Source organism: Vreelandella arctica (assembly GCF_037070215.1).
GTDB classification, from domain to species: Bacteria; Pseudomonadota; Gammaproteobacteria; order Pseudomonadales; family Halomonadaceae; genus Vreelandella; species Vreelandella arctica.
Genome location: NZ_JBANSN010000009.1, coordinates 112,750 through 169,199, shown reverse-complemented (window position 1 = coordinate 169,199; position 56,450 = coordinate 112,750). Strand labels below are relative to the sequence as shown.

The 56,450-nt window shown below is 55.2% G+C and carries 56 protein-coding genes (2 of these 56 only partly in view); 14 read left to right on the top strand and 42 right to left on the bottom strand.

All coding sequences use genetic code 11. The features are described 5' to 3' along the window. The 3 genes in view from V8L70_RS10905 to V8L70_RS10895 are tightly spaced (each overlapping or abutting the next) and all read left to right on the top strand, a layout consistent with a single transcriptional unit that may run on beyond the window. Positions 1-470: the final stretch of a TRAP transporter substrate-binding protein gene (locus V8L70_RS10905; RefSeq protein ID WP_336269387.1), read on the top strand. 526 nt of this gene lie to the left of the window's left edge; 470 of the gene's 996 nt are visible here — the last part of the coding sequence; its start codon lies beyond the left edge, outside the window; it ends in the stop codon at positions 468-470. Beyond that, positions 471-995 (top strand): TRAP transporter small permease, encoded by a 525-nt coding sequence (locus V8L70_RS10900; protein WP_336269386.1) that lies wholly within the window; start codon positions 471-473, stop codon positions 993-995. Then, a complete protein-coding gene (locus V8L70_RS10895; protein ID WP_336269385.1) occupies positions 992-2,254 on the top strand; it encodes a TRAP transporter large permease in 1,263 nt (420 codons plus the stop codon). Before V8L70_RS10900 ends, V8L70_RS10895 begins: the two co-directional genes overlap by 4 nt. Positions 2,255-2,335: 81 nt before the next feature. Here the strand turns inward: V8L70_RS10895 and V8L70_RS10890 are convergent, their stop codons facing one another. Continuing rightward, positions 2,336-4,129: a methyl-accepting chemotaxis protein gene (locus V8L70_RS10890; RefSeq protein WP_336269384.1), complete on the bottom strand. Its 1,794-nt coding sequence runs from the start codon at positions 4,127-4,129 to the stop codon at positions 2,336-2,338. A 440-nt stretch (positions 4,130-4,569) separates the two neighbouring features. On the opposite strand from V8L70_RS10890, the gene V8L70_RS10885 reads away from it, so the two are divergent. Beyond that, positions 4,570-5,496: a YihY/virulence factor BrkB family protein gene (locus tag V8L70_RS10885; protein WP_101146809.1), complete on the top strand. Its 927-nt coding sequence runs from the start codon at positions 4,570-4,572 to the stop codon at positions 5,494-5,496. Positions 5,497-5,581: 85 nt separating this feature from the next. Further along, positions 5,582-6,346, top strand: a complete 765-nt coding sequence (locus tag V8L70_RS10880; protein ID WP_336269383.1) for an SDR family oxidoreductase — start codon at positions 5,582-5,584, stop codon at positions 6,344-6,346. 80 nt (positions 6,347-6,426) lie between these two features. Here the strand turns inward: V8L70_RS10880 and ureG are convergent, their stop codons facing one another. The 17 genes from ureG to V8L70_RS10795 all read right to left on the bottom strand — a co-directional run bounded on the left by ureG (position 6,427) and on the right by V8L70_RS10795 (position 23,637). Further along, complete coding sequence (ureG, locus tag V8L70_RS10875) at positions 6,427-7,065, bottom strand: urease accessory protein UreG (protein ID WP_336269382.1); 639 nt, start codon at positions 7,063-7,065, stop codon at positions 6,427-6,429. A gap of 13 nt (positions 7,066-7,078) precedes the next feature. Further along, positions 7,079-7,810, bottom strand: a complete 732-nt coding sequence (locus V8L70_RS10870; protein WP_336269393.1) for an urease accessory protein UreF — start codon at positions 7,808-7,810, stop codon at positions 7,079-7,081. Continuing rightward, positions 7,800-8,327 (bottom strand): urease accessory protein UreE, encoded by a 528-nt coding sequence (ureE, locus tag V8L70_RS10865; protein WP_336269381.1) that lies wholly within the window; start codon positions 8,325-8,327, stop codon positions 7,800-7,802. Before ureE ends, V8L70_RS10870 begins: the two co-directional genes overlap by 11 nt. A gap of 155 nt (positions 8,328-8,482) precedes the next feature. After that, positions 8,483-10,198 (bottom strand): urease subunit alpha, encoded by a 1,716-nt coding sequence (ureC, locus tag V8L70_RS10860; protein ID WP_336269380.1) that lies wholly within the window; start codon positions 10,196-10,198, stop codon positions 8,483-8,485. Then, the gene (locus V8L70_RS10855; protein ID WP_336269391.1) at positions 10,195-10,515 is read right to left on the bottom strand and encodes an urease subunit beta; all 321 of its coding nucleotides are present in this window, start codon (positions 10,513-10,515) and stop codon (positions 10,195-10,197) included. The genes ureC and V8L70_RS10855 overlap by 4 nt, the downstream gene beginning before the upstream one ends. 38 nt (positions 10,516-10,553) lie before the next feature. After that, positions 10,554-10,856: an urease subunit gamma gene (gene ureA, locus V8L70_RS10850; protein WP_298968613.1), complete on the bottom strand. Its 303-nt coding sequence runs from the start codon at positions 10,854-10,856 to the stop codon at positions 10,554-10,556. A gap of 27 nt (positions 10,857-10,883) precedes the next feature. Next, on the bottom strand, positions 10,884-11,786 hold the full coding sequence (locus V8L70_RS10845; RefSeq protein WP_336269379.1) for an urease accessory protein UreD: 903 nt from the start codon (positions 11,784-11,786) through the stop codon (positions 10,884-10,886). Next, a complete protein-coding gene (gene urtE / locus V8L70_RS10840; RefSeq protein ID WP_336269378.1) occupies positions 11,783-12,490 on the bottom strand; it encodes an urea ABC transporter ATP-binding subunit UrtE in 708 nt (235 codons plus the stop codon). The genes V8L70_RS10845 and urtE (V8L70_RS10840) overlap by 4 nt, the downstream gene beginning before the upstream one ends. Then, on the bottom strand, positions 12,490-13,326 hold the full coding sequence (gene urtD / locus V8L70_RS10835; RefSeq protein ID WP_336269376.1) for an urea ABC transporter ATP-binding protein UrtD: 837 nt from the start codon (positions 13,324-13,326) through the stop codon (positions 12,490-12,492). Before urtD (V8L70_RS10835) ends, urtE (V8L70_RS10840) begins: the two co-directional genes overlap by 1 nt. Then, positions 13,323-14,495, bottom strand: a complete 1,173-nt coding sequence (gene urtC / locus V8L70_RS10830; protein ID WP_336269375.1) for an urea ABC transporter permease subunit UrtC — start codon at positions 14,493-14,495, stop codon at positions 13,323-13,325. The genes urtD (V8L70_RS10835) and urtC (V8L70_RS10830) overlap by 4 nt, the downstream gene beginning before the upstream one ends. 3 nt (positions 14,496-14,498) lie before the next feature. After that, a complete protein-coding gene (gene urtB, locus V8L70_RS10825) occupies positions 14,499-16,118 on the bottom strand; it encodes an urea ABC transporter permease subunit UrtB (RefSeq protein WP_336269374.1) in 1,620 nt (539 codons plus the stop codon). A gap of 92 nt (positions 16,119-16,210) precedes the next feature. Next, positions 16,211-17,572: an urea ABC transporter substrate-binding protein gene (gene urtA / locus V8L70_RS10820; protein WP_336269372.1), complete on the bottom strand. Its 1,362-nt coding sequence runs from the start codon at positions 17,570-17,572 to the stop codon at positions 16,211-16,213. Positions 17,573-18,001: 429 nt separating this feature from the next. Continuing rightward, positions 18,002-19,531: a tripartite tricarboxylate transporter permease gene (locus V8L70_RS10815; RefSeq protein WP_336269371.1), complete on the bottom strand. Its 1,530-nt coding sequence runs from the start codon at positions 19,529-19,531 to the stop codon at positions 18,002-18,004. Next, positions 19,531-19,983 carry a tripartite tricarboxylate transporter TctB family protein gene (locus tag V8L70_RS10810; RefSeq protein WP_176303903.1) on the bottom strand — a complete coding sequence of 151 codons (453 nt, stop codon included), beginning with the start codon at positions 19,981-19,983 and terminating at the stop codon, positions 19,531-19,533. The genes V8L70_RS10815 and V8L70_RS10810 overlap by 1 nt, the downstream gene beginning before the upstream one ends. After that, positions 19,983-20,975 carry a Bug family tripartite tricarboxylate transporter substrate binding protein gene (locus V8L70_RS10805; RefSeq protein ID WP_336269370.1) on the bottom strand — a complete coding sequence of 331 codons (993 nt, stop codon included), beginning with the start codon at positions 20,973-20,975 and terminating at the stop codon, positions 19,983-19,985. Before V8L70_RS10805 ends, V8L70_RS10810 begins: the two co-directional genes overlap by 1 nt. A 200-nt stretch (positions 20,976-21,175) precedes the next feature. Beyond that, positions 21,176-21,919, bottom strand: a complete 744-nt coding sequence (locus tag V8L70_RS10800; protein ID WP_336269369.1) for a response regulator — start codon at positions 21,917-21,919, stop codon at positions 21,176-21,178. A 23-nt stretch (positions 21,920-21,942) separates the two neighbouring features. Continuing rightward, the gene (locus V8L70_RS10795) at positions 21,943-23,637 is read right to left on the bottom strand and encodes an ATP-binding protein (protein WP_336269368.1); all 1,695 of its coding nucleotides are present in this window, start codon (positions 23,635-23,637) and stop codon (positions 21,943-21,945) included. 154 nt (positions 23,638-23,791) lie between these two features. On the opposite strand from V8L70_RS10795, the gene V8L70_RS10790 reads away from it, so the two are divergent. After that, the gene (locus tag V8L70_RS10790) at positions 23,792-24,520 is read left to right on the top strand and encodes a DUF481 domain-containing protein (protein ID WP_336269390.1); all 729 of its coding nucleotides are present in this window, start codon (positions 23,792-23,794) and stop codon (positions 24,518-24,520) included. Positions 24,521-24,548: 28 nt separating this feature from the next. Here the strand turns inward: V8L70_RS10790 and V8L70_RS10785 are convergent, their stop codons facing one another. The 4 genes from V8L70_RS10785 to V8L70_RS10770 form a co-directional block, all read right to left on the bottom strand. Continuing rightward, positions 24,549-25,295 carry an outer membrane protein OmpK gene (locus tag V8L70_RS10785; RefSeq protein WP_336269367.1) on the bottom strand — a complete coding sequence of 249 codons (747 nt, stop codon included), beginning with the start codon at positions 25,293-25,295 and terminating at the stop codon, positions 24,549-24,551. A 73-nt stretch (positions 25,296-25,368) separates the two neighbouring features. Next, positions 25,369-26,139, bottom strand: a complete 771-nt coding sequence (locus V8L70_RS10780; protein ID WP_336269366.1) for an ABC transporter permease — start codon at positions 26,137-26,139, stop codon at positions 25,369-25,371. Between the two features lie 60 nt (positions 26,140-26,199). Beyond that, complete coding sequence (locus tag V8L70_RS10775) at positions 26,200-26,982, bottom strand: ABC transporter ATP-binding protein (RefSeq protein ID WP_336269365.1); 783 nt, start codon at positions 26,980-26,982, stop codon at positions 26,200-26,202. 2 nt (positions 26,983-26,984) lie between these two features. Continuing rightward, complete coding sequence (locus V8L70_RS10770; RefSeq protein WP_336269364.1) at positions 26,985-28,043, bottom strand: ABC transporter substrate-binding protein; 1,059 nt, start codon at positions 28,041-28,043, stop codon at positions 26,985-26,987. Between the two features lie 391 nt (positions 28,044-28,434). On the opposite strand from V8L70_RS10770, the gene V8L70_RS10765 reads away from it, so the two are divergent. After that, on the top strand, positions 28,435-29,988 hold the full coding sequence (locus tag V8L70_RS10765; RefSeq protein ID WP_101146836.1) for a BCCT family transporter: 1,554 nt from the start codon (positions 28,435-28,437) through the stop codon (positions 29,986-29,988). A 25-nt stretch (positions 29,989-30,013) separates the two neighbouring features. Here the strand turns inward: V8L70_RS10765 and V8L70_RS10760 are convergent, their stop codons facing one another. Together V8L70_RS10760 and folK are read right to left on the bottom strand one after the other, a co-directional pair. Beyond that, a complete protein-coding gene (locus V8L70_RS10760) occupies positions 30,014-30,835 on the bottom strand; it encodes a flagellin N-terminal helical domain-containing protein (RefSeq protein ID WP_101146837.1) in 822 nt (273 codons plus the stop codon). A 74-nt stretch (positions 30,836-30,909) separates the two neighbouring features. Next, positions 30,910-31,356 carry a 2-amino-4-hydroxy-6-hydroxymethyldihydropteridine diphosphokinase gene (gene folK / locus V8L70_RS10755; protein ID WP_101146838.1) on the bottom strand — a complete coding sequence of 149 codons (447 nt, stop codon included), beginning with the start codon at positions 31,354-31,356 and terminating at the stop codon, positions 30,910-30,912. A 173-nt stretch (positions 31,357-31,529) separates the two neighbouring features. On the opposite strand from folK, the gene V8L70_RS10750 reads away from it, so the two are divergent. Further along, the gene (locus tag V8L70_RS10750; protein ID WP_101146839.1) at positions 31,530-32,276 is read left to right on the top strand and encodes an SDR family oxidoreductase; all 747 of its coding nucleotides are present in this window, start codon (positions 31,530-31,532) and stop codon (positions 32,274-32,276) included. A gap of 122 nt (positions 32,277-32,398) precedes the next feature. Here V8L70_RS10750 and ybiO read toward each other — a convergent pair whose 3' ends face one another. The 5 genes from ybiO to trhO all read right to left on the bottom strand — a co-directional run bounded on the left by ybiO (position 32,399) and on the right by trhO (position 38,185). Continuing rightward, positions 32,399-34,786: a mechanosensitive channel protein gene (ybiO, locus tag V8L70_RS10745; protein WP_101146840.1), complete on the bottom strand. Its 2,388-nt coding sequence runs from the start codon at positions 34,784-34,786 to the stop codon at positions 32,399-32,401. 119 nt (positions 34,787-34,905) lie between these two features. Beyond that, complete coding sequence (locus V8L70_RS10740) at positions 34,906-35,337, bottom strand: YqaA family protein (RefSeq protein WP_336269363.1); 432 nt, start codon at positions 35,335-35,337, stop codon at positions 34,906-34,908. Between the two features lie 16 nt (positions 35,338-35,353). Beyond that, positions 35,354-36,175: an IclR family transcriptional regulator domain-containing protein gene (locus V8L70_RS10735; RefSeq protein WP_008956120.1), complete on the bottom strand. Its 822-nt coding sequence runs from the start codon at positions 36,173-36,175 to the stop codon at positions 35,354-35,356. A gap of 147 nt (positions 36,176-36,322) precedes the next feature. After that, complete coding sequence (locus tag V8L70_RS10730; protein WP_336269362.1) at positions 36,323-37,144, bottom strand: enoyl-CoA hydratase; 822 nt, start codon at positions 37,142-37,144, stop codon at positions 36,323-36,325. Positions 37,145-37,231: 87 nt separating this feature from the next. Continuing rightward, entirely contained in the window at positions 37,232-38,185 is a 954-nt protein-coding gene (gene trhO / locus V8L70_RS10725; protein WP_336269361.1) for an oxygen-dependent tRNA uridine(34) hydroxylase TrhO, read from the bottom strand. Between the two features lie 185 nt (positions 38,186-38,370). Between trhO and V8L70_RS10720 the strand changes: the two genes are divergently transcribed. Beyond that, entirely contained in the window at positions 38,371-39,060 is a 690-nt protein-coding gene (locus tag V8L70_RS10720; protein ID WP_176303913.1) for a pirin family protein, read from the top strand. A gap of 84 nt (positions 39,061-39,144) precedes the next feature. Here the strand turns inward: V8L70_RS10720 and serA are convergent, their stop codons facing one another. Then, positions 39,145-40,389 (bottom strand): phosphoglycerate dehydrogenase, encoded by a 1,245-nt coding sequence (gene serA, locus V8L70_RS10715; RefSeq protein WP_336269360.1) that lies wholly within the window; start codon positions 40,387-40,389, stop codon positions 39,145-39,147. Positions 40,390-40,639: 250 nt separating this feature from the next. Here serA and V8L70_RS10710 point away from each other — a divergent pair, with 250 nt between their 5' ends. The 5 genes from V8L70_RS10710 (at position 40,640) to V8L70_RS10690 (ending at position 45,350) form a co-directional block, all read left to right on the top strand. Further along, positions 40,640-40,930, top strand: coding sequence for an exodeoxyribonuclease VII small subunit (locus V8L70_RS10710; protein ID WP_336269359.1), 291 nt, complete (start codon positions 40,640-40,642; stop codon positions 40,928-40,930). Continuing rightward, the gene (locus tag V8L70_RS10705; protein WP_336269358.1) at positions 40,924-41,817 is read left to right on the top strand and encodes a farnesyl diphosphate synthase; all 894 of its coding nucleotides are present in this window, start codon (positions 40,924-40,926) and stop codon (positions 41,815-41,817) included. Before V8L70_RS10710 ends, V8L70_RS10705 begins: the two co-directional genes overlap by 7 nt. Positions 41,818-41,893: 76 nt before the next feature. After that, positions 41,894-43,819, top strand: a complete 1,926-nt coding sequence (dxs, locus tag V8L70_RS10700; RefSeq protein WP_336269357.1) for a 1-deoxy-D-xylulose-5-phosphate synthase — start codon at positions 41,894-41,896, stop codon at positions 43,817-43,819. A gap of 58 nt (positions 43,820-43,877) precedes the next feature. Continuing rightward, a complete protein-coding gene (gene djlA, locus V8L70_RS10695; RefSeq protein WP_176303918.1) occupies positions 43,878-44,642 on the top strand; it encodes a co-chaperone DjlA in 765 nt (254 codons plus the stop codon). A gap of 84 nt (positions 44,643-44,726) precedes the next feature. Further along, the gene (locus V8L70_RS10690) at positions 44,727-45,350 is read left to right on the top strand and encodes a glutathione S-transferase family protein (RefSeq protein ID WP_336269356.1); all 624 of its coding nucleotides are present in this window, start codon (positions 44,727-44,729) and stop codon (positions 45,348-45,350) included. Here V8L70_RS10690 and trhA read toward each other — a convergent pair. From trhA to urtA (V8L70_RS10630), 12 genes are all read right to left on the bottom strand, one after another. Then, complete coding sequence (gene trhA / locus V8L70_RS10685; protein ID WP_336269389.1) at positions 45,347-46,024, bottom strand: PAQR family membrane homeostasis protein TrhA; 678 nt, start codon at positions 46,022-46,024, stop codon at positions 45,347-45,349. The two genes, V8L70_RS10690 and trhA, sit on opposite strands and share 4 nt — an antisense overlap. 206 nt (positions 46,025-46,230) lie before the next feature. Next, complete coding sequence (locus V8L70_RS10680) at positions 46,231-46,755, bottom strand: hypothetical protein (RefSeq protein WP_336269355.1); 525 nt, start codon at positions 46,753-46,755, stop codon at positions 46,231-46,233. 22 nt (positions 46,756-46,777) lie between these two features. Then, complete coding sequence (locus V8L70_RS10675) at positions 46,778-47,947, bottom strand: zinc-dependent alcohol dehydrogenase (RefSeq protein WP_336269354.1); 1,170 nt, start codon at positions 47,945-47,947, stop codon at positions 46,778-46,780. Between the two features lie 208 nt (positions 47,948-48,155). Further along, on the bottom strand, positions 48,156-48,488 hold the full coding sequence (locus tag V8L70_RS10670) for an FmdB family zinc ribbon protein (RefSeq protein WP_176303922.1): 333 nt from the start codon (positions 48,486-48,488) through the stop codon (positions 48,156-48,158). Positions 48,489-48,578: 90 nt separating this feature from the next. Next, entirely contained in the window at positions 48,579-49,808 is a 1,230-nt protein-coding gene (gene fmdA / locus V8L70_RS10665) for a formamidase (RefSeq protein WP_176303923.1), read from the bottom strand. Between the two features lie 136 nt (positions 49,809-49,944). Then, positions 49,945-50,994, bottom strand: a complete 1,050-nt coding sequence (locus V8L70_RS10660) for an AAA family ATPase (protein WP_176303924.1) — start codon at positions 50,992-50,994, stop codon at positions 49,945-49,947. A 12-nt stretch (positions 50,995-51,006) separates the two neighbouring features. Continuing rightward, entirely contained in the window at positions 51,007-52,053 is a 1,047-nt protein-coding gene (locus V8L70_RS10655; protein ID WP_176303925.1) for an aliphatic amidase, read from the bottom strand. A gap of 67 nt (positions 52,054-52,120) precedes the next feature. Next, positions 52,121-52,810 carry an urea ABC transporter ATP-binding subunit UrtE gene (gene urtE / locus V8L70_RS10650; protein WP_176303926.1) on the bottom strand — a complete coding sequence of 230 codons (690 nt, stop codon included), beginning with the start codon at positions 52,808-52,810 and terminating at the stop codon, positions 52,121-52,123. A 14-nt stretch (positions 52,811-52,824) separates the two neighbouring features. Beyond that, positions 52,825-53,571, bottom strand: coding sequence for an urea ABC transporter ATP-binding protein UrtD (gene urtD / locus V8L70_RS10645; RefSeq protein WP_336269353.1), 747 nt, complete (start codon positions 53,569-53,571; stop codon positions 52,825-52,827). After that, the gene (urtC, locus tag V8L70_RS10640; protein ID WP_176303928.1) at positions 53,568-54,731 is read right to left on the bottom strand and encodes an urea ABC transporter permease subunit UrtC; all 1,164 of its coding nucleotides are present in this window, start codon (positions 54,729-54,731) and stop codon (positions 53,568-53,570) included. Before urtC (V8L70_RS10640) ends, urtD (V8L70_RS10645) begins: the two co-directional genes overlap by 4 nt. A 13-nt stretch (positions 54,732-54,744) precedes the next feature. After that, the gene (gene urtB, locus V8L70_RS10635; protein ID WP_176303929.1) at positions 54,745-55,665 is read right to left on the bottom strand and encodes an urea ABC transporter permease subunit UrtB; all 921 of its coding nucleotides are present in this window, start codon (positions 55,663-55,665) and stop codon (positions 54,745-54,747) included. Between the two features lie 80 nt (positions 55,666-55,745). Then, on the bottom strand, positions 55,746-56,450 hold the 3' portion of the coding sequence (gene urtA / locus V8L70_RS10630) for an urea ABC transporter substrate-binding protein (protein WP_176303930.1). The gene runs 543 nt beyond the window's last position; 705 of the gene's 1,248 nt are visible here — the last part of the coding sequence; its start codon lies off the right edge, out of view — the gene reads right to left on this strand; its stop codon occupies positions 55,746-55,748.

The window sequence follows — 56,450 nt, the reverse complement described above, 5'->3', positions numbered from 1 at the left end:
TGATGGAAAACCCGGTTTACACCGACACCTTCCGCGAGCTGGGCGCCAACGCGATTCCCATGGCGTGGACTGAAGCGCTTACCGCCATGCAACAGGGCACCATCGACGGCCAGGAGAACCCAGTGAACGTGATTCACTCGTTCAACCTGGATGAAACCCAGAACTACATGACCCTTTCGCGCCACACCTACGCGCCGGCGATTTTTGTGATGGGCATGCCTGCGTGGAGCCAACTACCGGAACAGGCGCAAGAGGTACTGCTTGAGGCCGCACAGGAAGCCGCCGAGCACGAGCGCCAGGTGAACGCAGAGATGGAGAGCGAGCAGCTGCAAGCGCTGAGCGATGCGGGCATGGAGATTAACGACGCACCGGATATGGAAGCCTTCCAAGCCGCCGTCGCGCCGGTATACGAGAAATACGGCGAACAGTTCGGTGATTACCTGCCGCGCATCCAGGAGGCGCTCAAGTAAGTGACCACCACGACTCAACCGCTGTTAAAGCTGCTGCGTCGAATCGAGCTCGGGCTGGATGCCATCATCCAGCCCGTGGTCTTTGCGGGCATGGCGGCGCTGATTGGGGTGATTACCCTACAGATCGTCTCGCGGGTGCTGTTCACCGCCGTCGGCTGGACGGAAGAGGTCGCCCGCTTTCTGTTGGTGTGGATCACCTTCCTAGCCGGGACGCTGGCGTTTCAGCGCGGGCGACACATCGCCGTGACCTTTGTGGTGGATGCCCTGCCCGGCCGCCTGCGCCAAATCGCGCGCATTGCTGCGCTGCTGATTGTGCTGGCGTTTATGATCACCCTGATCGTGATCGGCTACCGCTATATGCAGGTGCAGAGCTTCCAGAAATCCGCCTCGCTGCGGCTTTCGATGACCTACGTCTACGCGGTGATGCCGATCTGCGCGGCAATCATGGCGTGGTATTCGCTGGTGGATATCATTGAATTGCTGCTGGGCGACGAGACGACCCACGCTCAGGAGGAGCCGCTATGACGCTGCTGCTCTTCGGGCTGTTCTTCCTGTTTATGCTGCTGGGCGTGCCGATTGCCTTTGCGATTGGCGCCAGCACGCTCTACGCCCTGCACCAATCCGGCGTGCCACTAATGGTGGTCACCCAGCAGATGTTTCAGGGCATCAACTCCTTTGCCCTGGTCGCGATACCCATGTTTATCCTCGCCGGGGATTTGATGGCCCAGGGCAAGGTGAGCGAAAAGCTGGTTAGCTTTGCCGATTCGTTAGTCGGTTTTATGCGCGGCGGGCTGTCGGTGGTCTCGGTGATGGCGGGCATGTTCTTTGCGGCGATCTCCGGCTCTGGTGCCGCAACCACGGCGGCGGTGGGTTCAAGCCTAGTGCCGGAGCTCAAGCGTAAAGGCTATGACCCGGCCTCAGCGGCCAGCTTGATCGCCGCCAGTGGCACCATCGGGGTGGTGATCCCGCCCTCGGTGCCCATGATCATCTACGCGGTCATCGCCCAGCAGTCGGTTTCCAAGCTGTTTTTAAACGGCTTTTTGCCGGGTTTGGCGATGGGGCTAGGGTTAATGGCCATTGCGATTGCCCAGGCCTACAAGCGCCAATACCCCAAGGGTACACCGCTGTCGTTGGCCACCATTTGGCATACCTTTAAAGATGCCAGTTGGGGGTTAATGACGCCGGTTATTATTCTCGGCGGTATCTTCTCGGGGATATTCACGCCTTCAGAAGCGGCGGTCGTGGCAGTGAACTACGCCATGCTGGTGTCGCTGTTTGTCTATCGTGACCTTAACCTAACCCAGATTTACAAACTGCTGATCCGTTCGGCGATGACCACCGCGGTGATTATGCTGGTGATTGCGATGTCGGCGGTGCTGAGCTGGACGCTCTCAAGCTGGCAGGTGCCGGGGGCGATTGCCCAAGCCGTGCTGTCGCTCTCCACCAATCCTTACGTGATCATGCTGCTGATCGTCGGAATTATTCTGCTGACTGGGGTATTCATCGAAACCGCCAGTGCGCTGATTATCCTCACCCCGGTGCTGTTACCGCTGGTGCTGCAGCTGGGCATTGATCCGATCCACTTTGGCTTGATTATCGTAGTGGGGCTCTCCATCGGGATGATTACCCCGCCGGTGGCGATCAATCTGTACGTGGCATCTTCGATTACCCAGCTGCCGCTGGAACGCATTACCCGCGCCATCATTCCTTACCTGCTGGGGTTGATCGGGGTGTTGCTGCTAGTCGTCTACGTGCCGATTTTATTAGGCTGGTCAGGTGGTTAGCCACGCGCTTTCTGAGGGCGGTAAACGCAACGGGGCTTGCCACTTGGCAAGCCCCGTTTTTTACTGATGGCTAAGCAACCGTTAGAACGCTTCCCACTCATCCTCTGCCTGATGGCTAGATGACGGCTGTGACGAAGGTTTTGCAGCAAGCGCTGGGCGTTTCAGCCCGTTGGCATTGCCCCGCTGGGAGGCAGATGGCGAGGCCAGCGCTTGGTGCCGCGGCGTGGGCTCATCGTCACCTAGCACAAAGGAGTTGATTAGCTGGTTCAGGTGCTCCGCATGACGACGCATGTTAGCGGCGGCGGTAGTCGACTCTTGCACCATGGCCGCGTTTTGCTGAGTCATGGTGTCCATCTCTGCCACGGCGGTGTTGATCTGTCCGATGCCGCTGCTCTGCTCTTTAGCACCGGCAGTGATTTCGCCAATCACATCGGTGACTTTCGCTACACTGGAAACGATTTCGCGCATGGTATCGCCAGCATTGCGTACCAACTTCGCGCCGGAATTCGTGTGCTGCACAGAGGCATCGATAAGCGTCCGGATCTCTTTGGAAGCATCGCTTGAGCGGCTGGCCAAAATGCGCACTTCTTGAGCAACGACGGCAAAGCCGCGGCCATGCTCCCCTGCCCGCGCAGCCTCTACCGACGCATTAAGCGCCAGAATATTGGTCTGAAAGGCAATCGCGTCGATCATGCTAATGATGTCGCTAATGCGCGATGCGGAGTCGTTGATATCCTGCATCGTCGTTTCGACCTGCCCCATCGCGGCCTCGCCTTCGCGGGCGACTTCAGCGGTGGAGAGCACTAGCGTATTGGCCTGCTGGGCATTGTCAGCGCTGTGATTGACGTTGGAGGTAATCTCTTCCATGGAGGCGGAAGTTTGTTGCAGATTAGCCGCCGCCTGCTCGGTGCGTGTGGCGAGTTCTTCAGAGCTTTGCGAGATTTCACCCGCTGCCTGATGCACGCTAAGCGTGCTGCTGCGCACGTCACGTAGCGTCTCCTGCATGCGTGCCACGAAGGCGTTGAACTGAATGCCCAACTCGCCAATTTCATCACTGCTCTCGACCGTTAACCGGCGGGTTAGGTCACCGCGCCCTTGGGCGATATCGTGCATAGCCGCAGAGGTGCGCTTGATAGGCCCTACGGTGCGACGCACCAAGCCGTACGTCAGCAGAGCAATGACAACAAATAGACCCAGTCCCAACAGGGAAGAGAATATAATACTTTGGCGCAAATCGGCGGCAGCCGCGGCTTCAAGCTCGGCAACGGCGTCGTCGACATCGGTCATATAAACACCAGCGCCGACTATCCAGCCCCACTTCTCTAGTTGATCAATGTAAGAGTGCTTAGGCTCTGGTTCGTTGGTGCCAGGATACTCCCACGGGTATTCGTAAAAACCGCCGCCCCCTTGGCCCACCGAGATAAAATCACGCACGATATAAGTACCGTCAGGCGCCTGTAAGTCGTTTAGATTGGTGCCTTCACGCGCAGGCGAGAGGGGTAACACCACATTGGTGCCGTCAAACTCATAAACGAAGATGTAGTTTTCACCTTCAAAACGCATCGCGCGCAATATTTCTGCAGCGCGTGCTTTGGCTTCACGGTCGTTCGCGCCAGCTTCGGCATAAATAGGGGCAATCGCGGTGGTCGCCATTTGTACGATGTCACGTACCGACGCTCGACGCTCTTCAATCAACAGCTCTCTCTGTTCGGCTAGCGTGTCATTGGTATCTTGGGTAGTGCTAAAGGCGTTAAACCCCACCAGCGCCACGGTCACGACCAAAAGAGGGAGCAACACCAGTATCAACACCTTGGTTTGCAAGCCAAGACCTGACTTAGGGGGAGCCGTATTAGAAGGGATAGGCAAAGTGGGCATTGTGTGTCTTCCAGGTTCGATCTTTAGAAAGGGTTTTAGTAAAGAGATGGAGTATATATCGACTTACTATGTGTCAACTTTAACCACTTTTTTGGTTTTTTTACTTTATAGGCAACTATTTAGCTAAAAAAATTGCGTACCATAACCTAGATTAAGGTAAAAGCACCCTGATCCATTCATGGTGGGGGAGTGGTGGCCAGGGATGGCCCGTTTTAGCAAGAAGCTAACACATGTTCTTCGGTTGCCTTGACCTTTTCTACCGCCTGGTCAGGGCGACCTTTTTATTGCTAATGTCTTTTTCCCTCTTTTAATAACCTCGTTATCTAATCTCGATCTGACATCTCCTGACGTCCTTGTTATTTGCGCTTGTTACTTGCTTTTGTTACTTACTTGCGCCAGCAGCGTATCATGGCGCTAGCGTACAAGGAGAACGGCAAGCCATGGTTCAAAATTCCTCGTTTATTAGTGCTGCCCTGCTCCTGATCCCTAAGTTGGTACTCTTTGCTTGGCGTGTATTACGCAATTTTCTCAAAAACCACGGCATTCTACTGGCGGGCGGCGTGGGCTATAACATTTTGCTCTCTATCGTGCCGCTATTTGCGCTGCTCGTGGTGCTATTAACCCAAGTGGTCGATCAGCAGCATCTGCTCAACGTGCTGGCTATTCAGGCCCGCCACATGGCGCCCGCCCACGCTGAAGTACTGCTGGATGCCGTACGCAGCCTGCTTGAAACCCGTGATGTGATCGGCATTTTGAGCTTTCCTATTCTGCTACTGTTCAGCTCATTTGCCTTTCGCATGCTTGAAGATGCCCTAGCGATTATTTTCCATGCGCCGGATAGCCCGCATATCAAGCGCAGCGTGTGGGTGTCGGTGATGCTGCCTTACGCTTTTATGGTGGTTCTCGGGGCCGCACTAATGGTGTTAACCCTGGTCGTCACCCTCGCCAGTTCGCTAAACACACTGGTCATGCTGCTTTTCGACCGCGAGTTGCCCTTAGCGGGGTTGTCAGAACCGGTGCTTAACCTAGCCAGTTTCATCGGCGTTTTCTTACTCTTCAGCGCCATCTACAAAGTGCTTCCGGTGGTCAAGATCGCTTTACACCGAGCGATAGTGGGTGGCTTCGTCGCGGCCTTAATGTGGGAGGGAGTGCGGCTAATATTGGTTTACTATTTCGTCAATCTGTCTTTCGTCAACGCTGTTTACGGCTCGCTGGCCACCCTGGTAATCGTGCTGATCAGCTTGGAAGTGGGCGCAATCATTTTACTGCTTGGCGCCCAGGTGATTGCCGAACTGGAGCGCAACACCCGCCTTGGTCTGCCATGGCACATCGACCCAAGCCGTCAGCCGGTTACCCGGGTTGATTGAGCAACTCTGGCGCGGCTGAGCTAGTCTTTAAAACGCTTACTGCAAAACGATGCTTAAAAATACAATGCTACAAGGGGTGAGAACGATGACGTTGTTCGATCTAACCGGCCGCACGGCGCTGATTACCGGTTCATCCGGCGGGCTGGGGCTTGCGATGGCTCGCGGGCTGGCGCAGTCAGGCGCTCAAATTATTATTCATGGGCGCAATCAGGACAAACTTGAAGCCGCACGCAAGACGCTCTCTGAGGAAGGCCATAAAGTGCTCACAACATCGTTTGATGTTGCTGACGAGGACGCCATTGAGCAGGCCCTTGAAGCACTGAAAAATGATGGAATCAGTATCGATATACTGGTCAATAACGCAGGTATGCAGCTCCGCCGCCCGCTGCTTGAGGTCGAACACGACCAATGGGATAAGGTCATCAACACGAACCTAACCAGTACGTTTCTACTGGGCCGTAATGTTGCTCGGCAAATGATTGAGCGCGGCAAGGGCGGCAAAATCATTAATATTGGCTCATTGATGAGCTCTGTTGCGCGGCCGACAGTGGGCGCTTACACCGCTTCTAAAGGCGGCGTCCGTTTGTTGACTCAATCCATGGCAGCGGAGTGGGCAGAGCACGGCATTCAAACCAATGCCATTGGCCCAGGTTACATGATGACGGAAATGACCCAGCCGTTAGTCGACGATCCAACATTTAATAACTGGCTGATTAACCGCACCCCTGCCAAGCGCTGGGGCGTGCCCGAAGACCTCGTGGGTACCGTGGTGTACCTCGCCTCACCGGCATCGAACTACGTGAATGGCCAGATCATTTATGTGGATGGCGGCATGCTGGCAGTGATTTAGTCGCCACCTCATTAACCGCCACCCATAAACCTAAAAACCGCCATTAGCTGGCGGTTTTTTTTGCAAACACTTAGCAAGCTTTAGCCGGTCTTCTCGGCGTGCTGCGGGCGCCGCTCATCCAGCATTCCTTTATCGAGAATAAAGCGGATGATCTCTTCAAGCCCGACCCCGTCATATAGGTTGGTAAATACGAAGGGACGCTCGCCACGCATTTTCTTCGAGTCACGTTCCATTACGTCTAGTGAAGCGTGCACATACTCGGCGATATCGATCTTGTTGATAATCAGCAGGTCTGATTTGGTGATGCCTGGCCCACCTTTACGGGGAATTTTATCGCCAGCGGAAACGTCGATCACGTAAAGCGTCAGATCGGAAAGCTCGGGACTAAAGGTCGCCGAGAGGTTGTCACCGCCCGACTCCACCATGACCAACTCCAGCTTCGGGTGCCGCGTCTGTAGCTCGTCGATGGCGGCCAGGTTCATTGAGGCATCTTCACGAATGGCAGTATGCGGACAGCCGCCGGTTTCCACGCCCAGAATACGATCCGCCGGAAGAGCATCGTGCTTGAGCAGAAAGTCGGCGTCTTCGCGGGTATAGATATCGTTAGTGACCACGGCGATGTCGTAGTAATCCCGCAGCGCTAAACAGAGTTGCTTGAGCAGCGCAGTTTTGCCGGAGCCTACCGGGCCACCCACACCAACGCGTAAACAGTGAGTCATTGTTCTCTCCTCGTTAACTTCTAAACAGGCGTGAATATTGAGTTTCATGCAAAGCGCTGGCCAGTGCTAGGCCGGGTAGCACCGGGCCTAACTCGTCATCATCCAGCGATAGCGCTTGATTAACGGCATCCACTAGCGCTGGGCGCAGTTGCTCAATTACGCGCTGGGCGGCGGTGTGACCCAGAGGAAGCGCTTTACAGGCCACTGCCAGTTGGTTCTCTAACCACGCCCAGGCAAAGCCCAGCAGGGTTTGGCGCACGGATACGCCTCGCGCATGGGCCGTAAAGGCAAACAGCGTGACGTAGCCTGCGTGAACCGGCAACAAGGGCGATAGTAAGCCCTCACTTGCCAGCGCTTCTTCTTTTGGCAATAAATCCAAGCTGCTCAACAAGCGTTTAAGCGAGGCGCCCAAACGGCTGTCTTCAGCGGCCAGCTCGGCGGTTTCCCGGGTGGCGGCCAGCCAATCATCCCATGCGGCAATTGATTGACTATCCGCTTGGTCGAACGCTTCATGCAATCGCGCTAGTACAGGCAGCTCGCAGCGGGTTAGGCCATCTTCCAGTACGCCACTTAACCATTCGGCAAGACTCGCCTCATCGCGCACCCAGTCCAGCTCGAAGGCGCTTTCCAGGCCTTGGGAAAACGCAAAGGCCCCAATCGGCAGCGCGGGGCTAACCAACTGCATCAGCCCCAGCAGCGCCAGCTCGTCGCTTTGTCTTTCTAGTGCGTTAAGCTCAGTGGGCATGGTAGTGCTCATGCGAGTGGTCATGATCGTGGTCGTGTGGATGGCCATGACCGTGGGAATGCGCATGCTCACCGCCCACTTGGTTATAGGCGCCTGGCTCCGGATCGAACGTTGCGTTGTGGTGCTCCAGTTTGGCACCCAGCAGCTCGGCGAGTTCTTCCAGCACGTGGTCTGGCGGGAAGCGCACCCAGCCGCCCTTTTCGTCTTCACCCAGCGCCAGCTGTACGTGGCGATTGCCCAGATGATAAGCCAGTCGCGCCAGGGGTAAGCCAGTACTCACTCGCGCGGTAACCACCGGCTCAACGGCGGCACAGACACGCACCACTTCACCGCTTTCGGCTTTCAAGCCTTCGCCACTGCGCAGCACCGGGCCACGATCCAGAAACAGCCCCAGCTCGCGGCCGCTATCGCTCTTGGTTTTTAAGCGCCCGCGAATGCGCAGCTCGAAGGGCAGCGTGAGTGTGTCGCTAGCGGCGCTCTCCTCTACTGGCCCTAAACGTTCTATCAGTTTTAGCATTGCTATCGTCCCTTCGCTGTCTCTGCGGCTATGCCGCGGGTAGGCCTACGAGAGGGCGCTGTGAATACCTCCCTGTACGCTACTTTTGCCATCCATGGCAAAAGACCCTCTCTACGGCCTACCCCCGTCATCTCTACCTAATGGAATAGCCCTAATTAAAACAAATGATACCGCTGAGCCAGCGGCAGCTCGGTGGCGGGCTCGCAGGTTAAAATTTCACCGTCGCAGCGCACTTCGTAGGTTTGCGGGTCGACGGTCAAATCGGGGCAGGCGTCGTTGAGTTTCATATCCTGTTTGCGCACTTGCCGCACGTTTTTACACGCCGCTAATTCGCTATTAAGCCCGAGAGTCTCTTTAATGCCTGCATCTAGCGCGGCTTGGCTGACAAAACTGAGCCGGGTTTGGCTCGCTGCACGGCCAAAGGCACCAAACATATAACGGTAGTGGACCGGCTGCGGCGTCGGAATCGAAGCATTGGGGTCGCCCATGGGCGCCGCTGCAATCATGCCGCCTTTGATCATCATCGCCGGTTTCACGCCAAAGAAGGCCGGTTTCCACAGCACCAGATCCGCCAGTTTACCCACTTCGATGGAGCCTACTTCATGGGCGATACCGTGAGTGATCGCGGGGTTGATGGTGTACTTGGCGATATAGCGCTTGGCGCGCAGGTTGTCGGCGCCTAGGGCTTCGTCTTCTGGTAAGAAGCCGCGCTGCACCTTCATTTTATGCGCCGTTTGCCAGGTGCGGCAGACCACTTCACCGACCCGCCCCATGGCTTGGGAATCCGAGGCGATCATCGAGATCACGCCCAGGTCGTGGAGGATATCCTCGGCGGCGATGGTTTCGCGGCGAATGCGTGAATCGGCAAAGGCCACGTCTTCGGGAATATTGGGATCGAGGTGGTGGCACACCATCAACATATCGAGATGTTCATCGATGGTATTGACCGTATAGGGCCGCGTTGGGTTAGTCGACGATGGCAGTACGTAAGGTTTGGAACAGGCGGTGAGAATATCCGGTGCGTGACCGCCGCCAGCGCCTTCGGTGTGGTAGGTGTGAATGCAGCGCTCTTTAAACGCGGCCAGGGTATCTTCCACAAAGCCTGATTCGTTCAGGGTATCGGTGTGGATCGCCACCTGCACATCGTAGGCATCCGCCACGTTCAGGCAGTTATTGATCGAGGCAGGTGTGGTGCCCCAGTCTTCGTGCAGCTTGAGGCCCATGGCGCCCGCTTCTAGCTGGGCTTCCAGTGCTTCCGGCAGGCTGGCGTTGCCTTTGCCTAGCAGGCCAATATTCATCGGCAGGTCGTCCACCGCCTGGAGCATTTTGCCAATGTGCCAAGCGCCTGGCGTGCAGGTGGTGGCGTTGGAACCTGTCGCCGGACCTGTGCCACCGCCGAGCATGGTGGTCACACCGCTCATCAGCGCTTCTTCGACCTGCTGGGGGCAGATAAAGTGGATGTGAGAGTCGATGCCACCTGCGGTGAGTATCTTGCCCTCACCGGAAATGATTTCGGTGCCGGGGCCAATCACGATCTCCACATCGGGCTGTACGTCGGGGTTGCCCGCCTTGCCAATCGCAGCGATGCGACCTTTCTGAATGCCCACGTCGGCTTTGACGATGCCCCACCAGTCCAAAATTAGAGCATTAGTGATGACCGTATCCATGACCGTGTCGTCAGCGCGCTGGCTTTGGCCCATGCCGTCGCGGATGACTTTTCCGCCGCCGAACTTCACTTCATCGCCGTAGTGGGTGGCGTCTTTTTCGACTTCGATCCACAGCTCGGTATCGCCCAGGCGCACGCGGTCGCCTACTGTGGGGCCATACATGTCGGCGTAGGCTTGTCGGCTGATCTTGTTGGTCGGCTTCATTTTTTATCCCCCTCTAGCGCGCCCATCACATCACCCCGGAAGCCGTAAATTTCGCGCTTACCGACAAATGGAATCAGCGTGACTTCACGGGTTTGGCCGGGCTCAAAGCGAATCGCCGTGCCTGCGGCCACGTCCAGGCGAAAGCCTCGGGATTTTTCGCGGTCGAACACCAGCGCCGGGTTGGCTTCGGCGAAGTGGTAGTGGGAGCCGATCTGGATCGGGCGGTCGCCGGTATTGGCCACTTCGACGCTAATTCGCTCACGCCCCACACACAGCTCGATATCACCCTCTTTTAACTGGTACTGTCCTGGAACCATTGGGCCGGGAATCATGATGCTCTCCTGGTTGCTGACAACTAGTTGATAGGTGTGTGGACAGTGACCAGCTTGGTGCCGTCTGGGAAAGTGGCTTCCACTTGCACTTCGTCGACCATGTCAGCCACGCCCTCCATCACATCGTCACGGCTAAGAATCTCGCGGCCGTAGCTCATTAAATCAGCCACACTGCGGCCATCCCGGGCGCCTTCCATTATTTCAAAGCTGATCAGCGCCACCGCTTCGGGGTAGTTGAGCTTCAGCCCACGTGCCTTGCGACGCTCGGCCAGTTGGGCGGCAGAGAAGAGCAGCAGCTTGTCTTTGTCTCTTGGGGTTAATTCCATGGGGCGTTTCTCCAGCAAACTATTCGATTAGGTTAACCAAATACGCGGTGTGTGGGCGTCTCGCTCGATCCATAGGGGGCGCAAAAGTTGCCAAGCCTGCTCGCATAATGCCCAGGCTTCATTACGCGAGTTACCCAAGTAGCGTAATAGCAGCACGCCATGGCGGACGGTCACCGCCCAGCGTGTGTTATCCGGCAGCGCTTCACGCAACGCTTCAATCGCCGCAAGTGCATCTTCAATGCCTACCGCCCAGAGCGTGGCCTGCACCGTGGCACCACCCTGCCCCCAGCGCCCAATAAAGCGTGGGTGAAGTGGGTCTAACGGCTGGCGCTCTAACCACAGCGGCTTGCCGTCCAGGGTTAAGCGGAAGTGTTGCTCAATGCGGCCTGAAATGTAGGGTAAATCGCTCGCCGGGCGGCCTAGCGCCATCACTTCCCAGCCCAGGCAGCGGGCACTGCCGTGCAGCTCGATATGGGTGCGCTGTTCGCCCTTGGAGCCATCAAAGGCGATGGTCTCCTGGGGCAGCCACTCCAAAGTGGCGCCATCCTCAACGCTTAACCGGGTGTGCTGGGCCCACGCCACGCCCTGGCTGTCGGCTTTATAGAGTTTATTGGCGGCAGGCGTTGTGAGTAGCGCATGGGCACCGCCCTCGACATGCACGTTAATAGTGAGCGCATCGCCGCTGACCAGCCCGCCCGGTGGGTGCAGCACGTACACATGGCACGCCTCACTGCGGCCTTCCGGGTAAAACGGCCGCTGCACCCGCAGCGGGCCTTGGTGGCGCGCCTGTACCATGCGGGTAACGCCATCGCGATGAGCAAAACGCAGATCTAGCGATGCCGCCCAGTGGCGGCCTTGATCGAAGCGGTGGCCCGATGGCGAGTCGGGCGGTATTGCGGCTGTCGTAACGAGTGGGCTAAGTGCGGTCATACCGTCAAATGTTGTTTAATGAGTTCATTGGAAAGCTCGCTGATATCGCCTTTGGCGACCGGCCGACCGCGATCCATAATTACAAAGCGGTCGGCGTACTTGCGGGCAAAGGGTAGCTTCTGCTCCACCAATAATACGGTCAAACCGTCTTCATTGATCAACTGACGAATCACCTGGCCGATCTGGGCGACGATATTGGGCTGAATGCCCTCCCCCGGTTCGTCCAGAATCAGCAGTTTGGGTTCAATCACCAGCGCGCGGCCAATCGCCAGCTGCTGCTGTTGACCACCGGATAGATCACCGCCACGGCGGTTTTTCATCTCCTTGAGAACTGGGAACAGCTCATAGACGCGCTCGGGAATCTTTTTCAGCCCGTCGCTGCGGGCGGCAAGGCCGGTGCGCAAGTTCTCCTCTACAGTCAGCAGCGGAAATATCTGTCGTCCTTGGGGCACATAGCCAATCCCCAACCGTGAGCGCGCTTCAATGGCTTTTTTAGTCAGCTCGATCTCGCCTGCCTCGGCGGTGTAGCGCAGCTCGCCACTTTTGACGGCCACCTCGCCCATCACGGCTTTCAACAGTGTCGTTTTACCCACGCCGTTTCGGCCCATCACACAGGTGCACTGGCCTGTGGGCACGTCCAGATCCAGATCCCACAGGGTGTGGCTTTCGCCGTAGAACTGGTTGAGCTTCTCAATGGCTAGCATTAGGCGGCCTCCTCGTCATCGGCACCCAGGTAGACTTCAATGACTTTGGGGTCGTTGGAGACTTGATCCATGGTGCCTTCCGCCAGCACGCTGCCCTGGTGCAGGACGGTCACCTGGCGGGCAATGGAACGCACAAAGCCCATATCGTGTTCCACCACGACTACGGACTGCTTGCCAGCCAACCCGGTGAGTAGTTCGGCGGTGCGCTCCATCTCCTGCTCTGTCATACCCGCTACCGGCTCATCCACCAGCAGCAGGCGCGGGCGCTGCATCAGCAGCATGCCGATTTCCAGCCACTGCTTTTGGCCGTGGGAAAGAATGCCTGCGGGCTGATGGCGCAGTGCCGTCAGGCCGATGGTTTCCAGCACTTCGTCGATGCGGTCTTTGATCTCGCCGGTCATGCGGGCGGTCAGGGTGGGAAATATCCGCTTGTCGGCGGCCATGGCCAGCTCCAGGTTTTCAAATACCGAGAGCGCTTCGAATACCGTGGGCTTTTGAAACTTGCGGCCAATGCCCAGGCTGGCGATATCGGGCTCGTTCATGTGCAGCAAATTATGACGGCTACCGAACCACACACTGCCGCTATTGGGTCGGGTTTTGCCGGTGATGATATCCATCATGGTGGTCTTGCCCGCCCCATTAGGGCCGATAATGCAACGCAGCTCACCGTCGTTGATGGTCAGGTTGAGGTTATTAATGGCTTTAAAACCATCGAAGCTCACGATCACATCTTCCATATAGAGAATCGGCCCGTGGCGAACGTCCACCGGTGAGGCCTGGGGCGCCATAAAATCGAACACCCGGTCACGCTGGGACAGCGATTGCAGCAAACTCATGCGGAGGCCTCCTTGGACGTGTGTTGATGGTCAGGATCCGTCGTTTTATCGTCGCGCTTACGGCGCTTGAGGTAGCGAAACAGTCCCGCCACACCCTTGGGCAGAAACACCGTGACCAGTACGAACATCGCGCCCAGAGCAAACAGCCAAGCATCGGGCATTACGCCGGTAAAGATGGTTTTGGCGTAGTTGACTAGAATGGCACCAATCACTGCGCCATACAGCGTGGCGCGACCGCCCAGTGCGACCCACAGCACAATCTCAATGGAGAAAATCGGCGAAAACTCGCTGGGGTTGATAATCCCCACTTGCGGCACATAAAGCGCTCCCGCCAGGCCCGCCAGCATCGCCGAGACCACAAACACAAACAGCTGAAAGCGCTCGACCCGATAACCAAGAAAGCGCGTGCGCGCTTCGGCGTCACGGGTGGCCACGCTCACCCGGCCCAGCTTGCTGGTGACAATCGCACGGCAGAGGATGAACCCCAGCGCCAGCGCTATCCCGGTGGCCAGGAACAGCCCCAAGCGTGTGGCGTCACTTCGTAGATCGAAGCCGACGATTTCGCGGAAATCGGTCAGGCCGTTATTGCCGCCAAAGCCCATCTCGTTGCGGAAGAAAGCCAGCATTAAGGCAAAGGTCAGCGCCTGGGTGATGATCGACAGATACACCCCGGTGACCCGTGAGCGGAACGCCAAGAAGCCGAATACCAGCGCCAGCAGCCCAGGTGCCAGCAGCACCATGGCAAAGGCGAACCAGGCCATATCGAAGCCGTGCCAAAACCATGGCAGGCTGTCCCAGTTCAGGAACACCATGAAGTCGGGCAGTACCGGGTGGCCGTAGGTGCCGCGATCACCAATTTGGCGCATCAGGTACATGCCCATGGTGTAGCCGCCGATGGCGAAGAAGGCGCCATGCCCCAGGCTTAAAATGCCCAGATAGCCCCACACCAGATCCACCGCCACGGCGAGCAACGCGTAGCTTAAGTACTTACCGAACAGGTTAACGGTATAGGCGCCCACATGTAGCGGGTTCTCTGGCGGAACCGCTACGTGCAAGATTGTTACCAGCGCCAGGGCGGCTAACAGCACGCCGAGAAAAATCTGGGTGGAGCGTTCGCTGAACGGGCGTGTTAGCCAAAAATTCGTCGATGATTCAGTCGTTAATGACATCGTTTAGCCCTCCGCAGCCCGGCCCTTCTGCGGGAAGAGTCCACGCGGGCGTTTTTGAATGAATAGGATGATGAAGACCAGCACGATAATTTTGGCCAACACCGCGCCAGCCCAGGGTTCCAGCACCTGATTGATGACCCCCAGCGATAGGCCAGCCACCAGCGTGCCCCATAGATTGCCCACACCGCCGAACACCACCACCATGAAGGAGTCGATGATGTAGTTCTGGCCCAGGTTGGGGCCGACGTTGGTGAGCTGGGAGAGCGCGACCCCGGCAAGACCGGCCACGCCGGAGCCCAGTGCAAAGGTCATGATATCCACGCGAGTGGCGCGAATGCCCATGGAGCGCGCCATGGCGCGGTTCTGGGTCACGGCACGCACCTCTAGCCCTAGCCGGGTGCGGCGCATGATCAGCATCAGGCCTGCAAACACCACCAGCGCAAAACCGAGCACGTACATGCGGTTAAGCGTTAATGACAATGCATCGTTCACCACTAGTGAACCGCTCATCCACTCGGGGGTGATGACGGTACGGTTGAGCGGTGAAATCACCGTACGTACCAGCTGCTGCAAAATCAGGCTGATACCGAAGGTCGCCAGCAGGGTTTCCAGCGGGCGGCCCTTGAGGAACTGAATCACGCCGCGCTCGATCGCCACGCCTGCCAAGGCGGCGACCATAAAGCCTGCGGGTATCGATAGAATCAACGCCAAGCCCGGCTGGCCGGGCAGCAGTTGCTGCATCGCCCAGGTGGTGTAGGCGCCCAGCATCATCAGCTCGCCGTGGGCCATGTTGATCACGCCCATGACGCCAAAGGTAATTGCTAGGCCAATGGCGGCCAGCACCAGCACCGAGCCAAGACTCAAGCCGAAATAGAGCGTCTCCAGACCGCGATTGATCTTGAGCTGCTGCTCAATGCCCGCCAGGGAAGCGGCAGCGGCATTGGCGACAACGGGATCATCGCTATTGGCTGCCCGGCTCAACGCCACGCGAGAGCGGGGGTGAAGACTGCCGTCCAGCGCTTCAACCCCAGCCATTTCACCCGCTTCAGCGCGGTAGATCGCCACGGCCTGAGTTAGCCGGTAGCGCACCTGCTCGTCCTCTTCCTGTTCGATCAAGTCGTCGAGGGTGGGCACCAGCTCACCATCTACTTCACCTAACAGCCGCTCGGCCGAGGTACGGCGGCGCTCCACATTAGGCGAGTAGAGGTCAACGACCGCGATGGCACTGCGCAGTTGATTGCGCAGGTTGTTGTTGATGCCGATACGCTCCAGATCACGACGGGACATCTCGCCCAGCGCTTCGCCGGTCAGTACATCGGCCACCGGCCAGTCGCGGCCGCGGTTTTCCAATACCAGGACAAAGCGGCCGTCTTCGGTGCGCTGTAAGCGGCCATCCAGTAAGGCCTGCAGCCAGTCTCGTGCGCGCTCATCGTCGCTTTGCAAAATCGCGGTAATGGCTTCGCCTTTGGCGGTGTAGGACTCAACGTCCAGTGCTTCTAAAAGCTCAATTGCAGCACTGTCGTTGTCAGCGCTGCTGGCGGCGTCTGTTGATTGTGCCTGCGCGGTAAGGGTGACACCCAACAGCAGGAAGCAGAGCAACGCCAAGGAAAGGAAACGCCTCATGGGGTTCTTCCTTTGGTTATCTAAGAGGGAAAGATAGCGTGCTCCTTGCCGCGCCAACTATTAAAATCACGGCGCGGCAAGGGGGTTATGTTTTACTCAGCGAGTGCCGCTTCGGCTTCTTCTGCTGCGGTGCTGCCACCGCACGAGCCGTTCACGACGTTAAAGTTGCCGCACTCCATCGGCTTGCGCCAATCGGCAATCAGGTCACGCGAGCCAGGCAGGTAGTCCGACCAGGCATCGCCTGCCACGGTAGAGGGCGTCTGCCACACGATGTCGAACTGGCCGTTGTCCTGAATCTCACCGATCAGCACCGGCTTGGTGATGTGGTGGTTGGGCATCATCGCCGCATAGCCGCCGGAGAGGTTAGGCACGGTCACACCGATAATGGCGTCTTTAACGGTATCGACGTCCGTGGTGCCCGCTTTGCGAACCGCTTCGGCCCACATGTTGAAACCAATGTAGTGTGCTTCCATCGGGTCGTTGGTCACCGCCATATCGTCGCCGGTGTACTCAATCCAGGCATCGATAAAGTCGTAGTTGTCATCGTTATCGACGCTCATGAAGTAGTTCCATGCCGCCAGGTGGCCCACCAGCGGCCCGGTATCGATACCGGTAAGCTCCTGCTCACCTACCGAGAAGGCGATGACCGGAATATCGGCAGCGTCGATGCCCTGGTTGGAAAGCTCGGTGTAAAACGGTACGTTGGCGTCGCCGTTCACTGTCGAGATCACCGCAGTCGGCTTGCCCTCTTCACCGAAACGGCGAATTTCGGCCACGATGTTCTGCCAATCGGAATGACCGAAAGGCGTGTAGTTGACCATGATGTCCTCATCCGCGATGCCGTGTTCATCCTTGAGGAACGCTTCGAGGATACGGTTGGTGGTGCGCGGGTAGACATAGTCGGTACCGACCAGCGCAAAGCGCTCAATACCCACTTCATTGATCAAATACTCAACCGCAGGAATCGCCTGCTGGTTAGGTGCCGCGCCGGTGTAAAAGACGTTTTCTGACGACTCTTCGCCTTCATACTGCACCGGGTAGAACAGCAAACCGTTAAGTTCCTCTACGACGGGTAGTACCGATTTACGCGAAACCGACGTCCAGTTGCCGAAAATCACGTCCACTTCTTCCTGGTCTAGTAGCTCCCGGGCACGTTCGGCAAACAGCGGCCAGTTGGACGCTGGGTCAACCACCACGGCTTCTAACTGACGGCCCAGCAAACCACCGGCTTCGTTCTGCTGCTCAATAAGCATTTCGACTGTGTCTTTAAGGACAGTTTCGCTAATCGCCATGGTGCCGGAGAGGGAGTGCAGGATACCGACTTTAATCGGGTCATCGTCTTGAGCGATGGCCTGGGTGCTGGCACCCATGATGGCGGCGGTGAATAAAGCGGTCGCGAAACGGCCACTTGAAAGGAATCGTTGCGGGTGTGTCGAGCGTTTGAGAGTGTTCATTGTTAATCTCCTTGCACCCCTTATGATTGGGGCTTGATGGTTGGCTTCGCACTTGGGGTTGTTGTGTTAGCTCCCCCAATACGTCCACTAGCCATTAATACTTGCAAGGGATGCGCCAGATTGGCACAACGTTCACTTATACTTAACTAATCAGCCACTTAGATATCTTAAAATATTCCTAATTATCATCAAACGCACCAATATGAAGCGCAAAGTTGTTGTTGAAGCACCTTAACAATGCACCAATAAGAAACACTGCACCAACTCGGTACTTAGACTAGTCATATACAATTTAGAAACTTAATACTTACTCTTTAGTTACAAAAAACAGTAGAAAAAGAGCCTGTCCATCTTTCAGAGGTAATACTAATAAAAACGGGGCGCCGACTTTCGTCGGCGCCCCGTTGCTCAAGATGACTTCTCTAAGTATTAATCGCTTTCAGGCGAGCCTGACGTAGGCGTTGCCCCCTTCATCCCTCGACGCAGGAGAGGTCCCACAATATAAGGCAAGATCAAGCCCAATCCAGCAAAGACCCAAAGGCCGATAGCCAGACCGCTATCCCAAAGAATCATCCAGTCACCGTCGGAGATATCCATGGCATGGCGCAGGTTCTTCTCCATCTCAGGCCCCAGCAACAAGCCAAGAATCACTGGCACCAGCGGAATCTCAAGCTTGCGCAGGACATAACCACCCACCCCAAAGGCCACCATGAAGTAGAGGTCAAAGATGGTGTTACTGATCGAGTAGATACCCACGAAGGCAATCATCGTGACGATCGGCAGCAAGTACATCGGCGGCACGGACAGCAGCTTGACGAAGATGCCCACCAACGGAATGTTAAGGATCAGCAGCAAAAAGTTACCGATCAATAGCGCTGCGATCACGCCCCAGACGATGTCGGCATTCTGGGTGAACATCAATGGCCCAGGGGTGATATTGAGCGAAATCAACAACGCTAAGAGTACTGCGGTAGTACCACTACCCGGCACACCCAGGGTTAGCATGGGAACCAAAGCACCGCTCGAAGCGGCGTTGTTGCCAGCTTCGGGAGCAGCCACACCACGCGGGTCGCCTTGTCCAAAATAGCCTTTCTTACCCAACACACGTTTTTCAAGGGTATAGCTGATGAAGCTACCCAACGAAGCACCGGCGCCCGGTAGCACACCGGCAACAAACCCCAGCACCCCGCCACGGAAACTGGTGGGTAGAATTTCGCGGATATCTTTCCATGAGAGCGAAAGTTTGTTGACCTTCATCTTCTCCTTACCACCGCCTGCGCGCTCCTCAATAAAGAACAGCAGTTCGGAAATGGCAAACAGACCGACGATAGCAATGATGAAGTCCACGCCTTCAAAAAGTTCGAGCACCCCGAAGGTGTAGCGCTGCACGCCGGTATTGTCGATACCCACCGTGGCGATCATTAGGCCAATACTGGCGGCGACTACCGTTTTGATAGGGTTTTTGCCGGTGATGCCGCCTAAGGTAGCGAACGCCAGCAGGAAGAGCGCGAAATATTCTGCCGGACCGAACGTCAGGGCGAAATTAGCCAGCAGTGGCGCCAGCAGAATCAAACCAATAGTGGCGATTAGACTACCGATAAAGGAGGCTACGGCAGAGATTGCCAGTGCCTCGGAAGCCTTGCCCTTCTGGGCCATAGGATACCCGTCAAGGCAGGTCATCATGGCCGGTTCATCGCCGGGAATATTCAACAGAATCGATGAAATACGCCCACCGTACATGGCACCCGCATACACGGAGGTCAGCATAATCAGGGCAGTTTCTGGTGCGAGCCCCAAACTGAACGCTAGCGGAATCAGGATGGCCACACCATTGGCTGGGCCTAATCCCGGCAAGGCGCCGATCAAGGTGCCTAGAAAAGCACCCAGCAAGGCGAACATTAGGTTATGGGGCTGCAGAGCAACGCCAAAACCATCCATCAAATAACCTAGAGTTTCCATTAGTTCATCTCCAGGAATGACAACAGACCCAGCGGCAAGGCGAGATCAAGTGCAAAACTGAACAGGAAGTACACTACCACTGCCGAGACTGCCCCAGTCATGTAAGCATTGGTCGGGCGAGCCCCCATTCGCCAGCAAAGCGTCCCCACCGCCAACGTGGTGCTAATAATGAAGCCCAGCGGCTGAAGCAGCATGGCGTAAAAGATCAGCACCACCACGGCGATAATTAGCTCGACACCCGTACGGCTCCAAGGCCAGGCGTTGTCGGGATCAGGGCGTACAATCAAATAAAGGCTGGAAATTGCCAGCACCACGGCCAGCAACTTCGGAAAAGTGTCAGGGCCGACGGCTTCGGCCCCACCAAACGGCTCCGGGAACTGAGTCGCGGCCCAGCCGTACGCGACGGCCAGGACGATCATCAAGACCCCAAAGATGCGGTCGTTAAAGGTCATTATTGAATTAGCCCAATATCTTTAGAAAGCTGCTCAATGTCATTGATCTGGTTGAGAACAAACTCTTCGAACTCACCAGCGGTCATGTGAAATGGCATCAAACCGTTCTGTGTCATGACACTCTGCCACTCTTCACTCTGGTAAATAGTGTCCATGGCATCGGTCCAATACGTTTCAGCTTCTTCGGAGATATCCGCAGGCATATAAAAGCCGCGCCAGTTGGGGCCAAGGGCGTCGATGCCTTGCTCACGGGCGGTGGGGATGTCAGCCAAGTCACCAGGCAGACGCTCTTCAGAGAGGACCGCCAGGACGCGCAAGTCACCGGATTCCATAAACCCTTGGGCTTCGGTGATATCACCGGTAAAGGCGTCCACGTGACCACCGATCACCTGGGTTAATGCTTCGCCACCATTGTTGTACGACAGGTAGGCAATACGCGGAAGGTTCTCGACATCGGCTGCCTGAGCAGCGATCAGCACTTTGAGATGATCCCAGCCGCCTTTAGCGCTACCGCCAGCGAACTTGACGCTGCGCGGGTCTTCCTTGAGCGAGTCCATCAGTTCATTGAGGTCATCGATCTCGGAATCAGCGGCCACGGCGATAATCCCGTAATCCGCCCCTAGGGCACCGATCCAATTGACCTGATCGGCAGTCAACCCAGGGAATTGCCCTTGGGCCAGACGTGTGGTCGTGGCAGTAGAGGCTGCAACCAGCAGATGGTCGTCGCCAGCGCGCTTACTGACGGTATGGGCAAACGCCACACCGCCACCAGCGCCAGCCATGTTGATGGTTTGTACATTCGCCGGAACTAGATCAAGTTCCTGCATGACGTTCCCTACGCTACGGCAAGTAAAGTCCCAACCGCCGCCTGGGTCAGAGGGCGCGATACACTCCACCTTACCTTCTGGCTCGAAGGCTGAAGCGGTACTGGAAAAGGTGGTAACAGCCGCTAGCGGAAGGCTCAGCAGAGTTAGGAGTTTAAAACGAGTCATGGCGTTCTCCACGTATCAGTGTTGTTGTGTGGGTACGGTTGTATTGATGTTGTTATGTGAGGCGTCTTATTGTGAGACTGCACGCCGCGAACGTTAGAAGACCACTGCCCTGACCGACAAGCTTGTGCGCATAAAAGACAAAAAGTTCTTTATGGGCATTTTGTTCATTTTGTTCACGCCTGTTTGCTTGCAGTACGCACTTACAGAGCATCTAGCCATTTGTGTGCCGTTGCTAACAATCGGTAGCGTCGCTCGGGCCTCCCTACATCACCATAGCCCAGCTCGGCACTCACCGCCTGCTCAGCGACCAGGAACTCTAGATAACGCCGCGCGGTCGAGCGGCTGGCGCCCATGATGCGCGCCATCTGCATGGCGGTAAGCGAATCAGGGGCGGCAGCCAGTGAATCGATCACCCGCCGCAGCGTCAGCCGATCAATCCCTTTGGGCAGGGCTTGAGACAGGGTTTGAGTTTTAGCACGCGGGGTTTCGCCGGGCTTCAAGCGCGCCAGTACGTGATCCAACTCGTCCTGGTTCATCTCGGCACGGTTGGCCAACGCCTCACGCTCGCGTCGAAAGCGGGTCAGCATCTGGGTCATCCGCGCGGCCTCAATGGGCTTGATAAGATAGTCAAATACCCCACCGCGTAGCGCTTCGCTGATGGTTTCCACTTCCCGGGCGGCGGTGACCATAACGATATCCACATGCACATGGTCGCGACGAATCGCCCACAGCAGCTCTAAACCCTCAACGTCGGGAAGGTAGGCATCCAATAAAATCAACTGGATACTAGCGGCATGCTCCGCCATAAGCGCTTTAGCTTCGCTGCCATTGCGTGCCATACCCACTACATAAAAACCGTCGCTCTGTTCTATAAAGGCCCTGTGGATATCAGCAATGCGAAAATCGTCTTCAACGACCAAAATGCCGTACTGCCCATCAGACATTACTTTCCCCCTAGCCGTTGTGGTCACTGTTTTTGAAATTGTTGTTGAGACTGCTGCGCGCACAGCGAACGGTCGAGCACTGCAATAAAGCAGGCGCCACCCAGCTCACTCTCTTCCAGCGTCACTGCGCCGCCGTACTGGCGGCAGAGCCTGGCCACCAGCGCTAGGCCAATGCCCTGGTGCTTGCCAGTTTTGGTCGAGAAACCCTCCTGGAAAATCGACTCAGCAAACTGAGCAGGCACCCCCGGCCCGTTATCTTCCACTTCGATCAGTAGCTGTTCGCCCAAATCGGTAAAAAATAACCGCACTTTGGGCTCTTCACTCGGCCCATTCAGCGCGGCGTGACAGGCGTTGTCCAGCAAGTTACCCACCACGCTCATCATCACCTCTTGACCGGTGGGCGTTAGCGGGCAAGAGAGCGAGCTTTGCTCATCGATTTCCAGCGCCACGCCGAGCTCCCGCGCGCGGGTCAGTTTACCCAGTAGCGTGCCGCTAAGCACGGCGTCAGCCACATTGCGCATTAAAAAGCTCATCTGCGCTTGGGCGCGTTCGGTTTCCTGATGGATCAGCGACAATGCTTCCTCGATGCGCTGTAACTGCAGTAATCCGGAGATGGTGTAGAGCTTGTTGGAAAACTCATGGGCCTGGGCGCGCAGCATATCCACGTCACGACTGGCCTGGGTTAGCGCTTGGGAGAGATCGACTATCTCACGACGGCTACGGAAGGTGGCCACCGCTCCTTCAATCTCTCCTTCGTACAAAATTGGCACCCGGTTGACTACAACAGGATGATCACCCAGCCACATCTCCTGATCGAATTCCTGCTCACCGCGCCGGAGTACCTCCAGCAGCCTCGAATTGGGCACCACCTCACGGATGGGTTGTCCCAGCAGCACATGCTCGTCATCTAAGTTGAGAAAGCGCCGCGCCTGCTGGTTGACCAAAGTGATATGCCCTTCGCGGTTAACCGCCAGGATGCCTTCGTGGATCGACTGCAAAATGGCCTCTTTCTCCATCGCCAGCCGCGCAATCTCGTAGGGCTCCAGGCCTAGAATGACCTTTTTAAGGTGCTGTGATAGCCAATAGGCACCGGCAAAGCCTAGGCAGATCATCAGCGCCACCAATATCCAGCCAAAGCTGTTGTAGCGCGCCACGTCCATCTCGACGCGATCCATCATGAAACCGACGGACACCAAGCCAATAATATTGCCCTCTTCATCCCAGATAGGTGCTTTACCACGCATGGCGGTACCCAGTGAACCGGTTGCCTCGGAGACATAGAACTGACCATGGATCAGCGCCTGATCGTTATCTCCGCCCACCATCCGTTGTCCTATTCTTTCCGGCAAGGGGTGGGAGTAGCGGATGCTTTGGGCATTGCCCACCACGACATAGCGCGCCCCTGTTTCTTGGCGTACCCGTTCTGCCAGCGGCTGGATAATAAAAGCGGGATTAGGGATATCAAATGCGTTGATAATTTGCGGCATTGACGCCACCGTTTTGGCTACCGCCAGCGCCCGTTCGCCCATCTGCTGACTAATGATTTCCGCCTTGCGGAGATTGAGATACGTGCCCTGTGCCAGTAGCATGCCCGCCAGCAATAGCCCCACCAGCAGCATTACCTGCAGGCGAAAGCTGCGTTTGTACCAACTGCGCCTAGCGCGGGTACGGCGCCAGCGCTGCAGCTCGGCTAGTGTTCGGGGGCGAGTAGCACTCATAGATAGGCTCGAAATACATGACCGCGCCATTATGGCACGCGCCAGCAGACGGCGTTAATCGCCGTCAACCTAGGCCTTCGTTCGCTGATATAATGTTCGATTGCCTAAACCAAGGAGGGATGTAGTGGCTATTGTTGTGAGAACCGTTCGATGGATGCTCTTGCTGGCCTGCTGGCCACTGTGGTTAACCGCAGCCTATGCCAACCCGTTTTATGCCCCACCACCGCCTACGGAAGATGCACCCGTGTTTAGCGGCAATGCAGAGCTTGGTTTTACCCACCTTTCAGGCAATACCAATAGTCAAACCTTGATCGGCAAAACGCGGCTGACGTGGCTGACTGGTAAGTTTACCTACTCCTTGCGTGGTGAAGTGCGCAATGTGAGTAAGGATAACGAAACCAGCGCCGAGCAGTACCTAGTCGCAGGACGCGAACGCTATGAGCTGGATGGCCCCCATTACCTGTTTGGGTTTGCCCGCTGGGAGAAGGATCGCTTTGCCGGTTACGACCAGCAATTATCAGCGATTGGCGGCTATGGACGCCAGATTCTTGAGAATGACACCCATACGTTGTCGCTGGAAGCGGGCCCTGGCTATCGCCATGACCGGCTGCGCGATTACGACGATGAGCGCTTGATGGTGACCTACACCGCGCTGGATTACCGCTGGGAATTTTCTGACTACGCCGATATCGAGCAGGAAATGTCGCTTGAGTATACCGACCAGAACACGACGTCGCGTTCGCTAACGGCGCTCACCGCTCGGCTGAACTCGAAGCTGTCGCTGCGCCTATCCCACGAAATCAAGCACAACTCTCAGCCGCCTGATGACACCAGCGAACGCACCGACAGCACGACCAGCGCGTCGCTGCTTTATCGTTGGTAGCGCCTGGGCGGCGCTTCCCCCTTGACGATCAGAAGTGGAATTTAACCAGCGCGCTGACGGCGCTTTCGGTGTCCATGACATCGTCGGCAAGGCCATATTTATGGTGCCAGTACGAGTACTCGATCCCGGCGTAAAGTACGCCTGGGTGGCCGCGATAGTGGCCCAAATCAAGTTTCAACTGCGGATTGAAATGAAACTCTGCGGCATGATCCGACGCCGCCGACGAGTAATCGATGTAGCCATCAAACAAGAAGCGCGACGCCCCTACCTCGAAAGGCGCTCCCCAGGTCAGCGTCAGCTGCAGGTCATCGGCGATTTCACTGTTGTTCACGTAATAGAACGTGCTATTGAAATACTGGGTTCCTGGCACGTCCCAGGCAAAGCTAACGCCCGTCAGGATATTGTTGGCATCGGTGCCGCCGCCAAATTCGTAAGTGCCCGCCAGCGATACGTCTTTAAGCAACCCCCGCTGCAAATCAACGCCGCTCAGCCAGCCAAGGCTTAGCGCCGGGGAGAATTCGCCGTACAGGTCGTCGTCGCCATCGGCCCGGCCCCTCCCCTGATTGCGATCTACAAACAGAAAGGTGCCACCCCAGTCGTGCGCGGTGACGTTCTCAAACGTTACGTAAGTATCGGTGCGTTCCTCTCTGCCAAATGCTTGATACTGATCGCTATACAGCAGTGAGATACTCGAGTCTGAAAACAACTTCTCAGCCGATGCAAACGGTGATATCAACATGGCAGCGATTAAACCGGCTGTGGATAAATAATTCATGCGTTCCCCTCGTTCATAAAAGCTGACAATGCCAGCGAGTCAATACCACAACGATACGTTGCCGCTGCGGCAGTTAACGCCCCTGACCACGATGGGCCCAGGCGGTCATGCGTTTTTCTAATTGGGCAAACAGTTCGTACATCACCATCGCCATGGCGCTAATCACCAGCAGCCCGGCAAATACCAGCCCCATGCGCATTTGCGAACCTGCGCTCATCATCAAGTAGCCGATACCTTGATTGGAGGCGACGGTTTCCGACACTACCGTGCCTACAAAGGCCAAGGTAATCGCCACTTTTAGCGAGGCAAAAAAGTACGGCAGCGAACGCGGTAAACCGACCTTCAAAAGCACATCCATACGCCGCGCACCCAGTACGCGCAGCACGTCTTCCATCTCAGGTTCCAGCGTTGCCAGGCCAGTCGCGACGTTGACCACAATGGGAAAGAAGCAGATTAAAAAGGCGGTAAGAATCGCCGGTACCGAACCGATGCCAAACCAGACCACTAAGATAGGCACGAACGCCACTTTGGGAATGGCATTAAAGCCCACTAGCAGCGGGTAACAGGCGTTATATAGAAAGCGTGACGAGCCGATAATAAAGCCCAACACCAACCCCACCGCGACGCCCAGACCAAAGCCGATCAGCGTGGTCCAGAAGGTTTGCCAGGAGTGCATAGCGATAGGCCCGGCGTAGGTCACCAGCGCTTGGGCGGTTTCCAGGGCGCTGGGGAAGATAAAGCTGGGCACATCAAACACCCGCACCGTGACTTCCCAGATGACGACCAGTGCGACCACTGCAATCCAGGGCGCCAGCCTTTCAATTAACTGATTATTTTTCGTCATAAGTGCGCCTTTCATTAAGTGCTACGTACGTTTATTAAGTACGGTTATTAACTACTGCCATTAAGTACTGCGCACTTCGCCAATCTGGGCGCGCAGTTCCTGCACCAGATCAATAAAGGGTTTTTGGTAAGTGGTTTCCAACGCCCTGGGGCGGGGCAGCTCGATTTGGCGACGCTCGATCACCCGTCCTGGGCGGCGGCTCATGATGTAGACGGTATCGGCGAGAAAGGCTGCTTCGCGCAGGTCATGGGTTACCAACACGACGGTGAAACGCTGCGCTTCCCACAGGTCGCGCAGCACGCACCACAGCTCTTCGCGGGTAAACGCATCCAGCGCACCAAACGGCTCATCGAGCATTAATAAGCGCGGCTGGTGAATCAGCGCTCGGCAAATCGATGCACGTTGCTGCATGCCACCGGAAAGCTGCCAGGGGTATTGGTCTTCGTAGCCTTCAAGCCCGACCGTTTTGAGCAGCTTGCGTGCCCAACCGACAAACTCTTCACGTCGTTTGCGAAACTGATAGCGGTAGGGTTTAACGATTTCCAGCGGTAGCAAGATATTTTCGAGAGTGGTGCGCCAGGGCAGCAGATTCGCGTTCTGAAACGCCATGCCCGATATTTTAAGCGGCCCGGTCACTGGCTCGCCGTCCACCTTAATGGCGCCGCCAGTAGGCGATTGAAGACCCGTACACAGTTTCATGAAGGTGGATTTGCCACACCCGGATGGGCCCACGAAGGCCACAAATTCACCCTCGTGGATGCTCAAATCGATCGCTTCAATAGCATTGCCGCTGCCATCGTAGGCGTGACTCACGTTGTCAAAAGTAACAAAACCAGCCACCATTCTTATTCGCCTTCTTGATCGAACAGTTGGCGTTCATCGCTCGGCGGGAGGTAGCGTGAATCAAACACTTGATCAGGCGATGGCAGCGTCGGTAGGTCATAGGCATCGGCAACCAGCTGAATAGCTTCGCGCAAGCGTTCTTCATTAACACCGCCAACGCCATACTCGCGTGCATCCGGGGTGTCGACCACGCTATCCAGTGCCAGTTTCAAGCGCCGGGTTTCCATGTCCACATCGATTAAACTATCGCGCGCTCGCACATACTCAATCGCCGCCTCTGGGTCTTCAAGCGTTTCCCCCAGGGCGCGATTGAAGGCCCGCAAAAAGCCCTGCACGGCGTCAGGATGTTCCTCAGCAAACTCATCGCTGGCGATAATGGCATTGCCGTAAAGCGGCACTCCATAATCGGGGAACGGCATGATGGTGAGTTCCTCTTCACTCATGCCACGCTCTTCAAGATTGAGCAGGCTAGTGAAGTAGAAACCGGTGATGGCATCCACATCACCGCGGCTCAGCAGCGTTTCGCGTAGAGAGGGGTCAACGTTCTGCCATTCAACGGCGTCGGATTCCAGATCATTGGCCTCGGCAAAAATCCCCCAGGCACGGTAGCCGGTATCAAAAGCGGGCGCGGCAATGGTTTTACCGGCTAAATCTGCCGGGCTTTCAATACCGCTATCTTTACGGGCAAAAACAGCCGCAGGCGTGCCGTCGTATACAATATAAACACCGCTGATGCCGGGGCCATCAGGGTTTTCGGCTAAAAATTCCACCAGCGCATTAAGATCGCCAAATCCCATTTCGTAAGCACCAGAGGCAACGCGATTAATCGCACCCGCGGAGCCGCTGCCAGAATCAATTTGTACATCAAGACCTTCATCTGCAAAGTAGCCACGGGCTTCAGCCATTAGAAAGGGCGCCGCAGGCCCTTCAAAGCGCCAATCTAGTTGAAAGCGAATCGTTGTCTCTTCGGCCTGCCCCAGAGTAGGCAACCACAAAAAAACACTAGCGCCTGCTAGTGCAGTGCGTTTCAACCTTCGAATAACTGACAATGAAGCGTTCATGGCGAGCTCACTTTGTATACAAAAAAACATGCTATATATTTAGCATGAACACTGCCATTTTTTTACAACCCAATTAAATTCAATTACTTAAAAGCTATTTACATTAACTAATTGAGTATTTAGTAGGTTTTCCCATGCCCCAGCACTTGCTCCCAATGCCCCACGCTTTATTAGGGTGCACTTAAATTGCATTACGCACCAAACTAGTAACTTTATTAGACGTTGGTCTATATTGGCGTTATACTGAGCGCAGTTTCCTGTCCTCGCGCCATTCAATGAATGGCGCTTTTTTTTATCTGTAATTTCTCTGTGTTCGTGCATGACATGCTTAACGACGCACTTTGATAGGCTAGATTTCCGCTCCTTCCTGCTCCCCATAAGGTAATTTGATATGACCCAACCAAGCCCCAACGCTGAGGGCTCTCAACGGTTTTCGCTTGGCGATCCTATTGTGCTGATCTTGAGTATCGGCTTTATTGTCGCTTTTCTGGCGCTGTCGTTTTACGACGTAGCGCTGGTGGCGGATAGCATCAGCGCAGGCTTCGCGTGGACGGCGTTAGTTTTAGGTAGCTACTTTCAGCTACTACTTTTGATGACGTTCTTTATTGCCATCGGTTTAGCCATGACGCCAGCTGCAAAAGCGAAAATCGGCAATTTAGATGCACCAGAAATGAGCACGTTTAAATGGCTCTCGATCATTTTGTGCACTCTGTTGGCGGGTGGTGGCGTATTTTTTGCCGCAGGTGAGCCGATTTATCACTTTGTAGTAACGCCGCCCGCCTTTGATAGCGAAGCGGGCACTGCCGAAGCTGTTTCTGGTGCGCTAGGCCAATCCTTTATGCACTGGGGTTTTATGGCCTGGGCGGTACTGGGGTCATTAACTGCCGTGGTTCTCGCGCATGCGCACTACGTAAAAGGCCAGCCGCTGCAACCACGTACGCTGCTCTACCCGATACTCGGTGAGCGCTTAATGCGTGGTCCACTGGGCGGTTTAGTCGACGCCTGCTGTGTGATTGCGTTGGTGGCGGGCACGGTTGGCCCGATTGGCTTTCTGGCCACTCAGGTTAGTTTTGGTCTTCATGAGCTGTTTGGCCTGCCGGAAGGCTATACCGGCCAACTGATTATTCTGGGCATACTTGCCAGCATCTACGTGCTCTCCTCCATGAGCGGCGTACATAAAGGCATTCAAATACTTAGCCGGTTTAATGTGCTGCTGGCGCTGGCCATTGGTGCGGTGATTATTGTCTTTGGCCCAACCCTGTTCCTGGTCAATAGCTACGTTTCCGGTATGGGCGCTTATATCAGCGAATTCTTTACCATGGCGACCATGACCGCTGAAACCGCCCCTGCGTGGTGGATGCAGTGGTGGACGGTGTTTTTCTTTGCCTGGTTTATCGGCTACGCACCGGTGATGGCCATTTTTGTGGCGCGAATTTCCCGCGGTCGCAGCATTCGCGAAATGATTGTGGCGGTGGCGATTCTCGCCCCTATCGCCACTACCGTTTGGTTTACCCTGCTCGGCGGCTCGGGTATCTATTACCAGCTCACTGGCGTGATTGATTTAACCGAAGCACTTAATAACTTTCAGTTTGATGTCGCGACGCTGACCGTCGCCCAGGCGCTGCCCGGCGGCACCTGGATGGCACTGGCAATTTTAGTGCTGACGACGATTTTCGTAGCCACCACCGGCGACTCAATGAGCTATGCCATTGCTGTGGTCGGTGCGGGTCATGACAACCCCAGCCCAGTAATGCGAGCCTTCTGGGGCATCGCTATGGCGCTAATGGCAGCGGTACTGCTCTATATGGGTGCCGGTCAGATTGGCGCATTGCAGCAGTTTATCGTCATCACCGCCATTCCGGTGTCGTTGATACTGCTGCCATCGCTCTGGAATGGCCCTCAAGCGGCCTACGCCATGGCCCGCGAACAGGGCATTATTGAATAGGTAAGCCGCTCTGGCCCTGGCTACTTTATAACCCTTCCAGTAGGCGCAAAATCATCTGCGGCTGCTGGTTGGCCTGGGCCAACATAGCGATACCTGCTTGCTGAAGGATCTGTGCGCGAATCAGGTTTGAGACTTCCTGGGCGTAATCGGCATCCTGAATACGCGAGCGGGCGGCGGAGGTATTGATAATATTGCTATTGAGGCCATCGATCACGCTCTCAAAACGGTTCTGCACGGCGCCCATATAGCTGCGTTGACGATCTAGCCGCTTAATCGCCTCATCCACCCTATCAATAGGTTTTTCCGTCCCATTGCCATCATCCAGTACGCTTAAGCCTTCCAGCGCCAACCCCTGCAAGTCCATACCTTCAAAACGCACCGCGATGCTATCGCCAGCGTTCGCGCCAACCTGAATGTTTAATGATTTAGTCTCATTAACCAGTCCAATGCCATTGAAGTTACTCTGCTCGGCGATGCGGTCAATCTCTTCCAAGCGCTGGTCAATCTCGTCCTGAATCGAGACAAGATCATCAGACGAGTTGGTGCCGTTGGCCGCTTGTACTCTTAGTTCGCGAATGCGCTGCAGGTTATCGTTAATCTGATTGAGCGTGCCTTCCGCCGTTTGCACCATGGAGATGCCGTCATTGGTATTGCGAATTGCCTGAGTCATACCGTTGATTTGCGCCGTCATGCGGTTGGCAATCGCCTGTCCCGCCGGGTCATCTTTAGCACTATTGATACGCAGCCCGGATGAGAGGCGCTGCATAGCGGTCTGCATGGCTTGCTGACTGCCGCGCAGGTTATTTTGCACGGTAAGCGACATCAGGTTGGTATTAAGGCTGAGCAACGCACGCCTCCGGAGGAAGTTAACCGACCCAGACGCTGGCGGCTATAACGTTACTATCGGCCTAGCCATAAAAATCATAAGCGTTTTACTGGCTCAAGGGTGCGGCCGCTGCTAGCGAGAACTTCGTCGACCGGTACTTTGACATAGTCATGCTGGTAGTAACCCTCATCCACAACTTCCCCATCCCACGCCACCATATCGAGATCCATCGTGCGTGGCCCCGACTTAATCGCGCCGCGTACTCGACCCAACCGGTCTTCCACTTCCTTGAGATAGGCACGAAACGCTGCTTGCTCAAGTGAAGTGCTGACTAATAGTGCAGCATTTAAGAAATCAGGCTGCTGCTGATAACCTACCGGTGTTGTGCGTATCGCTTTTGAGCGCGCCAAGAGCTTGCACTCCTGGCTAAGGATCGTTAGCGCCTGATCAAAATAGTGCTCAGGGTCGATATTGGACCCCAGGGAGATCAAACATTCATGAAGGGAGACAGCCTGTTCGCTAGGCAATGTCGTGGGGGGCATGGCGACATCCTATGTTAGTGGCGTTTTCTAGGAAACATGGAACTACCCTATTGTGAGCCAGCGTTATAAATACCTCCAGGCCCCTGCCATGTTCAAGCTCTGTATAAGTTATTGACAAACGCTGCACTCACGCAGAGAGTTTTGCATATCCATAAAACGATAGGGAACGCTTTATGCATCAACAAGCTGCTTTGGTCACCGGCGGTGCCACTCGCTTGGGCCGATACTTTTCTGAAGCATTGGCCGACGCGGGGTATGACATTGCACTGCACGTTAATCACTCCCGCGAAGAGGCTGAAGAGGTCGCCAGCGGTATTCGCGCCAAAGGACGAGAGTGTGAAATATTTCACTGCGATTTTTTAAACGACGACCTAAACGTCTTAATACAGTCGGCAAAGCAGCGTTTCCCAGGGCTTAATTTGCTGCTGAATAGCGCCTCCGCCTATGAGCCTGCACCGATTGCCGGGACGGATCTGGCGATGCTGGAAGCTCAGTTCCGAGTCAATATGTTTACCCCGCTACTGCTGACGCGCCACTTTGCCGAGGTGGTTCAAGAGGGCCAGGTGATCAATATCATTGATAACAAAGTGGCCTATCACCAATACCCGTATGCGGCGTATTTACTATCGAAAAAGAGTTTAGCGGAGATGACCCGCATGGCGGCGCTTGAGTTCGCCCCGCGTATTCGCATTAATGGCCTTGCCCCTGGCGTGGTGCTGCCTGCCTCCCAGCGCACCAGTGACTATGTGCAGTGGCGTATTGAAGGCATTCCGCTGAAACAGCAGGGAGAACCCGCCCACCTTGTACAAGCACTGTATTACTTGTTGGACAATACTTTTGTAGCTGGGCAAATTCTGTTTGTCGATGGCGGGGAATCAATCAATATTGAGGGGCGACACTCGGAAAACTATACATTATAAGCATGCGTTATAAGCCGATGCTTCTTTAAGAAGCGGCAGCCCCTAACAATGAGCGTCGTTAAAACGCAACGAGGCCGCCCTAAGGCGGCCTCGCTTATGCTTACGGTGTCGTCAATCACACACTACCTTTCATCGACGTCATCGTGGTCAGGCTTAAGATGATCGGGTTCACGGGTTTGCTGAACACTCGCCTGGCTCTCTTCCTGCTCGATGGGCTTCTCTTCCACATCCTTCTCTTTAGCGGTTGACTCCAAGACCCGCACATTGGCAGGTGGTGTCTTCCCATTTTTGGTCTCACCAAAGTAGAGCGTGGTGTGTGGGAAGGGAATTTCAATACCCGCCTCATCAAAGCGCAACTTCACCAAGCGATTATAAGCGCGGCCAACACCCCACTGGTCGCCCGGCGTGGTTTTGATCACCACACGAATGTTCACGGAGCTATCCGCCAGGGCCACCACGCCAGCCACGGTTAGGTCAGCGAGCAGCTTATTCCCGTACTCTTCGCTGGCTTTGAGATCTTCAAAGGCCAATTGGAGCTGCTCAATAGCTTCGTCGATGCTCTCGTTATAGCCAATACCGTATTCGCCCACATGGTTGCCGTACTCACGCATGTAGTTGGAAACGGTGTCCACACTCGAGAACGGCACGATGTGATAGGTGCCAGACAAGTCGCGGATGCCGACCGAGCGAATGCTGAGCCGTTCGGCGGTACCTGTCACGCCACCTACCGTTACGACATCGCCGGTGTTCATGGCATTTTCTACCTGAATAAACACCCCGGTAATAACATCTTGCACCAGCTTCTGCGCGCCAAAACCAATCGCCAGACCGAGTACACCAGCACCGGCGATCAGCGGGCCAATATTGATGCCGATTTCCGACAGCACAATCATGCCGGTAATGGTCACCATGGCGATGGCCAGCGCATTACGGAACAGACTAAGCAGCGTTTTCGCCCGCGCGGAAGGTTCGCCGTAGCCGGTTTCCGGGTTGAGTTTATGCTCGATCAGGCTCGCCAGCCCCAGCCACACCGCTAGCGCGACAATCAAAATTACCGCGACACTGATCAAATTGCCGACCAAATTGGCACCACGTTCAGAGGCATACCAAGCGGCTAGATCAAACGCGCCCCAGGCGTTCAACACCATCATGATGACCACGATCAGAATGACGGTACGCAGCACACGCAGTGCATTGGGAACGTAACTATTCAGACGCTTTTCAAGCAGCGGCAGTTTGCGCCGCAGGTCGTCTGACAGCGTGATACGGCGGCCAATGGTCTGGGTAAGGAAGGACGACACCAGCAGTCCGACCACGATGGCGGCCAGGGACTTCAGGGTGGCAAACATCACAAAGGGTAGCGCATCGCCGGGCCGCGTTAACGTCAGCACAAACACGATTAAGAAATACAGCAGCGCGAACAGGTGCCAAGTGCGGGCAAATAGCTGCAGGGAAACACGGCTGGCGGTTAAGGTTGATTTTGCCGCCATATCATTCAAGTTATTGCGAATGCGGAGGCGGTTCTTAAGCACCACTGCCACGGCATAAATAAACGCCAACAGCATGATCAGCGTGCCGACTGCCTGGCCTAACGACGCCGCCACATAGAAATTAATCAACGGCACCACGACCATCAGGCCGTAACCTACCATGCCAATCAAACGCGCCAACCAGCGGTTCCAATAGGACGCTTCCTGGGTCGAAATAGGCAGTAGGCGCAGCCCTTCATAGTGTGAAGAGAACAGCATCCGCACCCCAGCTTTGAGCAACTCGATGACCAGGAAGGCATTTAAGAATAGGGAGGCGCGGGTAGACAGCTCACCCGCTTCACCAATCGCAAAGGTAGCTAATAGGTTGCCGCCTACGTAGGAAACGCTTACCAGCAGTACATCTATCACCGCCGCAATGGCCACACAGGTAATCAAGCGCAACACGGGTGTTAAGTTACTACCGTTCAGCGACCAGCCACTGATTTTCGTAAACAGCGGCTTCGCCAAGCGCCTGAAAATCATAAACATCGCAAATGTCGCGACAATCACAAGGCCCAGATTAATCGCCGCACTGGTGAACGCGGCCATGTCAAAGACACTATCGGCTTCTTGACCGGCGAACAGCCCGCCTACAATGCCAACCACTTGCTCAAACTGCCCGCCCACGTCGCTAACCACACGACTAGTGAGTTCGGCTAGCTGGCGCGGCAACGAGACATCCTCCGGCGCTATCTCACTGCCTTGAGCGGCAGCTTCTGGCGAAAGCTCATTGGCAATTCCCTCGGGCAGCGCTGAGGCTTGACTGCGCAACATCTCAATCAACTCTTGGCGCGACTGCTCATCTTCCAATAAATTGGCCAGCGCCTCGTAAGATGTCGGGGCCGAGGCTTCTGATGATGCCGTGCCTTCGGCGCTGGCCGATTCACTCGGCGTGCTCTGTGCCATGGCTGGCGTGGCCAATAGGGCAATCATTGCCAACAGCCAGACACCTAGCCAGGGTAGTAAACGAAGTGGCTTCACACCTTAACCTCCTTTTGGGTGAGTGTTCTTTTCAATCTAACGGCTGCCTACACTCTACACTGCCTGTGCAGCTTGTTAAAAAGTTGTACAGGGTAACATGCCTTAATTAATAAGACGTTTCACTGACACAGTGGCGCTAGCCAATAGTGCGCGAGCAGTAATATCACAGCGTAGCGGGCGCCCTTAGCGATCACAATCCACGCCAGCGCCCGCCACCAGGGCAGCCGGAACACGCCGGCCAACACGGTAAGGGGGTCGCCAATAATCGGCGCCCATGAAACCAGTAGGCTCAGTTCACCAAAGCGGTGATACCAACCCTCTGCACGGGCTAGGCTACTTGGCGAGGCGGGAAACCAGCGGCGATCTTGAAACTGGCGGGCATAGCGGCCTAATGCAACGTTGATCATGCTGCCCAGGGTATTGCCGGTAGTGGCGACTAGCCACAGCGCCAGCGGTGGTTCGCCCATACACCACAGCCGCGCCAGCCACACTTCCGATCCACCCGGTAACAGCGTCGCGCTGACGAAGGCGACAAAAAAAAGGCTCAGCATTAATTAGCGAACCTCGTTAACGTGGCACCTGGCCGCCCAACTGCTGGGTGATTTCATCGGCCGTTTGGCGAACTAGTGCACCCAGCGTTAGCAGCCGCGCTTCAGGGATGCGCGCCATGGGACCTGAAACGGAAATCGCCGCCAGCGGGGTACTGTGTTCGTCAAAGACGCAGGCGGCCACACAGTGCAGGCCGATCGCGTGCTCCTCACGGTCACAGGCAAAACCCTGAGCACGAATTTGCTGGGTTTCCTCTTGCAGGGTCTCGGGCTGATAAAGCGTATTAGCGGTCACTCTTGCCAGCTCGCGGCCATCCAGCAATTGAGCGCGCTCATCATTAGGCATCCACGCCAGCAACGCCTTGCCGACTCCGGAGGCATGCAGCGGTGCGCGGGAGCCAAGACGGGTGATCATGCGCATCATCTGGGGCGACTCATGCTGGGCGAGAAACACTGCCGTTTCCCCATCGCGGATACCCAGGTTGGCGGTTTCGCCGGTTTCGGCCGTTAGGCGGCGCAAAAATGGCCGGCTGGTGGCCACGACGTCGCGCGCTTCAAGAAAGCTATTGCCGATGCGGAAGGTTTTGACATCGATTCGCCACAGGCCCTGCTCGTTCTCCTGGGTGACAAACCCCTGGCTTTGCAGTGCTTGTAACAAGCGGTGGGTGGTCGATGGCGCTAATTCGGCCATTTCCGCCACTTCCGAAAGGGCGAGCCCAAGGGGGCTCGCCGCAAGATACTCCAGCAGCGTTAAGCCGCGTACCAGCGACTGGCTGTGCCCGCCGCTGGCTTTGGCGGTATTCGCCGGACGACCGACCGTCCTGCGCTTGGCTTCACTCACCTGACTATCTCCTAAAAGGCGCTCCTACCTGAAAACGCCTTTGCTGACGGCGCCTTCCCTGAAAACATAAAGGGCGTCAGGATAACGTGCCAACACAGCCGTTGTCGCGTTTACGGAAACGAATTCCATTCATTCAATGGCGTTATCTTAGCGATGTCGCCATTGCGGTGGCCGCTTAGCCATAAACGCATCAATCCCTTCGCCCACATCCTCGGCTAACATGTTGCAGGCCATGGTTTCGCCGGCAAAGGCGTAGGCTTCATCAAGCGGCATGGCGAGCTGACGGGCAAACATGGCTTTTCCTGTTCGCACCGCCACGGCGCTTTTCGCGCAGATACTGGCGGTCAGTTCTTCCGTTGTCTCATCCAGCGCATCATCTTCGGCCACACGATTAATCAGCCCCCATTCCGCCGCCTGCTCGGCGCTAATAAACTCACCCGTCAGCAGCATTTCCATGGCACGCTTACGGGCAACGTTACGTGACAGCGCCACCGCTGGGGTGGAGCAAAACAGCCCAACGTTGATACCAGAAACAGCAAAGCGAGCGCTGCGCGCCGCCACCGCCAGATCACAGCTCGCGACCAGTTGGCAACCCGCGGCAGTGGCGATGCCCTGAACTTTAGCAATCACCGGCACAGGAAGATTCACAATGGCCTGCATCACTTCGCCACAGCGGGCAAAGAGCGTTTGGTAATAGGCTTTATCGGGGTTAGCGCGCATCTGCTTAAGATCATGGCCAGCACAGAAGGCTTTGCCTTCGGCGGCAAGTACCACACAACGCACGCTGCTATCGTCGGCGATATCGGCGAAGGCATCGTGGAGGGCTTGCAGCATGGCTTCCGAAAGCGCGTTAAAGCGCTCTGGCGCGCTCATTGTCAGCGTTGTGACGCCCTGCTGGTCAAGGCGTTGCAGGATGGTGGCAGGTGAAGATAGCTCTTCAGAAAAGGATCCGTCAGAGGTGGTGGGCATGGTGAACTCCTGAATGTGAGTAACACAGTGCCCATCAGTCTAGCGCACAAGCTTTGCGTGCAATACTTGTGCGCTAGACCATTTTTATCAGGATTTTTTCATTAAGCGGGTATCACGGCCTAACGGGTGCGGCTCGCCGCGCGCTTTGGCGAGGTCAATTTGGCGCTGGCGTTCACGCGCAGCGTTGCGGGTTTTCTCCGGCAGCGAGTCGATGCAGTGGGGGCAGCTAATGCCCGGTTCATACGCAGATGACTGCATATCCTCGGCGGAGATCGGCATGCGGCAGGCGTGGCACTGCTCAAACTCGCCTTTGCTCAAGTCGTGGCGCACCGTCACGCGGTTATCGAACACAAAACACTCACCGCGCCATAGCGACTGCTCTTCCGGGACTTTTTCCAGATAGTTCAGCACACCACCTTTCAGGTGATAGACCTCTTCAAAGCCCTCTTTGAGCATAAAACTGGAGGCTTTTTCGCAGCGAATACCGCCGGTGCAGAACATGGCCACTTTTTTGTGCTTTTCCGGGTCGTAGTGCTCGCGCACGTACTCAGGAAATTCACGGAAGGTGGTGGTCTTAGGGTCTATCGCCCGCTCAAAGCTGCCTATCGCCACTTCGTAATCATTGCGGGTATCGATCACCAGCACTTCCGGGTCGGCGATGATGTCGTTCCAGTTTTCCGGCTCGACGTAGGTGCCTACGGTGTCGTTGGGGTCGATATCTGGCACGCCGAGGGTGACGATCTCTTTTTTGAGTTTGACCTTGGTGCGGTAGAACGGCGTTTCGTCGCAATAGGACTCTTTGTGATCAATATCGGCCAGACGCGGGTCGGCGGTCAGCCAGGTAAGCAGGCCGTCAATGCCTTCGCGACTGCCCGCCACCGTGCCGTTGATGCCCTCTTTAGCGAGCAGCAGAGTGCCTTTAACGCCGTTATCGAGCATGGTTTGGTGAAGCGGTTCGCGCAGCGCTTCGAAGTCGTTCAGGGTGACAAATTTATACAGCGCCGCGACCACAATGGGCGGCATTTGGATGGGTACTGACATGTAAAGCTCCAGGTAGTCATCCTCGTAAAGGACGGACCGGGTTATTAAGACGCGCATATTCTAGCGCAACCTGGCGCTGAAAACGTCGATTTATTCGACAGAAACGTACTGAAACCTTCACCCCACGCGGCGTCAACGAGGCGTATATTGTCACTATTCCACATCACATAATCTCGGAGTACAGCATGATTATTCGTCGTTCAAACGAGCGCGGCTACGCCGACCACGGCTGGCTACGCTCATTCCATACCTTTTCATTTGCCAACTACGTTGACCGCAACCATATGGGCTTTCGCGCCCTGCGCGTGATCAATGAAGACCGCGTCGCGGGCGGCCATGGCTTTGGTGCCCATCCTCACCGGGATATGGAGATTATCTCCTACGTGCTGGAAGGTGAGATGGAGCATAAAGACAACATGGGCAATGGCGAGGTAATGCGACCGGGCGACGTGCAGCGCATGTCAGCGGGTACCGGCGTGCTGCACAGCGAGTTCAATCACTCCAAGACAAACGAGCTGCACTTCCTGCAGATTTGGATTGAACCCAAGCAGCTCGGCATTAAACCCAGCTACGAGCAGAAAGCGTTTCCTACCGCCGAGCGTCAAGGCCAGTGGCGTTTAGTGGTTTCTGAAGAGGGCCGCGAAGGCTCCGTGAGCATTAATCAGGACGTGAACCTGTACGCGGGCCTGTTTAACGCTGGCGAACAGCCAACCGCGCCGCCTTCGCGCCACGCTTGGCTGCATGTAGTGAACGGTGAAATGGAAGTGAATGGCGAGACGCTAGGCGCAGGCGATGCTGCGGCGTTTACGCCAGATGAGTCGATTAGCCTCACCGGCAAAGAAGCAGGCGAAGTGCTGCTGTTTGATTTGGCTTGATCACCGCGTTGACTAAACCGCACCAACCAAAACGGCGCCTCTTGCGAGGCGCCGTTTTTACAGCCAACTTATTTAATAAAGGCTTTAGCTGTTTTGTGACGAGTAGAGCGCACGAATTTTCAGCGTGTGATCGACTTCACGCAACGCTTCTAGCGCCTGTGGGCCGTAAGCTTTATCGACATCGATAACCACATAGCCAACTTTCTCGTTGGTCTGTAGGTACTGACCCGAGATGTTGATGCCATTTTCAGACAGCACGCGGTTAATTTGCGACAGCACTCCCGGCACGTTGTCGTGGATGTGCAGTAAACGGTGCTTGTCGGGGTGCGCAGGCAGCGCCACTTCGGGGAAGTTGACCGAGGTCACCGTGGTGCCGTTGTCCGAATACGTGATCAGTTTTTCTGACACTTCGATACCGATGTTCTCCTGGGCCTCCAGGGTAGAACCACCGATATGCGGGGTCAGGATCACGTTTTCCAGGCCGCGTAGCGGGCTTTCGAACTCTTCTTCGTTGCCTTTCGGCTCTACCGGGAAGACGTCAATCGCCGCACCGTTGAGATGGCCCACTTTAAGCGCTTCGGCAAGCGGTTCAATTTCAACAACGCTACCGCGGGAGGCATTAATAAAGATCGCGCCGGGCTTCATGGCGGCAATCTCTTTTGCGCCGATCATCCAGCGGGTAGAGGCAAGATCAGGCACGTGCAGGCTGATGACATCGGAGCGACCCAGCAGCTCTTCTAGGCTTGTGACCTGGCTGGCGTTACCCATTCCCAACTTGGTGATCACATCGTAGTAAATCACGTTGAAACCCAATGACTCCGCCAGCACGGAAAGCTGCGCACCGATGCTGCCGTAGCCCACGATGCCTAACGTTTTACCGCGCGCTTCATGGGAGTTCTTGGCTGATTTCAACCAACCGCCCTGGTGGGCACGGGCGTTTTTCTCAGGAATACCGCGCAGCAGCATGATTGCTTCTGCCAATACCAGCTCGGCCACCGAGCGGGTATTGGAGTACGGCGCGTTGAACACCGCGATACCACGCGTAAGCGCGGCGGTTAAATCGACCTGATTGGTGCCGATACAGAAACAGCCAACGCCGACCAGCTTCTCTGCTGCCTCGAACACACGCTCAGTCAGCTGTGTGCGGGAACGGATGCCGATGAAGTGAACGTCGCGAATCTTTTCGATCAGCGCTTCTTCATCAAGCGATGTGGGCAGATGCTCGATATTTTCATAACCTGCGTTGTGAAAATTGTCCACCGCACTTTGGTGGACGCCCTCGAGTAGCAGGATCTTGATCTTGCTCTTGTCCAGGGACGTTTTGGCCATGGCTGAATCAACCTCTATGGTCGGCGGCATGCGCCGTGTATCGGTTCACGGGAGGCGCATATCGTAGCACAGACCGCCCCATTCACGCCGGGTCAAGATGATGAAAAGTGTGCGTACTGACAATGAATGAACCGCAAGTCGTTACCATAAGCGTCGGTGGAAAGGCAGACGTCACCCCCTGGCGTCGGTGTATACTGTGGGCCTATTTCAGCTTATTTTAAAAAACATACCGGTTGGCAGGCATACCCCAATGAGCGACACCACATCACCTCCGCAGGATTTTGCCACGACGGTTGAGCAACTCGAAACCATCGTTGAACGTCTTGAGTCAGGCGAGCTCTCATTGGAGGATGCGCTGACCGCGTTTGAACAGGGCGTGCGGCTAACCCGCGATGCCCAGCAGCGGCTGGATAGCGCCGAACTTAAGGTGCGTGCACTGAGTGAAGACAGCGAAGGCCGCTTGAATGTGGCGCCTTTTGCTGGCCCCGACGACCCCAAGGATGCGGCCGACGAAGAGAGCAAGGAGACGCCCCCATGGTAGCCACCCAGCCGAGCCAGCTTGCCACCCTGCGCCACCGCAGCAATAGCCGCGTAGACGCCACCCTGGCGGCACTATTTGATAGCCGCCCGGCGGTAGCGCCACGGCTTGAGGCGGCCATGCGCCACGGCTTGCTAGCGGGAGGCAAGCGCCTGCGCCCCCTGCTGGTGTACATGGCCGGTTATGCACTTGGGGCAGACGACGAGGCGTTGGATGCTCCCGCCGCGGCGATTGAGTTAATCCATGCCTACTCGCTGATCCACGATGATTTACCCGCGATGGATGACGACGACCTGCGCCGCGGCCAGCCCACCGTGCATAAAGCCTTTGATGAAGCGAGCGCGATTCTGGCTGGCGACGCCCTGCAGGCACTGGCGTTTGAAGTGCTGGCCAGTACCGCGCATCCTCGACTGGGCAGTTTAGTCCATACGCTTGCCTCAGCCGCTGGCCGCGACGGCATGGTGGCGGGTCAGGCGCTGGATTTAGACGCCGTTGGTGGCCACCCGGATGTCGATGCCCTCGCCCACATGCACGCCCATAAAACCGGCGCGCTGATTGTTGCCGCTGTGCGCCTCGGCGGCTTAGTAGCCGTTGCAGACGATGACCCCCGTTTAACCGCGCTTATTCGCTACGCGCGCGCCATTGGTCTAGCCTTTCAGATTCACGATGACATTCTGGACGTAACCGGCGACACCGTGACCCTAGGCAAAACGTCAGGCGCCGATGCCGCCCGAGCCAAGCCCACCTACCCCAGTCTGCTGGGATTAGAGGGCGCTCAACGTAAAGCGCACAGCCTGATTGACGAGGCTATCGCCGCGCTCGCCCCTCTGGGCGAACGTGCTGCACCGCTGGCTGACTTAGCCCACTATATGATTGAGCGTGACTACTAAACGATGTCCTTGAATACGATGTCTTTGAATATGATGCTCTTGAATACAATACCCATGAAAACATGCCTATGAAAACATGCCCATGAAGCTGTTCGACGAGATTCCCCGTGAGCGCCCCGTGACGCCGCTGCTCGACTCCTTTGATCACCCCGCTGCCCTGCGGGCCATGAATGACCAACAGCTCGCCCAACTGGCTGATGAGCTGCGTGCTTACCTGTTATATAGCGTGGGCGTGTCGGGTGGCCACTTTGGCGCCGGGCTCGGCGTGGTCGAGTTAAGCGTTGCCTTACACCACGCCTTCCATACGCCCCATGATCGTTTAGTCTGGGACGTTGGCCACCAGGCTTATCCGCATAAGATCCTGACCGGTCGTCGTGAGACGATGCTGAGTATTCGTCAGCACGGTGGTTTAGCAGCGTTTCCGCGCCGCGCCGAGTCCGAGTACGACACCTTTGGTGTCGGCCACTCCAGCACGTCGATTTCGGCGGCGTTGGGTATGGCGCTGGCGGCCAAGGCACAGGGAAATAAGCGGCACGTGTGTGCAATCATTGGCGACGGCGCGCTAACCGCCGGCATGGCCTTTGAAGCCCTGGCCCACGCAGGCCACGTAGACGCCAACCTGCTGGTGGTGCTTAACGACAACGAAATGTCGATTTCCGAAAACGTCGGCGGCATGGCGACCTATCTTGCCCGCGTGCTCTCCAGCAAGCCCTATCTCAAAATACGCGAAGAGGGCAAAAAAGTGCTTTCTCACCTGCCCGGCGCGCTTGAGCTTGCCCGGCGCACCGAAGAGCACATGAAAGGCATGGTCAGCCCCGCCACGCTGTTTGAGGAGATGGGGTTTAACTATGTTGGCCCCATTGATGGTCACGACCTCAACGCGCTAACCGATACGCTTGAAAACCTGCGCGACCTCGACGGCCCGCAGTTCCTGCATATCAAAACGGTAAAAGGTAAAGGTTTCTTGCCTGCCGAGGCCGACCAGATTGGCTATCACGCCATTACCAAGCTGGAAAAGCCCAGCACCGCTGACAGTAACGGCGCCGCCAAAAAACCCATTATTAAACAAGCCGCAGCCAAGAAAAAATACTGCAATGTGTTCGGCGACTGGCTTTGCGATATGGCCGCCGCCGATTCGCGCTTGATGGGCATTACCCCCGCGATGCGCGAGGGCTCCGACCTGATTCGCTTCTCTAAAGAGTACCCACAACGCTATTTCGATGTCGCGATTGCAGAGCAGCACGCCGTGACGCTCGCGGCAGGTATGGCCTGCGAAGGCATGAAACCAGTGGTGGCAATTTACTCTACCTTTCTACAGCGCGGCTATGATCAGTTGATTCATGATGTGGCGGTGCAGAATCTGGATGTCACCTTTGCCATTGACCGTGCAGGCTTAGTGGGCGAAGACGGGCCCACGCACCACGGCAGCATGGATCTCTCATTCCTGCGCTGCGTGCCCGGCATGGTGATTATGGCCCCAGCGGATGAAGCTGAATGCCGCGCCATGCTCAGTGCTGCCTATCATCATCCTGGCCCCGCGGCGGTGCGCTACCCACGCGGCACTGGCCCCGGCGTGGAGATTCCCGCCCACCTTGAGCCGCTAACGATTGGCAAAGCCGAGGTACGCCGAAGCACCTCAAGCGACGGCGTTCGCATTGCGCTGTTGGCGTTTGGCAGCATGAATAGCGCTGCCGCCGACGTCGCCGAACGGCTCAATGCCACCCATATCAATATGCGCAGCATCAAGCCACTCGATCGGGATGCGGTGCTACACGCCGCCGACGAGCATGAACTGCTGGTAACACTGGAAGAGAACGTAATTGCGGGTGGCGCAGGCAGCGCTGTCAATGAATTGCTCCTCGCCGAAGGCGTGCAGGTGGAAGTGCTCAATCTCGGCCTGCCGGATGCCTTTGTCGAGCACGGCACGCCAGCGCAGCTACTTGCCGACTGCCAGTTGGATATTGAAGGCATCGAGCGCGCTATTCGCGTCCGGCTGCCCTAAAACTTATTGCTATTCGGTTGCCATCCGGCATTACCTTTAAACTACTTTTGAGATTTATATGCTACTGCTTATTGTTATTTTCGGCCTGATCGGTCTTGCGTTTGGTGGCCCGGTGGGGCTTCTGATTGGCGGCGGCTTGGGCTGGTGGTTGGGGCGACGCATCAGTCGTCGCTTGAATATCGCCCGAATGCGTATTCAGGAAGGTTTTCTTGAATCGATCTTCTCGGTCATGGGCTGCCTGTGCCAAGCCGATGGCAAAGTAACCGATGGCGAGCTGGATGTAGCCGAGAAACTGTTTGATCAGATGCATCTGCAGGGTGAACAACGCGCCAAGGCCCGCGCCGCCTTTGAGCGTGGCCGCGCCGATGACTTCAACTTAGACGCCGAATTGGCCAATGTTAACCGCCTCACCCAGCGTCAACCGGTGCTGCGCCAAGTATTTATCCAGGTTCAGCTCTCCGCTATCGCCGCTGACGGCGTGCTCCATCCGGCTGAACAAGAGATGATCCTGCGCGTTGCCCGTGGCGTGGGTTGCAGCGATACCGAACTACAGCAGATCGAAGCGATGCTCCACGGCGCTGCTGCTAACTCCCAAGGCGCCAGCGAAGAAGCGCTAAAAGATGCTTATCGCGTACTGGGGGTTTCGGACGATGCAAGCGATGCTGAGATCAAGAAGGCTTACCGTCGTCTAATGAGCCAAAACCACCCCGACAAATTGGCGGGTAAAGGCCTGCCCGAGAGCATGCGCGACATTGCCCAAGCGCGCACCAGCGAAATCGGCAATGCCTACGAGCGTATACGTACGGCGAGGGGCAGCGCCTAAAGGCAGCCTTAACAACAAGATAATCGACAGGTTCGCTAGCGCCCGCTAGATTCAAGCATCGACTGTTTTCGTCAGGAGCACGCCATGATCACGCTGTATAGTTTCCCCCAGTCGCGCTCGTTAAGAGTGGCTTGGGTACTTGAAGAGCTTGGCCTTGAGTACCAGTGCCAGCACGTGGCCTTGGATAAAGGCGAGGGCCAAACGGCCGAGCATTTGGCACGTCACCCGGACGGAAAGGTACCCGTCATTGAAGATGGCGATGTACATCTATTTGAGTCGGCGCCCATTTGCCGCTATCTGGCCGAGACCTATGGCGATGGCACACTGCTGCCCAGCGACCCCGCGGCCCGTGCCCAAGTTGATCAATGGCTCAGCTTTATCGTGACGGAAATTGAGCAGCCGCTGTGGAATCAGGCCAAGCATAAGTTTGCCTTGCCCGCTGATAAGCGCGTTCCTGCTATTTTGCCAGTTTGTGCCTGGGAATTTCAGCGTGCAATAAGTGCCCTGGCGCGCCGTTATAACGGTCAGGAATATCTGGTAGGTAACACCTTTACTCTGGCGGATCTGTTTCTGACTCATACCCTTTCCTGGGCGGCCAGCATGAAGCATCGCCTGCCCGAGCCGCTACTAGCTTACCGCGAGCGGCATATCAAGCGTCCCGCCATGGCTAAAGCCGTCGCGCGTGAGAAAGCCGCCGCTGAGGGTTAAGCAGACGTAACGGGGAGAACCGCGCTATAAATAGCAAAGTAGTGGCAGACGCTTCCACCTATTACAAATAGATGCCAAATAGCGTGGTTATAGGGGATGGCACGCACGGCGTAGAAGATAACCCCGAGCGTGTAGGTGATGCCGCCCGCGGCCAGTAGGGTGATGCCGGTTGATGACAAATTGGCCGCCATTTCTTCTGCGGCGAGTAATATCATCCAACCCATCAGCAAATAAATCGTGACGCGCAATACCGCAAAGCGATGCGGCCAACATAGTTTGCAGACAATGCCCGCCAACGCGAGCGACCATACAGCAGTAAATAGTATCCACCCGGTGGGGCCGCGCATGTTCACCAATAAAAAAGGCGTGTAAGTACCCGCGATGAGGAGATAAATCGCGCAGTGGTCAAGTATTTGAAAACGCAGCTTCCAACGCCGATGCGGAATGCCGTGATAAAGGGTCGAAGCGGTATACAGCAGTACCAGCGTAGTGCCGTACAGGCTAAGGCTAACCACCTTCCATGGGTCGACGTGCGCCGCTAAGCTCGCCACTACGAGCAAGACCACCATGCCTACCAAACTAAGCGCAGCACCAATCCCGTGGGTAATGCTGTGCAGCCACTCTTCAATAACGCTGAATTCGCCCAGCGAGTCGTCGATATCGGTATTTTTCAAACGTGACACCTCTAAACGCCCTTATTAACTTATATCAGTCATGTAAAAAATAGCGAGTAGCTGACAATAAAGAGAGTGCTAGCGGCAGTTTGTTCCTTCGTTTAAGCAAATAGAAATAAAGCAACTAAAGCCGAGCCCGAAAAATAAAGCCAGGCTCGGTATTGATTGGAGAAGAAATTCTACCAATGCACGCAATGGGAATCTTTTTAAAGCGTTGGCGAGGGTAAAACATCCTTCATATCGGCGGGCACTTGAAAGCCTAGCGCAGCACCGCGCGCACTTGCTAACCCTTGGGGGAAGCCACTTCGATAGCTGTAATCAGGGGTAGCGCCTCCTTGATAGGCATGGCGCTGGCTCAAAGCCTTGGCACAGGCATAATCAAGGGCAGTAAGAATGCCCACCGCGGTTAGCGCCAGGTAAACGTTCTGCTTCTTGGGATTATGCTCATCCTTTAGCGCAAAGGAGAGGGCCGCAAGATCTAACACATCGCCGCCAACGCGGCTCCATATTGCTGGGGTAGGATTATCTGAAAGCGCGCCGATACCACTCATTACGCCTCTTACCCCACAGGCACGCAGGCTGTTTTCGCTGCCTTGCATGCCGAGCTCACGGGTAATCCTGCCTGGTGCTAGCAGTTGATAAAGCCCGACACCCAGGCTTAACCAACCGAGCCCTCGCGCCAGTTTATCCGCTGAGCTTTGCGACTGGGTCATGTCTGTGTGCTTATGCATACCTACCTCCATGTCGGTGTATTCAAGGCTGAAGAATTACCTTGACGCAACCATCCTGTTTATCGCGGAAGGTCTTATACATTTCGGGCCCTTGCTCTAGGCCAACGGAGTGAGTAATAACAAATGAGGGGTCAATTTGGCCCTCTTCAATACGCCGCAGCAGATCATCGGTCCAGCGATTAACGTGTGTCTGGCCGGTACGCACCGTCAGCCCTTTATTCATTAACGCACCAATAGGGAGTTTATCCACCAAGCCCCCATAGACGCCGGGAATAGAGAGCACTCCCGCAGGGCGACAGACGTAGATCATTTCGCGTAATACGTGGGCTCGGTCGGATTCCAACAACATGGCTTGTTTAACGCGATCGTACATGGAGTCCAGCGAACGGGTAGCGTGTGCCTCCAGGCCCACCGCATCAATACACTTTTCTGGCCCCTTACCGTTGGTCAGGTCTTGCAGGCGGCTCAGCACGCTCTCTTTATCAAAATTAATGGTGATAGCGCCGCCCGCTTCTGCCATGGCGAGCCGCTCGGGGACATTATCGATCACCACCACTTGCTTTGCGCCCAGCAGCACAGCGCTGCGAACACAAAACTGGCCTACCGGCCCAGCGCCCCAAATAACCACTGTATCGGTAGGCTGAATGTCACACTGTACCGCCGCCTGCCAACCGGTAGGGAAAATGTCACCTAGGAAGAGTACTTGTTCGTCAGTGAGCGTACTGGGCACTTTAATATGGGTGGTATCGGCAAATGGCACCCGGACAAATTCAGCTTGGCCGCCTGCATACCCGCCAGTGAGATGGGAATAGCCAAATAAACCCGCGCCACCATGACCAAACGCCTTATCGGCCAATGCCTTATTGCGATTAGAGCGCTCACAGACTGAATAATTGCCACGCTGGCACTGCTCACATTCACCACAAAAGATAGTGAAGGGAATTACGACACGATCACCTACCTTTAAATTCTTTACTTCGCTGCCTACCTCCATCACTTCGCCCATAAACTCATGGCCAAGCACGTCTCCCGACTCCATAGACGGTATGAAGTGATCGTAAAGGTGGAGATCAGAGCCGCAAATAGCACAGCTACTTACATTAATGATAGCGTCGCGTGGGTGCTCAATTTCTGGATCCGGTACCGTGTCATAGCGAACGTCGTTTTTACCATGCCAGCAAAGTGCTTTCATCGTCGCTTCTCCTTAACCTTTATACCCCTGGGTTAGCATCCTGCTATGTATCAACATAGCTCAGTTGCCGGGCAAAAAAGGTTAAAAAAAAGCAAGTTTCCGAGTCCGATTAAGCATCACGCGTTGCTAGTTTGTTGTTAGTTACCCCTTACGCTCAATATCCACATCGCTGGCCTGGGTGAGTGGCGCAGTCGGAGTAACTCAGGACTTAATGGCTAATCATCCATGGGCGTGCTGAGGGGAACATCTTATTACCTTCCGCCGTATAAAATACCTGGGGTTTATGACGTTCTCGATGACAGCATCCGCTCTCATGCTCACTATGCTGATTCCCATGCCTAGGCTCGTGTGCGGCTTTTTCATTACGAGCAAAAGCATTACGTTTTGTGGCGTCCATCATTAACAGCTGAGGGGCAACCATCAGTACTCTAGGGGATAGCGTTCCGCACGTTGGGCAAGCGTGAGAATCACCCGACTCTCGTAGGGGAACAAGCTCATGGAATAAGCCATGGGAAGCACACTTATAATCATAAAGAGGCATACCACTTTCTCCTTAATAGTTTCTGTTTCAAACAGGCAGCGATGTTAAGACGTCGCCGCCTATCTCAATGCTATCAACGCTTGGAAGTCTCTATTTATCTTTTGAGAGTGGTAAGTCAGCCCCCTGAGCGACTTGGGCACCGGGCCCATTGGCATTCGGTTTCACATCAATATCAAAAATATCCGTTGGCAGCCAAAGCGTTGCGCAAGCATTAGGAATATCCACGACGCCGCTAATATGCCCTTGCACTGGCGCGCACCCTAGCAACGAGTAGGCTTGGGCACCGGTATACCCAAACTTTTTGAGATATTCGATGGCATTGAGAACGGCCTGACGATAAGCCACATGCACATCCAAATAGTGCTGCTTGCCCTGCTCGTCTACCGATACCCCTTCAAAAATCAGATAATCATCGTATTTAGGCGTGATAGGACTCGGTTTGAAAATAGGGTTTTTGATGGCGTACTTCTCCATGCCGCCTTTAATCAGGTTAACCCGTAAGTGAATCCAACCGGCCATCTCAATGGCGCCGCAAAAAGTGATCTCCCCATCACCTTGGCTGAAATGTAAATCGCCTACCGATAGGCCGCCATCTTTGACATAAACGGGAAAATAAATGGTTGATCCCCGTGATAAATCTTTAATATCGCAGTTACCACCATGTTCACGAGGTGGTACTGTTCGAGCACCTTCAGCAGCCGCTTGCTGCTTGGCTGTACCCGATAACTTTCCCATATGAGCCGTATCTGCAAAAGGCAGTGCCGCTAACTGTGGTATACGATCAGGATCCGTATCATAGAGTTCTTTTTCTCGCTTATTCCATTCATCCAACATCTCCTTTGAAGGCAAACAACCAATCAAACCTGGATGAATCAGGCCTGCAAACTCTACACCGGGAATATGGCGGGATTTAGTAAACATACCATTGAAATCCCAAATCGACTTTTGTGCCTCAGGGAAGTGCTCGGTTAAAAAACCACCACCATTTTGTTTGGAAAAGAAGCCATTGAATCCCCATTGGCTCTCTTCAAAGGTACCAATATCGAGAATATCGACCACCAGCAGATCGCCAGGCTCTGCGCCTTCAATACCGACTGGACCTGATAAAAAATGCACCTGAGTTAAATCCACATCACGCACATCGTCGGCGCTATCATTGTTATGGATTTGTCCTCCAGTCCAGTCATGACACTCAATAATAAAGTCGTCACCAGGCTTCACCATGCTGGCCATGGGGATATCTGGATGCCATCGATTGTGAATCTGCTCGTTCTCGTAAGGCGACTGATTAAGGTCAACTTTAATGATTGTTTCAGCCATGACACATACCTCTTGCACGTAACGTCGAATAATGGTTATAGAGAAACCCGTTTTCCCTGTACCACTATGTAAAATCGTTACTCAGGCAGCCATAAGCTAATGCACCACGGCTACTACGTTATATGACGTATAAAAGCTATGGAGCGGTGATGGGCAGAACGCTAAGCGAATGGCTTTCGTTGATGCTGACTTGGAATAATTGCTTATCCGGATGTTTCAGCAGAGCGCTGGCCAGCACTGGCTCTAGCGTCACGCGCAGCCTTCGTGCTAAATCGCGAGCGCCAAATTTTGGGTCGCGTTTCTCGCACAACCAGTTTCGTGCATCGTCGGTTAGTTGCAGTGAGATTTGCTGTTTAGCGAGGCGTTTATCGAGTTTCGCGAGTTCGATATCCAACAAGGACGACCACCATCGTTCGTTCAGCTTCTCGAAAGGCAAAATACGATCTATACGATTGAGAAACTCAGGGTCGAAATGACGCTGCAGCGCCTGTTCTTGCACGCGGGTTTCTTTGTTTGGCTTCACCCCTAACCAACGACGCCAACCCTGCTCAAAACGGCTGCGATAGGCCACCACGTCAGTAGCACCGATATTGCTAGTCATAAAAATAAGCGTGTTACGAAAATCAATCTTACGTGTACCGCCCGACAGTACTAACTGGCCACTGTCCATTACGTTAAGCAGGCTACGTACCACTTCCTTCGAGGCCTTTTCCAACTCATCGAATAGCACGATACCGGGTTTACTGTAGCTGCCTTGAATGGCATCGATATCAAATAGCGTGTGCCCCTCTTTACTCCCCACATAACCCGGCGGAGCGCCCGTCAATGCCGCCGCATAGTGCTCTTGAGCAAGCGTGTTCATATCGATACGGCACAGCGCATCTGCGCGGCCAGCAATAGCCTCAGCCAGCAGGCGTACCGTCTCGGTCTTGCCCACCCCAGTGGGGCCAAGGAAAAGATTAACGGCTAATGGGCGTTCCTCGGCACCGATGTCAGCCTTGACCACGTACAACATCGCTTCCATGGCATCAAGTACGTGTTCCTGACCAACAATACGTTCGCGCAATCGCTGCATTACCTGTGCAGGGTCAAACCGGAAGCGTAAAGGCCTTCCGTTGGCCTTTGGCTCCCGCTCTAGATCAGCGATCTCGCGACTCTCCTCTAAGCGATCATTAATGAAGGGCATATGTCTAATTCCTTATCTGCCTGCGCCACGCTCCTTACCTTCGACGGGTAATTCACCCACCGGGCATTCGGCGACACCCACAGTTTTGCGCGTTAGCGCCTCAACGTTTTCTTGCGCCTTCTTGGCATCCATGACCCAGGTACGATAGAAATCAAAAGGACAATCGGCGATACCCTTATCACCGTCACCCGAGGCATGAACACCTGAGTAGCCCCGGTGTAAGAGCTTGAACAGATGGTTTTGCGACTGGTCATTAGCGCGGGCATCGCGAATCTGACTGATCGAAAGCTGGGCAAACTGGATTCCCATGTCCTCCTCGCCACACTCGCCTAGCGTGCGACCATCGAAGCCGATGATCGCCGAATGGCCAAAGTAGGAATAAACTCCGTCAAAGCCGCTGGCATTCGCCACCGCCACATAGCAGTTGTTGGCCCAGGCCATCGACTTAGACATCAACACCTGTTGCTCTTTGGCTGGGTACATATAGCCTTGGCAACGCACGATCAGCTCGGCTCCCTTCATAGCGCAATCGCGCCAGATTTCCGGGTAGTTACCGTCATCACAGATGATGAGGCTAAGCTTCATGCCCTTCGGGCCTTCGGTGACGTAGGTGGTATCTCCGGGATACCACCCTTCGATGGGGCACCAGGGGATGCACTTGCGGTACCGCTGTACGATCTCGCCCTGATTATCAATCAATATCAGCGTGTTGTAGGGCGCCTTATGGGGATGATCTTCATGCCGTTCCCCGGTGAGCGAAAACACGCCCCAGGTATTTGCTTCCCGGCAGGCGGCTGAAAAAATCGCCGTTTCATCGCCGGGAATAGTCGCGGCGGTGGCCATCATTTCATCGTTGTCATACATGATCCCCATGGTGCTGTATTCGGGAAAGATCACAAGATCCATTCCGGGCAATCCAACTTTCATACCTTTGATCATTTCAGCGATATTGCGTGCGTTGTCTAACACCTCTTCACGAGTATGTAGGCGCGGCATTTTGTAATTGACTACGGCCACACCGACGGTATCGGCACTGCTGGAAATATCTCCATGACGCATAAGATTCACTCCTGGGCTTGTTGAGCATTGATTAATAAAACAATGGCTTGATTAGAAAACAGACAGGTCAAACAGCCAGATAGCTGGCGATCTTGGCTTGATCGGCAGTGGCTCGACTCTCTTCATGAATAAACTCTCCCCGCTCAATGACGGTAAGTCGGTCAGCGATCTCCATGGTAAAGCTGAGTACTTGTTCGGAAACGAGAATGGCGATTTTTTTCATCTCACGAATGTCATTAAGTGTCCGAGCAATCTCCTTAATGATTGATGGCTGAATACCTTCCGTAGGCTCGTCAAGCAGCAATACTTTGGGCTCAGTGACAAGCGCCCGAGCAATGGCGAGCTGCTGTTGCTGGCCGCCAGAAAGGTTGCCACCTTTACGGTTGCGCATATCCAACAATACCGGGAACAGGTCAAAAATTTCCCGCGGCACTTTGCGGGTTCTCGCTGTCTCAAGACCAGATTCAATGTTTTCCATCACCGTGAGGTTGGGGAAAATCATTCGTCCCTGGGGAACATAGGCCAAGCCAGCGGCAACGCGTTTGTGGGCGGGCAGGCCACTCAGTTCTTTGCCATCCAAACGAATACTTCCCGCCCCGCTTGGCAGCACCCCGATCAAAGCCTTGAATAGGGTGGTCTTGCCCATACCATTGCGACCCATGATGGCCAAGGTTTCGTCTTGATTCATGTCGAAACTGACGCCGTGGATAACTTCACTTTGACCATAGCTAACATGTAAACCATTGACTTCAAGCATGATGGTGCTCTCCTTTAATGGCCTAAATAAACATCAATGACGCGCTGATCCTGCTTAAGTGTCTGCATGTCGCCCTCTGCTAGGATTTTGCCTTGATGAAGCACCGTTACCTTGCCGCCCAGAGAGGCAACGAATTCCATATCGTGCTCAATGACGATCACTGACCGTCCTTTTGCAATTTTTCGTAACAGATGCGCCGTTTCTTCGCGTTCACTTACGCTCATCCCTGCTACTGGCTCATCTAGCATCAATAGCTCTGGATCTTGAATTAGCAGCATGCCGATCTCCAGCCACTGCTTTTGGCCATGGCTGAGCAAGCCAGCCGATTCATCAAGCCGCGTTTCCAGCTGGATCTCCTTGGCCACTTCATTAATGCGGCGGAGCACTTCCTCGTCACGCTTGAACGCCAAGGCGCCGAAGACACTTCGTCCCCTAGGATAGGAAGCTTCAAGGTTGTCAAACACACTCAGCTCCTCGTAAATAGAAGGCGTCTGAAACTTGCGTCCTACACCCTCCCAGACAATACGATGCTCCCGCATACGGGTAAGCTCTTTGCCCCTGAACTTGATCGACCCTTCACTAGCACGGGTTTTTCCGCAAATCATATCCAGCAGCGTGGTCTTACCTGCACCGTTCGGCCCGATAATGACTCGTAACTCACTCTCATCCATGTATAAGTTCAGACCTTCAATGGCTTTGAAACCATCAAAAGAGACTGTTAAGTTTTCAATAGAGAGTAGAAAATTAGTGTTCGAGCTCATGGCCTTTTCTCCTGCAACGGCTCTTGAAAACCACCACTTGAAGCAGATGAACGAGCCTTTCTATCGCCGAGCCAGCGTTCAAAAGGGGTGCGCATACGGTGACCAAAGCGGCCATAAATGCTGGCCAATCCGTAGGGCAGCACCAGCACGACCAAGATAAAAACGGCACCTATCAAGAACTGCCATAGTTGCGGGTAGGCTTCGGCAAACATGGTTTTAGCAAAGCTGACCAATAGCGCCCCATAGACGCCACCCACCAGTGACAATCGCCCGCCCACTGCGGCAAAAATCACAAACTCGATGGAGGGCACGATGCCGATGAAGGAAGGTGACATAAAGCCAACCTGGAGTGTGAACATCGCGCCACCGATGCCGGAAATGAACGCCGCCAGGCAAAAGATGAACACCTTAAAGTTGGCCACGTCGTAACCGGAAAAGCGCACGCGCTCCTCTTTATCGCGCAAAGCGGTCAGAATGCGACCATATTTGCAGTTCAGTACCCAACGACCAATCAGCAAGCACCCGATTAACAAAACGGCGTTAAGGTAATACAGCAGATAGCGGGCGCTATCATCGCGAATATCCCACCCCATCAAGGTACGCAGATCGGTGATGCCATTAATGCCACCGGTATAGCCCTGCTGGCCGATAATCAGGATTGTCAGCACCACCGCTAGGGCCTGGGTGATAATCGCAAAATAAACGCCACTAACACGCCGCTTGAACATGGCAAAGCCAATCAAAAAGGCAAAAGCCGCAGGCAGCACCAGCACCGCGATGATGGTGAACGTTAGGCTATTGAAGGGAACCCAGAACCACGGCAATTCTGTGATACGGTTCCAGTCCATAAAGTCGGGTATGCCCGGCGTGGTCTGGATGCTGGTGCTTTCTGGGTCTGAGGCTTCAATCTTCAAAAACATCGCCATGGCATAGCCACCGATGCCAAAGAAAATGCCCTGCCCAAGACTGAGAATTCCGCCATACCCCCAACACAGCACCAGGCCTAGCGCCACAAAAGCATAGGTCAAATAACGCCCTGCCAAATTAAGGCGGTAAATATCAAACACAAGCGGCATAACAACCATCAGGACGATTGCCAGCAGCAAAATGCTGCCTAAGCCAGCATGACGATCCTGAAAAAAACTGAAAAGTCTGTTCATTAGATAGGACTCCTTAGCGGCGAACCTTGCTAGCCACAAGCCCTTCGGGGCGCAGCAGTAAGATGCCAATCACCGTCAGCAGCGTGAGTACCTTGGCCATAGAGGAACCCAGGAAGAATTCCATAAGTGACTGGGCTTGAGCGATGGAGAAGGCAGACGCGATAGTGCCCACTAGACTGCCCGCTCCGCCAAATACCACCACGAGAAAGGTATCAACGATATACAGCGAACCACTGGTGGGGCCGGTGGAGGAAATGGTGGTAAAGGCCGCGCCAGCAATACCGGCAATGCCACAGCCCAGCGCAAAGGTGACGCGATCAACCCGTTTCGTGTTAATGCCCACCGCGCCGCTCATATCGCGATTGGCGGTAGTACAGCGCACGCGCAGTCCCCAGCGCGAGCGATACAGGAACCACCACACACCTAATGTCACCAGCAGGGTAAGCACCAAGATGGCGATACCGTTAAGCGGAATATCAATCATCATGGTGGGGCGGTAGGAGCCACGTAACCAGTCCGGCACCAACACGCTCACCTCGCGGGCACCGAAGGCTGATCGAAATCCTTGCTGCATGATCAAGGCCAAGCCCCAGGTCGCTAGCAAAGTATCCAGAGGGCGGTGATAAAGATGCCTTATGAGCGCTATCTCGACGACATAGCCGACTAGGAAAGCGCTACCAAATGCGATAGGGATGGCGAAGAAAAGATAGTAGTCAGTCATCCCAGGCAAGGCACCTAGAGTGATAGAGCAGAGGTAAGTGGCGTAGGCGCCTATCACCATAAATTCACCATGTGCCATGTTGATAACGCGCATCTGGCCATAGATGATAGCCAGACCTAAGGCCATCAGTAGCAAAACACTAAAAAAACTCACGCCAGCAAAGCCTTGCATGGCAAAAATTGCTAGTAGCTCTTGGGTACTAAATCCACTCATGGCGGCCTCCCCCTGTAACAAAAATCAATATTTGGCAACAACATCACAGCGGCTTGCACCGCCGTGATGTGAATCGAAGCTTATTGATAACCTTCTGGGAAAGGGTTGGGTTCGACGAGATCAGACTCCCACACAACGGTAGCTTGACCATCTTCGTTCCAGCGACCTATGCGTGTTTTGCTCCATAAGTGGCGGTTAGGATGCACTTGGACGTAACCTTCCGGCGCTGTCGTCAACTCGATATCGGCCATGGCAGCAGAAACCGCGTCTACGTCAAAACTGCCCGCTTTCTCGACACCTGCCTTCCATAACCATGGCCCGAGATAGGCGGCTTGTGAAACGTCTCCAATAACGCTGTCTTCACCCCAGCGCTCCTTGAACGCTTCCACGAATGCAGCGTTATTTTCGTTATCTAGGCTCTGAAAATATTTCATGGAGGAGTAAAAGCCTTCGACGTTCTCACCACCAATACCGAGAACCTCATCCTCAGTGACCGAAATAGTCAACAACGTTTGATTGTCGGCATTAATCCCTGCGGCATTAAGCTGGCGAAACCAAGCAACGTTACTTCCGCCGACTACCGCCGCAAAAATGACATCAGGTTTGCGAAGGCGAATACGGTTGATGTTGGAGCCAAAGGAAGTGTGTCCCAACGGGGCGTAATCCTCGCCCAACACTTCACCGCCAAGCACTTCTTCAATATGGATGCGGGCAATCTTCATTGAGGTACGCGGCCAGATGTAATCCGAACCGATTAGGTAGAAGGTACGCGCGCCCTGTTCATT

What these genes read in the sequence shown, in the direction of transcription:
- V8L70_RS10770 (WP_336269364.1), bottom strand. Translation starts at nt 28,043, where the DNA reads ATGAACGCTTCATTGTCAGTTATTCGAAGGTTGAAACGCACTGCACTA.
- V8L70_RS10675 (WP_336269354.1), bottom strand. Translation starts at nt 47,947, where the DNA reads ATGAAAGCACTTTGCTGGCATGGTAAAAACGACGTTCGCTATGACACG.
- V8L70_RS10795 (WP_336269368.1), bottom strand. Translation starts at nt 23,637, where the DNA reads ATGAGTGCTACTCGCCCCCGAACACTAGCCGAGCTGCAGCGCTGGCGC.
- V8L70_RS10885 (WP_101146809.1), top strand. Translation starts at nt 4,570, where the DNA reads ATGGTTCAAAATTCCTCGTTTATTAGTGCTGCCCTGCTCCTGATCCCT.
- V8L70_RS10705 (WP_336269358.1), top strand. Translation starts at nt 40,924, where the DNA reads ATGGTAGCCACCCAGCCGAGCCAGCTTGCCACCCTGCGCCACCGCAGC.
- trhO (WP_336269361.1), bottom strand. Translation starts at nt 38,185, where the DNA reads ATGTCAGTACCCATCCAAATGCCGCCCATTGTGGTCGCGGCGCTGTAT.
- V8L70_RS10805 (WP_336269370.1), bottom strand. Translation starts at nt 20,975, where the DNA reads ATGACTCGTTTTAAACTCCTAACTCTGCTGAGCCTTCCGCTAGCGGCT.
- V8L70_RS10890 (WP_336269384.1), bottom strand. Translation starts at nt 4,129, where the DNA reads ATGCCCACTTTGCCTATCCCTTCTAATACGGCTCCCCCTAAGTCAGGT.
- ureG (WP_336269382.1), bottom strand. Translation starts at nt 7,065, where the DNA reads ATGACTCACTGTTTACGCGTTGGTGTGGGTGGCCCGGTAGGCTCCGGC.
- V8L70_RS10670 (WP_176303922.1), bottom strand. Translation starts at nt 48,488, where the DNA reads ATGCCTCTTTATGATTATAAGTGTGCTTCCCATGGCTTATTCCATGAG.
- ureA (WP_298968613.1), bottom strand. Translation starts at nt 10,856, where the DNA reads ATGGAATTAACCCCAAGAGACAAAGACAAGCTGCTGCTCTTCTCTGCC.
- V8L70_RS10785 (WP_336269367.1), bottom strand. Translation starts at nt 25,295, where the DNA reads ATGAATTATTTATCCACAGCCGGTTTAATCGCTGCCATGTTGATATCA.
- V8L70_RS10880 (WP_336269383.1), top strand. Translation starts at nt 5,582, where the DNA reads ATGACGTTGTTCGATCTAACCGGCCGCACGGCGCTGATTACCGGTTCA.
- V8L70_RS10790 (WP_336269390.1), top strand. Translation starts at nt 23,792, where the DNA reads ATGCTCTTGCTGGCCTGCTGGCCACTGTGGTTAACCGCAGCCTATGCC.
- ureE (WP_336269381.1), bottom strand. Translation starts at nt 8,327, where the DNA reads ATGCTAAAACTGATAGAACGTTTAGGGCCAGTAGAGGAGAGCGCCGCT.
- fmdA (WP_176303923.1), bottom strand. Translation starts at nt 49,808, where the DNA reads ATGGCTGAAACAATCATTAAAGTTGACCTTAATCAGTCGCCTTACGAG.
- folK (WP_101146838.1), bottom strand. Translation starts at nt 31,356, where the DNA reads ATGCCCCCCACGACATTGCCTAGCGAACAGGCTGTCTCCCTTCATGAA.
- V8L70_RS10810 (WP_176303903.1), bottom strand. Translation starts at nt 19,983, where the DNA reads ATGACCTTTAACGACCGCATCTTTGGGGTCTTGATGATCGTCCTGGCC.
- V8L70_RS10690 (WP_336269356.1), top strand. Translation starts at nt 44,727, where the DNA reads ATGATCACGCTGTATAGTTTCCCCCAGTCGCGCTCGTTAAGAGTGGCT.
- dxs (WP_336269357.1), top strand. Translation starts at nt 41,894, where the DNA reads ATGCCCATGAAGCTGTTCGACGAGATTCCCCGTGAGCGCCCCGTGACG.
- V8L70_RS10800 (WP_336269369.1), bottom strand. Translation starts at nt 21,919, where the DNA reads ATGTCTGATGGGCAGTACGGCATTTTGGTCGTTGAAGACGATTTTCGC.
- V8L70_RS10740 (WP_336269363.1), bottom strand. Translation starts at nt 35,337, where the DNA reads ATGCTGAGCCTTTTTTTTGTCGCCTTCGTCAGCGCGACGCTGTTACCG.
- V8L70_RS10780 (WP_336269366.1), bottom strand. Translation starts at nt 26,139, where the DNA reads ATGACGAAAAATAATCAGTTAATTGAAAGGCTGGCGCCCTGGATTGCA.
- V8L70_RS10845 (WP_336269379.1), bottom strand. Translation starts at nt 11,786, where the DNA reads ATGACCGCACTTAGCCCACTCGTTACGACAGCCGCAATACCGCCCGAC.
- V8L70_RS10870 (WP_336269393.1), bottom strand. Translation starts at nt 7,810, where the DNA reads ATGCCCACTGAGCTTAACGCACTAGAAAGACAAAGCGACGAGCTGGCG.
- urtB (WP_176303929.1), bottom strand. Translation starts at nt 55,665, where the DNA reads ATGAGTGGATTTAGTACCCAAGAGCTACTAGCAATTTTTGCCATGCAA.
- urtC (WP_336269375.1), bottom strand. Translation starts at nt 14,495, where the DNA reads ATGTCATTAACGACTGAATCATCGACGAATTTTTGGCTAACACGCCCG.
- V8L70_RS10720 (WP_176303913.1), top strand. Translation starts at nt 38,371, where the DNA reads ATGATTATTCGTCGTTCAAACGAGCGCGGCTACGCCGACCACGGCTGG.
- V8L70_RS10775 (WP_336269365.1), bottom strand. Translation starts at nt 26,982, where the DNA reads ATGGTGGCTGGTTTTGTTACTTTTGACAACGTGAGTCACGCCTACGAT.
- urtD (WP_336269376.1), bottom strand. Translation starts at nt 13,326, where the DNA reads ATGAGTTTGCTGCAATCGCTGTCCCAGCGTGACCGGGTGTTCGATTTT.
- ureC (WP_336269380.1), bottom strand. Translation starts at nt 10,198, where the DNA reads ATGAAGCCGACCAACAAGATCAGCCGACAAGCCTACGCCGACATGTAT.
- serA (WP_336269360.1), bottom strand. Translation starts at nt 40,389, where the DNA reads ATGGCCAAAACGTCCCTGGACAAGAGCAAGATCAAGATCCTGCTACTC.
- V8L70_RS10655 (WP_176303925.1), bottom strand. Translation starts at nt 52,053, where the DNA reads ATGCGTCATGGAGATATTTCCAGCAGTGCCGATACCGTCGGTGTGGCC.
- V8L70_RS10680 (WP_336269355.1), bottom strand. Translation starts at nt 46,755, where the DNA reads ATGCATAAGCACACAGACATGACCCAGTCGCAAAGCTCAGCGGATAAA.
- V8L70_RS10895 (WP_336269385.1), top strand. Translation starts at nt 992, where the DNA reads ATGACGCTGCTGCTCTTCGGGCTGTTCTTCCTGTTTATGCTGCTGGGC.
- djlA (WP_176303918.1), top strand. Translation starts at nt 43,878, where the DNA reads ATGCTACTGCTTATTGTTATTTTCGGCCTGATCGGTCTTGCGTTTGGT.
- urtC (WP_176303928.1), bottom strand. Translation starts at nt 54,731, where the DNA reads ATGAACAGACTTTTCAGTTTTTTTCAGGATCGTCATGCTGGCTTAGGC.
- V8L70_RS10710 (WP_336269359.1), top strand. Translation starts at nt 40,640, where the DNA reads ATGAGCGACACCACATCACCTCCGCAGGATTTTGCCACGACGGTTGAG.
- V8L70_RS10730 (WP_336269362.1), bottom strand. Translation starts at nt 37,144, where the DNA reads ATGCCCACCACCTCTGACGGATCCTTTTCTGAAGAGCTATCTTCACCT.
- urtD (WP_336269353.1), bottom strand. Translation starts at nt 53,571, where the DNA reads ATGAGCTCGAACACTAATTTTCTACTCTCTATTGAAAACTTAACAGTC.
- V8L70_RS10660 (WP_176303924.1), bottom strand. Translation starts at nt 50,994, where the DNA reads ATGCCCTTCATTAATGATCGCTTAGAGGAGAGTCGCGAGATCGCTGAT.
- urtE (WP_336269378.1), bottom strand. Translation starts at nt 12,490, where the DNA reads ATGCTAGCCATTGAGAAGCTCAACCAGTTCTACGGCGAAAGCCACACC.
- urtA (WP_336269372.1), bottom strand. Translation starts at nt 17,572, where the DNA reads ATGAACACTCTCAAACGCTCGACACACCCGCAACGATTCCTTTCAAGT.
- V8L70_RS10855 (WP_336269391.1), bottom strand. Translation starts at nt 10,515, where the DNA reads ATGGTTCCAGGACAGTACCAGTTAAAAGAGGGTGATATCGAGCTGTGT.
- urtE (WP_176303926.1), bottom strand. Translation starts at nt 52,810, where the DNA reads ATGCTTGAAGTCAATGGTTTACATGTTAGCTATGGTCAAAGTGAAGTT.
- V8L70_RS10750 (WP_101146839.1), top strand. Translation starts at nt 31,530, where the DNA reads ATGCATCAACAAGCTGCTTTGGTCACCGGCGGTGCCACTCGCTTGGGC.
- V8L70_RS10765 (WP_101146836.1), top strand. Translation starts at nt 28,435, where the DNA reads ATGACCCAACCAAGCCCCAACGCTGAGGGCTCTCAACGGTTTTCGCTT.
- urtB (WP_336269374.1), bottom strand. Translation starts at nt 16,118, where the DNA reads ATGAGGCGTTTCCTTTCCTTGGCGTTGCTCTGCTTCCTGCTGTTGGGT.
- V8L70_RS10815 (WP_336269371.1), bottom strand. Translation starts at nt 19,531, where the DNA reads ATGGAAACTCTAGGTTATTTGATGGATGGTTTTGGCGTTGCTCTGCAG.